General features: G+C 38.6%; 59 protein-coding genes. 45 read left to right on the top strand and 14 right to left on the bottom strand.

Annotated elements, in window-relative coordinates:
* Nucleotides 1–84: 84 nt before the first annotated feature.
* Both CEF22_RS10605 and CEF22_RS10600 read left to right on the top strand, forming a co-directional pair.
* Nucleotides 85–1746 carry a PAS domain-containing sensor histidine kinase gene (locus tag CEF22_RS10605; protein ID WP_198508058.1) on the top strand — a complete coding sequence of 554 codons (1662 nt, stop codon included), beginning with the start codon at nt 85–87 and terminating at the stop codon, nt 1744–1746.
* Between the two features lie 326 nt (nt 1747–2072).
* Nucleotides 2073–3164: a branched-chain amino acid aminotransferase gene (locus CEF22_RS10600; protein WP_100402846.1), complete on the top strand. Its 1092-nt coding sequence runs from the start codon at nt 2073–2075 to the stop codon at nt 3162–3164.
* A 46-nt stretch (nt 3165–3210) separates the two neighbouring features.
* Here CEF22_RS10600 and CEF22_RS10595 read toward each other — a convergent pair whose 3' ends face one another.
* On the bottom strand, nt 3211–3741 hold the full coding sequence (locus tag CEF22_RS10595; protein ID WP_442857365.1) for a L,D-transpeptidase family protein: 531 nt from the start codon (nt 3739–3741) through the stop codon (nt 3211–3213).
* Between the two features lie 61 nt (nt 3742–3802).
* On the opposite strand from CEF22_RS10595, the gene CEF22_RS10590 reads away from it, so the two are divergent.
* Nucleotides 3803–5044 carry an MFS transporter gene (locus CEF22_RS10590; protein WP_100402845.1) on the top strand — a complete coding sequence of 414 codons (1242 nt, stop codon included), beginning with the start codon at nt 3803–3805 and terminating at the stop codon, nt 5042–5044.
* Between the two features lie 39 nt (nt 5045–5083).
* On the opposite strand, the gene CEF22_RS10585 is transcribed toward CEF22_RS10590, so the two are convergent.
* A complete protein-coding gene (locus tag CEF22_RS10585) occupies nt 5084–6007 on the bottom strand; it encodes a LysR family transcriptional regulator (RefSeq protein ID WP_100402844.1) in 924 nt (307 codons plus the stop codon).
* A gap of 133 nt (nt 6008–6140) precedes the next feature.
* Between CEF22_RS10585 and gltS the strand changes: the two genes are divergently transcribed.
* From gltS to CEF22_RS10540, 9 genes are all read left to right on the top strand, one after another.
* Nucleotides 6141–7331, top strand: coding sequence for a sodium/glutamate symporter (gltS, locus tag CEF22_RS10580; RefSeq protein WP_095479028.1), 1191 nt, complete (start codon nt 6141–6143; stop codon nt 7329–7331).
* 213 nt (nt 7332–7544) lie between these two features.
* On the top strand, nt 7545–8648 hold the full coding sequence (locus CEF22_RS10575; protein ID WP_100402843.1) for an ABC transporter substrate-binding protein: 1104 nt from the start codon (nt 7545–7547) through the stop codon (nt 8646–8648).
* Complete coding sequence (locus CEF22_RS10570; protein ID WP_100402842.1) at nt 8638–9468, top strand: alkaline phosphatase family protein; 831 nt, start codon at nt 8638–8640, stop codon at nt 9466–9468. Before CEF22_RS10575 ends, CEF22_RS10570 begins: the two co-directional genes overlap by 11 nt.
* Before the next feature lie 32 nt (nt 9469–9500).
* Complete coding sequence (locus tag CEF22_RS10565) at nt 9501–10346, top strand: ABC transporter permease (RefSeq protein WP_442857364.1); 846 nt, start codon at nt 9501–9503, stop codon at nt 10344–10346.
* Nucleotides 10343–11122 carry an ABC transporter permease gene (locus CEF22_RS10560; protein ID WP_442857363.1) on the top strand — a complete coding sequence of 260 codons (780 nt, stop codon included), beginning with the start codon at nt 10343–10345 and terminating at the stop codon, nt 11120–11122. Before CEF22_RS10565 ends, CEF22_RS10560 begins: the two co-directional genes overlap by 4 nt.
* A 3-nt stretch (nt 11123–11125) precedes the next feature.
* Nucleotides 11126–12130: an ABC transporter ATP-binding protein gene (locus tag CEF22_RS10555; RefSeq protein ID WP_100402841.1), complete on the top strand. Its 1005-nt coding sequence runs from the start codon at nt 11126–11128 to the stop codon at nt 12128–12130.
* Complete coding sequence (locus tag CEF22_RS10550) at nt 12127–12924, top strand: DeoR/GlpR family DNA-binding transcription regulator (protein ID WP_100402840.1); 798 nt, start codon at nt 12127–12129, stop codon at nt 12922–12924. The genes CEF22_RS10555 and CEF22_RS10550 overlap by 4 nt, the downstream gene beginning before the upstream one ends.
* Nucleotides 12921–13922 carry a histidinol phosphate phosphatase domain-containing protein gene (locus CEF22_RS10545; RefSeq protein ID WP_100402839.1) on the top strand — a complete coding sequence of 334 codons (1002 nt, stop codon included), beginning with the start codon at nt 12921–12923 and terminating at the stop codon, nt 13920–13922. The genes CEF22_RS10550 and CEF22_RS10545 overlap by 4 nt, the downstream gene beginning before the upstream one ends.
* A gap of 103 nt (nt 13923–14025) precedes the next feature.
* The gene (locus CEF22_RS10540; protein WP_100403979.1) at nt 14026–14778 is read left to right on the top strand and encodes an exodeoxyribonuclease III; all 753 of its coding nucleotides are present in this window, start codon (nt 14026–14028) and stop codon (nt 14776–14778) included.
* A gap of 31 nt (nt 14779–14809) precedes the next feature.
* Here CEF22_RS10540 and CEF22_RS10535 read toward each other — a convergent pair whose 3' ends face one another.
* Entirely contained in the window at nt 14810–15751 is a 942-nt protein-coding gene (locus CEF22_RS10535; protein WP_100402838.1) for an endonuclease I family protein, read from the bottom strand.
* 271 nt (nt 15752–16022) lie between these two features.
* On the opposite strand from CEF22_RS10535, the gene CEF22_RS10530 reads away from it, so the two are divergent.
* From CEF22_RS10530 to CEF22_RS10480, 11 genes are all read left to right on the top strand, one after another.
* Nucleotides 16023–16223, top strand: a complete 201-nt coding sequence (locus tag CEF22_RS10530) for a hypothetical protein (RefSeq protein ID WP_232726102.1) — start codon at nt 16023–16025, stop codon at nt 16221–16223.
* Between the two features lie 413 nt (nt 16224–16636).
* On the top strand, nt 16637–17737 hold the full coding sequence (tnpB, locus tag CEF22_RS10525) for an IS200/IS605 family element RNA-guided endonuclease TnpB (protein WP_100402836.1): 1101 nt from the start codon (nt 16637–16639) through the stop codon (nt 17735–17737).
* Between the two features lie 140 nt (nt 17738–17877).
* Nucleotides 17878–18207, top strand: coding sequence for a PAS domain-containing protein (locus CEF22_RS18965; RefSeq protein ID WP_100402835.1), 330 nt, complete (start codon nt 17878–17880; stop codon nt 18205–18207).
* A gap of 340 nt (nt 18208–18547) precedes the next feature.
* The gene (locus CEF22_RS10515; protein WP_100402834.1) at nt 18548–19627 is read left to right on the top strand and encodes a putative 2-aminoethylphosphonate ABC transporter substrate-binding protein; all 1080 of its coding nucleotides are present in this window, start codon (nt 18548–18550) and stop codon (nt 19625–19627) included.
* 21 nt (nt 19628–19648) lie between these two features.
* Nucleotides 19649–20665 (top strand): ATP-binding cassette domain-containing protein, encoded by a 1017-nt coding sequence (locus CEF22_RS10510; protein WP_100402833.1) that lies wholly within the window; start codon nt 19649–19651, stop codon nt 20663–20665.
* Nucleotides 20666–22423: a putative 2-aminoethylphosphonate ABC transporter permease subunit gene (locus tag CEF22_RS10505; RefSeq protein ID WP_100402832.1), complete on the top strand. Its 1758-nt coding sequence runs from the start codon at nt 20666–20668 to the stop codon at nt 22421–22423. It begins immediately after the preceding gene.
* A 12-nt stretch (nt 22424–22435) separates the two neighbouring features.
* Complete coding sequence (gene phnX / locus CEF22_RS10500) at nt 22436–23251, top strand: phosphonoacetaldehyde hydrolase (RefSeq protein ID WP_100402831.1); 816 nt, start codon at nt 22436–22438, stop codon at nt 23249–23251.
* The gene (gene phnW / locus CEF22_RS10495) at nt 23244–24341 is read left to right on the top strand and encodes a 2-aminoethylphosphonate--pyruvate transaminase (protein ID WP_100402830.1); all 1098 of its coding nucleotides are present in this window, start codon (nt 23244–23246) and stop codon (nt 24339–24341) included. Before phnX ends, phnW begins: the two co-directional genes overlap by 8 nt.
* The gene (locus CEF22_RS10490; protein WP_100402829.1) at nt 24338–25513 is read left to right on the top strand and encodes a saccharopine dehydrogenase family protein; all 1176 of its coding nucleotides are present in this window, start codon (nt 24338–24340) and stop codon (nt 25511–25513) included. The genes phnW and CEF22_RS10490 overlap by 4 nt, the downstream gene beginning before the upstream one ends.
* Before the next feature lie 43 nt (nt 25514–25556).
* The gene (locus CEF22_RS10485) at nt 25557–26342 is read left to right on the top strand and encodes a DeoR/GlpR family DNA-binding transcription regulator (RefSeq protein WP_100402828.1); all 786 of its coding nucleotides are present in this window, start codon (nt 25557–25559) and stop codon (nt 26340–26342) included.
* A gap of 185 nt (nt 26343–26527) precedes the next feature.
* Nucleotides 26528–26812 carry a hypothetical protein gene (locus CEF22_RS10480; RefSeq protein ID WP_100402827.1) on the top strand — a complete coding sequence of 95 codons (285 nt, stop codon included), beginning with the start codon at nt 26528–26530 and terminating at the stop codon, nt 26810–26812.
* A gap of 51 nt (nt 26813–26863) precedes the next feature.
* Here CEF22_RS10480 and CEF22_RS10475 read toward each other — a convergent pair whose 3' ends face one another.
* Genes CEF22_RS10475 through fdhF form a run of 3 tightly spaced genes read right to left on the bottom strand, consistent with a single transcriptional unit; the run spans nt 26864 to nt 31347 of the window.
* Nucleotides 26864–27910: a P-loop NTPase gene (locus CEF22_RS10475; RefSeq protein WP_100402826.1), complete on the bottom strand. Its 1047-nt coding sequence runs from the start codon at nt 27908–27910 to the stop codon at nt 26864–26866.
* A gap of 15 nt (nt 27911–27925) precedes the next feature.
* On the bottom strand, nt 27926–28402 hold the full coding sequence (locus tag CEF22_RS10470; protein WP_100402825.1) for a helical membrane plugin domain-containing protein: 477 nt from the start codon (nt 28400–28402) through the stop codon (nt 27926–27928).
* Between the two features lie 17 nt (nt 28403–28419).
* Nucleotides 28420–31347, bottom strand: a complete 2928-nt coding sequence (gene fdhF / locus CEF22_RS10465) for a formate dehydrogenase subunit alpha (protein ID WP_100402824.1) — start codon at nt 31345–31347, stop codon at nt 28420–28422.
* Between the two features lie 371 nt (nt 31348–31718).
* Here fdhF and CEF22_RS10460 point away from each other — a divergent pair, with 371 nt between their 5' ends.
* From CEF22_RS10460 to CEF22_RS10445, 4 genes are read left to right on the top strand one after another with little or no spacing between them, the layout of a single operon-like run.
* Nucleotides 31719–32063: a Na-translocating system protein MpsC family protein gene (locus CEF22_RS10460; RefSeq protein ID WP_100402823.1), complete on the top strand. Its 345-nt coding sequence runs from the start codon at nt 31719–31721 to the stop codon at nt 32061–32063.
* Between the two features lie 10 nt (nt 32064–32073).
* The gene (gene fdhD / locus CEF22_RS10455) at nt 32074–32871 is read left to right on the top strand and encodes a formate dehydrogenase accessory sulfurtransferase FdhD (protein ID WP_100402822.1); all 798 of its coding nucleotides are present in this window, start codon (nt 32074–32076) and stop codon (nt 32869–32871) included.
* A gap of 54 nt (nt 32872–32925) precedes the next feature.
* A complete protein-coding gene (moaA, locus tag CEF22_RS10450) occupies nt 32926–33942 on the top strand; it encodes a GTP 3',8-cyclase MoaA (protein ID WP_232726101.1) in 1017 nt (338 codons plus the stop codon).
* 46 nt (nt 33943–33988) lie between these two features.
* On the top strand, nt 33989–34789 hold the full coding sequence (locus tag CEF22_RS10445; RefSeq protein WP_100402820.1) for a formate/nitrite transporter family protein: 801 nt from the start codon (nt 33989–33991) through the stop codon (nt 34787–34789).
* Between the two features lie 123 nt (nt 34790–34912).
* Here the strand turns inward: CEF22_RS10445 and moaC are convergent, their stop codons facing one another.
* From moaC to CEF22_RS10430, 3 genes are read right to left on the bottom strand one after another with little or no spacing between them, the layout of a single operon-like run.
* Complete coding sequence (gene moaC, locus CEF22_RS10440) at nt 34913–35401, bottom strand: cyclic pyranopterin monophosphate synthase MoaC (RefSeq protein WP_100402819.1); 489 nt, start codon at nt 35399–35401, stop codon at nt 34913–34915.
* A gap of 21 nt (nt 35402–35422) precedes the next feature.
* Complete coding sequence (gene mobA / locus CEF22_RS10435) at nt 35423–35998, bottom strand: molybdenum cofactor guanylyltransferase (RefSeq protein WP_100402818.1); 576 nt, start codon at nt 35996–35998, stop codon at nt 35423–35425.
* On the bottom strand, nt 35995–36489 hold the full coding sequence (locus CEF22_RS10430) for a MogA/MoaB family molybdenum cofactor biosynthesis protein (protein WP_100402817.1): 495 nt from the start codon (nt 36487–36489) through the stop codon (nt 35995–35997). Before CEF22_RS10430 ends, mobA begins: the two co-directional genes overlap by 4 nt.
* Nucleotides 36490–36591: 102 nt before the next feature.
* On the opposite strand from CEF22_RS10430, the gene CEF22_RS10425 reads away from it, so the two are divergent.
* Genes CEF22_RS10425 through moaD form a run of 5 tightly spaced genes read left to right on the top strand, consistent with a single transcriptional unit; the run spans nt 36592 to nt 40103 of the window.
* Complete coding sequence (locus CEF22_RS10425; RefSeq protein ID WP_100402816.1) at nt 36592–37608, top strand: thiazole biosynthesis adenylyltransferase ThiF; 1017 nt, start codon at nt 36592–36594, stop codon at nt 37606–37608.
* A 15-nt stretch (nt 37609–37623) separates the two neighbouring features.
* A complete protein-coding gene (locus tag CEF22_RS10420) occupies nt 37624–38913 on the top strand; it encodes a molybdopterin molybdotransferase MoeA (protein ID WP_100402815.1) in 1290 nt (429 codons plus the stop codon).
* Entirely contained in the window at nt 38877–39419 is a 543-nt protein-coding gene (gene mobB, locus CEF22_RS10415) for a molybdopterin-guanine dinucleotide biosynthesis protein B (protein WP_100402814.1), read from the top strand. The genes CEF22_RS10420 and mobB overlap by 37 nt, the downstream gene beginning before the upstream one ends.
* Nucleotides 39400–39873, top strand: a complete 474-nt coding sequence (locus CEF22_RS10410) for a molybdenum cofactor biosynthesis protein MoaE (protein WP_100402813.1) — start codon at nt 39400–39402, stop codon at nt 39871–39873. Before mobB ends, CEF22_RS10410 begins: the two co-directional genes overlap by 20 nt.
* Complete coding sequence (gene moaD, locus CEF22_RS10405; RefSeq protein ID WP_100402812.1) at nt 39870–40103, top strand: molybdopterin converting factor subunit 1; 234 nt, start codon at nt 39870–39872, stop codon at nt 40101–40103. The genes CEF22_RS10410 and moaD overlap by 4 nt, the downstream gene beginning before the upstream one ends.
* A 371-nt stretch (nt 40104–40474) precedes the next feature.
* Here the strand turns inward: moaD and CEF22_RS18700 are convergent, their stop codons facing one another.
* Nucleotides 40475–40630 carry a hypothetical protein gene (locus CEF22_RS18700; RefSeq protein ID WP_198508056.1) on the bottom strand — a complete coding sequence of 52 codons (156 nt, stop codon included), beginning with the start codon at nt 40628–40630 and terminating at the stop codon, nt 40475–40477.
* 85 nt (nt 40631–40715) lie between these two features.
* Here CEF22_RS18700 and tnpB (CEF22_RS10400) point away from each other — a divergent pair, with 85 nt between their 5' ends.
* From tnpB (CEF22_RS10400) to CEF22_RS10375, 6 genes are all read left to right on the top strand, one after another.
* On the top strand, nt 40716–41816 hold the full coding sequence (tnpB, locus tag CEF22_RS10400) for an IS200/IS605 family element RNA-guided endonuclease TnpB (protein WP_100402811.1): 1101 nt from the start codon (nt 40716–40718) through the stop codon (nt 41814–41816).
* A 140-nt stretch (nt 41817–41956) separates the two neighbouring features.
* Nucleotides 41957–42466, top strand: coding sequence for a hypothetical protein (locus CEF22_RS10395; RefSeq protein ID WP_100402810.1), 510 nt, complete (start codon nt 41957–41959; stop codon nt 42464–42466).
* A gap of 28 nt (nt 42467–42494) precedes the next feature.
* Nucleotides 42495–42857 (top strand): DUF3221 domain-containing protein, encoded by a 363-nt coding sequence (locus tag CEF22_RS10390; protein ID WP_100402809.1) that lies wholly within the window; start codon nt 42495–42497, stop codon nt 42855–42857.
* Between the two features lie 729 nt (nt 42858–43586).
* Nucleotides 43587–44672 carry an SDR family NAD(P)-dependent oxidoreductase gene (locus CEF22_RS10385; RefSeq protein ID WP_100402808.1) on the top strand — a complete coding sequence of 362 codons (1086 nt, stop codon included), beginning with the start codon at nt 43587–43589 and terminating at the stop codon, nt 44670–44672.
* 314 nt (nt 44673–44986) lie between these two features.
* Nucleotides 44987–45694: a DNA alkylation repair protein gene (locus CEF22_RS10380; protein ID WP_100402807.1), complete on the top strand. Its 708-nt coding sequence runs from the start codon at nt 44987–44989 to the stop codon at nt 45692–45694.
* A 94-nt stretch (nt 45695–45788) separates the two neighbouring features.
* On the top strand, nt 45789–48353 hold the full coding sequence (locus CEF22_RS10375; protein ID WP_100402806.1) for a DEAD/DEAH box helicase: 2565 nt from the start codon (nt 45789–45791) through the stop codon (nt 48351–48353).
* A gap of 59 nt (nt 48354–48412) precedes the next feature.
* Here CEF22_RS10375 and CEF22_RS10370 read toward each other — a convergent pair whose 3' ends face one another.
* Nucleotides 48413–48721 carry a hypothetical protein gene (locus CEF22_RS10370; RefSeq protein ID WP_100402805.1) on the bottom strand — a complete coding sequence of 103 codons (309 nt, stop codon included), beginning with the start codon at nt 48719–48721 and terminating at the stop codon, nt 48413–48415.
* A gap of 124 nt (nt 48722–48845) precedes the next feature.
* Between CEF22_RS10370 and CEF22_RS10365 the strand changes: the two genes are divergently transcribed.
* Complete coding sequence (locus CEF22_RS10365; protein WP_100402804.1) at nt 48846–49328, top strand: DUF456 domain-containing protein; 483 nt, start codon at nt 48846–48848, stop codon at nt 49326–49328.
* A 46-nt stretch (nt 49329–49374) separates the two neighbouring features.
* On the opposite strand, the gene CEF22_RS10360 is transcribed toward CEF22_RS10365, so the two are convergent.
* Entirely contained in the window at nt 49375–50301 is a 927-nt protein-coding gene (locus CEF22_RS10360) for a substrate-binding domain-containing protein (protein WP_100402803.1), read from the bottom strand.
* Between the two features lie 140 nt (nt 50302–50441).
* Between CEF22_RS10360 and modA the strand changes: the two genes are divergently transcribed.
* Nucleotides 50442–51239, top strand: coding sequence for a molybdate ABC transporter substrate-binding protein (modA, locus tag CEF22_RS10355; RefSeq protein ID WP_100402802.1), 798 nt, complete (start codon nt 50442–50444; stop codon nt 51237–51239).
* 4 nt (nt 51240–51243) lie between these two features.
* Complete coding sequence (modB, locus tag CEF22_RS10350) at nt 51244–51900, top strand: molybdate ABC transporter permease subunit (RefSeq protein ID WP_100402801.1); 657 nt, start codon at nt 51244–51246, stop codon at nt 51898–51900.
* Nucleotides 51901–51964: 64 nt separating this feature from the next.
* On the opposite strand, the gene CEF22_RS10345 is transcribed toward modB, so the two are convergent.
* Nucleotides 51965–52957: a sporulation protein gene (locus CEF22_RS10345; protein WP_100402800.1), complete on the bottom strand. Its 993-nt coding sequence runs from the start codon at nt 52955–52957 to the stop codon at nt 51965–51967.
* 213 nt (nt 52958–53170) lie between these two features.
* Here CEF22_RS10345 and CEF22_RS10340 point away from each other — a divergent pair, with 213 nt between their 5' ends.
* The 4 genes from CEF22_RS10340 to CEF22_RS10325 all read left to right on the top strand — a co-directional run bounded on the left by CEF22_RS10340 (nt 53171) and on the right by CEF22_RS10325 (nt 57138).
* Nucleotides 53171–53908, top strand: coding sequence for a MerR family transcriptional regulator (locus tag CEF22_RS10340; RefSeq protein ID WP_100402799.1), 738 nt, complete (start codon nt 53171–53173; stop codon nt 53906–53908).
* A 311-nt stretch (nt 53909–54219) separates the two neighbouring features.
* Nucleotides 54220–55260: a Delta(5) desaturase DesA gene (locus tag CEF22_RS10335; protein ID WP_100402798.1), complete on the top strand. Its 1041-nt coding sequence runs from the start codon at nt 54220–54222 to the stop codon at nt 55258–55260.
* 145 nt (nt 55261–55405) lie between these two features.
* A complete protein-coding gene (locus tag CEF22_RS10330; RefSeq protein WP_157843219.1) occupies nt 55406–56542 on the top strand; it encodes a sensor histidine kinase in 1137 nt (378 codons plus the stop codon).
* The gene (locus CEF22_RS10325) at nt 56539–57138 is read left to right on the top strand and encodes a response regulator transcription factor (protein WP_095479078.1); all 600 of its coding nucleotides are present in this window, start codon (nt 56539–56541) and stop codon (nt 57136–57138) included. Before CEF22_RS10330 ends, CEF22_RS10325 begins: the two co-directional genes overlap by 4 nt.
* A 39-nt stretch (nt 57139–57177) precedes the next feature.
* On the opposite strand, the gene CEF22_RS10320 is transcribed toward CEF22_RS10325, so the two are convergent.
* A partial coding sequence (locus tag CEF22_RS10320) for a CZB domain-containing protein (RefSeq protein ID WP_198508055.1) occupies nt 57178–57495 on the bottom strand: 318 nt, incomplete at its 5' end.

The raw sequence follows: 57495 nt of genomic DNA, 5'->3' as shown, positions 1-57495 counted from the left end.
TGGTTTTGGGAAAATAGCTCGGATCTAGTTTGTTCAATGAATTTAAAGGGTGTTATTTTAATGGGGAATCCTGTATTTATTAATGTGACAGGAGTAGATCCGAAAGATGAAACTATTTCAATATTTGATTTTTGGAGCAGCAAACCATATAAAAAAATAATTGCACTTATAAAACAAGCAATAGAGAGTTCGAACTCTATTGTGACTACCGAAAAAATTAGGCATCAAAACGGTACTTTATTCATCTATAAATGGAGTGTTATGTACGATCCGCATCATATGTTGTTTTATTTAATAGGGAAAAAGGAAACTACCAGTTGTTTAGGATGGTGTGAGGCATTTTTGACCACTACTAATGATCCTGTCTACATTTTAAATCATGAAGGAAAAATTATAAATGTAAATGAGGCATTTGCAAAGGTTTACGGCTGGAGTTTAGATGAATTGATGGGGGAAGAACTGCCAATTATTCCTTATCATTTGAGGGGAGAACGCAAAATATTCTCAGAAATTCTTCAATTAGGTAACATGGTCCGCAATCATAAGACAATTCGCCAAAAAAAAGATGGCTCGCTCATACATGCGATCATATCAGTTACACCAGTTAAGGATAGCCACGGCAAGATTGTTGCCATTGTAGGAGTTACTAGAAACATTACGGATAAAGTCGAAGCGGCCTTATTATTAGACCGAAAAGTAAAAGAATTAAAAGAGCACGAACTAAAATTTTTAGAAATATCAGAAAATATAAACGAGATATTTTGTGTGTTTGATTTTTCAACGAATGAAGTCGTGTATGTTAGCCCATCTTATGAGAGAATCCTTGGTCATTCTAAAGAGAACTTTTATAAAAACTTTCACATTATTTATCAACTGGTTCATGAAGAGGATCAAGAAGCATTTAAACAATTTTTAAAATCGAATGATACAGATTCAGAAGTAGAATATCGGATTTTTCATAAAAATGGCAGCATTAAGTGGTTAAGGTCGCGAAAAACACCGATAAAGGATAAAAAATATCTTCATCGTGTAGCGACAGTGACACAGGACATTTCTAGCTTAAAGGAAAAAGAGCTGTTACTAAATAAACAAGATAAGCTAGGAGCGATTGGTCAATTAGCCGCAGGAATCGCCCATGAAGTGAGAAATCCTTTAACCGCAATTAAAGGATTTACACAATTGTGGGGGCAAGAAACCCACAATAAATACAGCGAGATCATCTTATCTGAGCTTGAGCGAATTGAATCGATTATGCAGGAATTTTTAATGTTAGCTAAACCTAATCAAGAAACAAAGTTCGAGGTGCATGATATCAATCAATTAGTAAACGAAACAATTGATTTTATGCATCCAGAAGCCTTACTTCATAAAGTTGAACTGATGACAGATATCACTCAAGAGCTATCGCTTGTAAAGTTAGAGAAAAAGCAAATAAAACAAGTGATGCTTAATTTGATTAAGAATGCGATCGATTCCATGCCCGATGGAGGGAACTTATTAGTTAAAACAAAACAATTAGGTAAGGAACATATATGTGTTGAAGTAATTGATGAGGGGGTAGGGATAGCTCCAGATCGCATCCCGCGACTAGGTGAACCTTTTTACTCTAATAAAGAAAAAGGGACTGGTTTAGGCCTTATGGTCAGCTTTAAAATCATTGAGCACCATAAAGGAAAAATCATATTTGAGAGTGAAGAGTCCAAAGGGACGAAAGTGCAAGTTCGTTTACCTATTAATGTAAATTAAACAGAGTGGTATAAAGGGATATTGCTGGATTTATTAGCAGTCCCTTTTTTATTTTCTCACACTCTCAGTTTATTTTATAAAAATACATTATGTGCAAAATTCAAATTTAAAGATTTAAATCAAATAGCCTTTAAAGTAAACAAGTTCTTATCGGTAAGTCGACATACTATTTTCCAGCTTTTAAAATAATGTCTTTGTAAAATTTTATTTTTTTTGCAATTAACTATTGTGTAAAGATTCTAAAAAATTGTAATATAATAAGTATACATTTATTCATTGGTGAAATTTTCTAAACCAAATATCTATTCAGCAAGGAGTTATGCAAAATGTCAGAAAAAACAATTCAAGTAAACTTAAGTCCTGAAAGAAAGCCAAAACCAGAATCTAATCAATTAGGATTTGGGAAAATATTTACTGATCATATGTTTGTGATGGATTATACAGAAGGGAAGGGGTGGCATGATCCTCGCGTTGTTCCATATCAGCCACTTACGTTAGACCCTGCTTCAATGATTTTTCACTATGGACAAACAGTGTTTGAAGGAATGAAAGCTTATTTAACAAAAGATCAACGAATTTTATTATTCCGTCCGGAAAGAAATTTGCAAAGATTAAATCATTCGAATGATCGATTATGCATTCCAAATATTGATGAAGAATTAGCCTTAGAAGCATTGAAAAAATTGATTTTAGTCGATAAAGAGTGGATTCCTACAGCAGAAGGAACATCACTATATATTCGTCCATTCATTATTGCAACAGAGCCTTTCCTTGGAGTCCATGCGTCAAGCAACTATAAATTTATTATTATTCTTTCTCCGGTAGGTTTGTATTATAAAGAAGGCATTCAGCCAGTAAAAATTCTTGTCGAGAGCGACTATGTTCGTGCGGTAGCGGGTGGAACAGGTGAAGCAAAGACAGCAGGAAACTATGCTTCTAGTTTGAAAGCACAAGAAGTGGCTAGTCAAAAAGAGTACTCTCAAGTTTTATGGTTAGACGGAGTAGAGAAGAAATATATCGAAGAAGTCGGTAGCATGAATGTTTTCTTTAAAATTGATGGAGAAGTTGTTACACCAGCATTGAACGGTAGCATCCTTGAAGGGGTGACGCGCAATTCCGTTATTCAATTATTGAAGCATTGGGGAGTACCAGTTTCAGAACGAAAAATTTCCATGCAAGAAGTATATGACGCGTATCAAGCTGGAAAATTAGAAGAAGCGTTCGGTACCGGAACAGCAGCTGTCATTTCACCGATTGGCGAATTTTCCTGGAAAGATGAAAAACTTGTTATTAATGAAGGAGAAACAGGAGAAATTTCTAAACAACTATATCAAACGATTACAGGTATTCAAAATGGAACAGAACCAGATCCATTTGATTGGCTAGTGGAGATCAATCAAGAACCTGTAGCAAAATAAATAAAAGACGTCTGCCGATTGAGGCAGACGTCTTGACAGTAAAAAATTAATAATGAATGTTTACCCCAGTACCAATTGGAACCGTTTTGGCTAACTGTTCAACGTCATGGTTGTACATTCGAATACAGCCTTTTGATACATATTTTCCAATCGAGGAAGGGTTATTTGTTCCATGGATGCCATATGATTTTTTCGATAAACTCATCCACATCGTACCATACGGACCGCCGGGATTCGGCGCTTTATTAATAATCACAAAAGTGCCAACCGGTGTTTGAGTGAGCATTTTACCGACACCTACTGGATAAACATGTATGATTCTTCCTTGATATGTTAATGACAACGTTCGAGCAGACAGAGAAACAGAAATTTTGTAAGGAATTGTTTCGGGAGAAGGTAGTCCTGGAATGACAATCTTTTGACCAATATAAAGGAAATTTGGTTGAATTCCAGGGTTAGCTTCGATCAGCTTGGATAAGGAGATCCGATAATCTTCAGAGATAGACTTTAGCGTCTCACCTGACTTTACCGTATGGGTAATGGTGATCACCACCTTTGCATAGAAGGCAAGTTTCATTAATAAATTGTATGCCCACCTGTAATGAATATGTTAGTTAGCAATAGAAAAGGAGACCCGTATGTCAGCTGATCAGTCATCTTTATTAAAAAATCCCTTTGTTCGTGCGATTCTTGCTTCAGCTCTATTTCTTCAAGTTGGCATTTGGATTCGAAATTTTGCGGTGTTGCTTTTTATCATGGAACAAACAAAGGGAGATCCTTTTGCTGTATCGATGATCTCAGTCGCAGAATTTGCTCCGATTTTTCTCTTTTCTTTTATTGGGGGGACGTTCGCGGATCGTTGGCGTCCGAAAAGAACGATGATTTGGTGTGATATTTTAAGTGCCTTGTCCGTGTTCGCCGTCTTATTAGCGTTAATGGTCAGCACATGGAAACTGGTCTTTTTAGCGATGCTTATTTCATCTATTCTCTCACAATTTTCTCAGCCTTCTGGTATGAAGCTGTTTAAATTGCATTTAACGGAGTCACTCGTGCAAGCGGCGATGTCTATTTATCAAACGATTTTTGCTGTATTTATGATTTTAGGTCCAGCACTCGGAACGGTGATTTATCAAAATTTTGGGATCTATACTTCGATTGGCTTTACAGGAGTAGCCTTTTTGCTCTCCGCTCTCATGTTAACTTTTATTCCTAAAGACCAAACAGTTGATAAAGAAAAAGTGAACACGACCTTACTACAAGAAATGAAAAGTGGATTTCAGTATGTATGGGAGAGGAAAGTACTGAAGTTATTAGGGACTTGTTTTATAGCAGCTGGTCTTGGTATTGGATTAATTCAACCGTTAAATATTTTCCTTGTGACTGAACAATTAGGGTTGGAGAAAGAAAATCTACAATGGTTATTGATGGTCAATGGAAGTGGGATGATTGCTGGGGGAGCTTTAGCGATGATGTTTTCTCAAAAAATTCTTCCCCAACGAATGCTAATATTAGGCATGTTTATGAATGCGATCGGCATCAGTGTGATCGGGTTATCCACTAACTTATGGCTGACGTTAGTAGCTGAATTTATTAGCGGGTTGTTTATGCCTTGTATTCAGATTGGTATCAATACGATGATATTAAAAAATACAGAAGGTAGCTTTATTGGTCGAGTGAATGGGATTTTAATGCCGCTTTTTACCGGGTCTATGGTCGTGACGATGAGTATAGCGGGGAAATTATTAACAATGTTTACGATCGTTTCTTTATATCAAGCAGCTGCTCTTCTATTTATGATCGGGTTATTGTTTATTCTACCTTTGTATTACATGAAAACTGAAATGAGTACTCAGCCTGTTCAACCGAAGTCGATGAATTAATCAAAAAAGGGGGAAACCCCTTTTTGATTTGAAAAATAATTAAACGTATGAATCAATCATCCAGTTATGTTCAACTAAGCTGTCATTTTCTTTTGTTAACAAGAGCTGAATGAATTCCTCCACAACAGGAGGGAGGTAGCGATTTTTAATCGTCAGTAAATAAATGGTTCGGAAAATAGACTCGTCTTCAATCGATTTGTAAATAATGTCATCACTTCGATAGCTTTTAATTGAATTGACGGGAAGCAAGGCAATTCCAACGTTATGTTCAATTAAGCGACAAGCCATTTCAAACCGTTCGATTTCAAATTGGATTTTGAGGGATAAATTGTGACGTTGAAACATTTGAAGTAAATTCTGTCTTGTTTGTAATCCATGTGTACTGACAATGAAGGATTCTGTGGCAAGATCCTCTAAATAAAGTCGTTGGTAATTAGCTAATGGATGATCTATATTCATCGCCACAACAAGAGGCTCCGAGTACAATTCTTGCACATGAATTAAATCTGATTTGATTTTATGGTTTGAAATGACAAAATGTACATCCAAACGATTTAATGCTTGAACAATTCCCTCTGGTGCTAACATCTCTTTTAATTCCACTTTTAATTTTGGATGTTGCTTCGTATAGTCAGCGACCATTTTAGGGAGCCAATTTCGAACGGACTCGATTAAGCCGATCGATAATTTCCCCTCTCCCATTTGTTGAATTTCTTCAATTTCCATTTCTACATTGTGTACATGCTGTAATATTTCTAGCGCTCGATTATAAAAACGTTTGCCTGGTTCGGTTAACTCTATTCCTTTGGCTGTTCTTTCAAACAACAAAAACTTTAATTCTTCCTCTAGTTTTTTGATCGAATGGCTCAGGGAAGGCTGTGAAATATGGAGAAGAACAGCTGCTTTTGAAATACTCTGTTCTTGTGCAGTTACGACAAAATATTGCAATTTACGAAAGTCCATAAGGTGCTCCTTTTAGTTAGATATAGAAAAAAGCTATATCAGTATCGAAATGTAGTATTAGTATATATATATTATATTTTGTATACTATACTATGGCAAACGCTTACAGCAAGAATAACTAAGGGGTGTTTATATGGAGTTTAATCAAGTAACAAGTTTGTTTTTGGCCGTATTCGTATTTATGATCGGTTCTTTTTTAATTAAAAAAATCTCATTTTTCGATAGATTTTGCATACCAGCTCCGGTTGTTGGTGGGTTGCTTTTTGCTATTATCGTGACTGTTTTAAATAAATTTAACATCGTTGAGATTACAATTGATACGTCACTGCAAAGTTTGTTTATGTTAGCATTCTTCACGACGGTTGGTTTAGGAGCGAGCACAACTTTAATTAAAATCGGTGGAAAATTATTACTCATTTATTGGGGAATGTGTACGGTATTAGCATTTATGCAGAATGCTATTGGGATTTCTTTAGCTAAAATAATGAATATCGACCCATTAATCGGTATTTTAACGGGAGCAGTTTCCATGTCAGGGGGACACGGTGGAGCGGCTGCTTACGGTGGAACGATTGAGCAACTTGGACTATCAACAGCAACTACGATCGGGTTAGCTGCGGCTACATTAGGTTTGGTTTGTGGTGGATTAGTTGGTGGACCAACAGCAGGCTACTTAATGAAAAAGTATAATTTGAAATCAGATGATAGCAAAATGAACAAATTAGAAGAACCGAAAAAAGAACATTTTGTTCGATTAAGTGATGAGAAGACTTGGATGCGTCAAATGTTTTTAGTCACATTCTGTATGGCGCTTGGATCATACTTCGGTGAATGGTTTGCAAGTGCAACAGGTTTAACATTACCTGGCTACGTTGGAGGCATGATTGTAGCTGTAATCGTTCGCTTTATTATTGATAAAGTAAATGAAGATTTCATTAACATGCCAACAGTTCAAATCATCGGTGATATCTCTTTAAATATCTTCTTAGCTATGGCGTTAATGAGCATTAAGCTTTGGGAAATTGCAGACCTTGCGTTACCAATGTTACTTATTATTGCTGTACAAGTTGTATTTATCATGATTTTTAGTATATTTATCGTTTTCCGAGTACTTGGAAAGAATTACGATGCGGCAGTGATGATCAGTGGAATGTTAGGACATGGTCTTGGAGCAACTCCAAATGCGATGGCGAATATGTCCGCTGTGACAGCGAAATATGGTCCGTCTAGAAATGCCTTTTTAATCGTACCGATCGCTGGTTCATTTTTAATTGACATCGTAGCCATGCCAATTATTTTAACAAGTATTGAATTATTTAAGTAATAAGTAAAAGGTCTAGATCACACAAAATGGTCTAGACCTTTTTGTGTTGTAAAAAAACATCGCGGGTTTTGTTTGCTAAAAATCCTCTTGATTTGTTTACAATTAATTAAAAATACAGAAAGTAGATTTTACATTTGATTAATATTGGCTTTATTTTTGAATTCTATAATTCTATTTGTAAAACAAAACAAAACAAAAATCAGGAGGATCAACATGCGTGTAAATTTGTCGGTTTTTAAATTATCTTGTGTTGGGCTATTGTCTATTCCTTTAATGTTTGGATGCTCAGGCGATTCAGAGGAAGCTGCTAAATCAGAAACGAATTACAATGAACTATCTGTAGAAGAAGTGGAACAAAAGGCAAAAGAAGAAGGTGAAGTAAATTCAGTTGGAATGCCAGATACATGGGCGAACTGGGTGGGAACCTGGGAAGATTTAAACACAAAATATGGTTTAAAACATACGGATACAGATATGTCGAGTGCCGAGGAATTAGCAAAATTTGAATCAGAAAAGGAAAATGCCACAGCTGATATTGGGGACGTTGGTGTAGCATTTGGCCCAATCGCAGAAGAGAAAGAACTGACACTTCCGTATAAAACTTCTTATTGGGATGAGATTCCTGAATGGGCGAAAGATGATAATGGAGATTGGATCGTTGGATATACAGGAACGATTGCCTTCATTAGTGATAAAACAAAGGTGAAGGAAATTCCTAAATCATGGAAAGAGCTAAAAGAAAGCGAGTATTCAGTAACAATCAGTGACGTACCAACAGCGAATCAAGGACAATTTTCTGTATTGGCTGCCGCTTATGCGAATGGTGGAGATGAAAAAAACATTGAGCCTGGCTTAAATTATTTTGCTGATTTAGCGAAGGAAGGAAGAATCGGCGGTGGTGATGTGAGTGTAGCTTCTTTAGAAAAAGGTGAAGTAGAAGTCGCTATCGTATGGGATTTTAATGCATTAAACTATCGTGATCAAATCGATCCAGAACGTTTTGAGGTTATTATTCCAGAAGAAACGTCTGTCATGTCAGGGTATGCAACTGTTATTAACAAATATGCGAAACATCCTCATGCCGCGATGTTAGCACGCGAATACATTTTATCCGATGAAGGTCAAATGAACTTAGCAGAAGGGTATGCTCGTCCAATTCGTGAGAAAGCCGAACTTCCAGAAGAAGTAGAAGCAAAATTATTACCTGATGAGATGTACAAAAATGTTCGTCCAGTCGAAGATGACAAAGCTTGGGAGGAAACAACGAAACAATTACCTCAATTATGGGAAGAAAAGGTGTTAGTGCATGCAAAATAAACTGATTTTTATTACGATCGACGGCCTAAGATTTGATACGGCCGTCTCGCAAATGGGTTATATTAATCATCTTGTTGAAAAAGGGAAGGCAGCACGATATAAAGTACAATCAGAGCTTCCAAGCATGTCTCGTCCACTGTATGAAGTGTTGTTAACAGGAACACCTGCTTATCAAAATGGGATTACACACAATGGCGTCGTTCGATTATCTCATGAAAAAAGCCTATTCCATTTAACGAAGGAACAAGGTAAAACCAACGCGACTGCTTCGTATTATTGGGTTAGTGAGTTATATAGTCGCGCACCATTTCTTCCAGAACGAGATCGTTTTCAGTTCGAAGGTACACATGCGATTGAAAGAGGAATTTTCTATTGGGAAGATCATTATCCTGATAGCCATTTATTTGCTGATGCGAATTATTTATTACATACGTACAAACCAGATTTTCTTTATATCCATTCGATGAATGTCGATGACGATGGCCATAAATTTACGTCTGATTCCAAACAGTATCGAGGCAGAGATATTGGTGCGGATATCATTTTAGCGCATGCGTTACCACAATGGCTAAAAGAAGGTTATCAAGTGATCGTCACCGCTGATCACGGGATGAATACAGATGGACTGCATGGAGGAACAACGTTTGAGGAACGTTCTGTGCCGTTGTATATCATCAGTGAAAAAGTGAAGCCGCAAATTGTAGAAGAAGAAATCCCACAACTTCAATTGGCTCCTTTAGCTTGTCATTTATTAAATATTCAACCTTCATCGGCGATGCAGCCGTTAACAATTCCAGGGGTAGTCGGGGCGTCTGAATAAGACGCCTTTTTGTAAGAAAGGAGCTGGTTAGTTTGAAGCGTCTAAATGGAATGGTCATTGCTAGTCTTGTTCCATTTTTTTTATTGATTGTATGTTTTTTATTTATTCCCTTTGTTTCTATGATCATGGCGAGCTTTCAAAGTGGTACAGGGGGTGGGTTTACTCTCGAGCAATATAAAGAAGTGTTCGCTAGTGTGTATTACCACAAAGCCTTTAAAAATAGTATATTGATTTCGTTTGTCTCTAGCTTGGTTGCGATTGTTGTTGGTGTGTTTGCTTCGTATGCTATCACGCTATTTTCTTCCAAAATACAGGAAAGAATTTTAGTCATTACGAACCTTACCTCTAACTTTGCAGGCGTTCCGTTAGCCTTTGCATTTATCGTTCTGATCGGAAATAGCGGAGTGTTCACTTTGCTCTTACATAAATATGGAATTAACTTGTTAGAAACATTTCATCTCTATTCATGGTCTGGGCTCGTTTTAATCTATATTTATTTTCAGTTGCCGCTTTGTGTGATGTTTTTATATCCGGTGTTTTCAGGTATTCAAGTGCAGTGGAAAGAGGCAGCTTCTTTGCTTGGGGCGTCAACGGCTCAATTTTGGTGGAAGGTAGGCTTGCCTTTTATGCTACCAAGTTTAGCAGGAACCTTTAGCATTTTATTTGCGAATGCGATGGGTGCCTATGCTTCTGTTTTTGCTTTAACAGGTAGTTCATATAATTTAGTGACGATTCGAATTGGTGCTCTTGTTTCAGGTGATATTTTTGCGCGTCCAGAGCTTGGAAGTGCCTTAGCCGTCATCTTAGGCTTGATTCTTGTCGTTGCGATGTTGATCAATGAGTGGTTAACTCGAAAAGTTCGGAGGGATTTATCGTGAGAAAGCCGCTTCTTCCTATGGTTATGGCCGGCATTGCGGCAATTTATTTAGCACTACCATTGTTAGCTACTTTGCTGTATTCTTTCGCTACCGATTGGAACGCAACGGTGTTACCAGAGGGGTATACGTTAGAATGGTACAAGACGTTGTTTCAAGATTCGCGATTTTTTGAAGCTTTAGGCCGTTCCTTATCGTTATCACTTGTTTCTACACTTCTCGGCCTAGTCATTATTGTTCCAACGGTATTTAGTATCGTCGTCTATGCACCGAAGTTAGAGAAGTTTATTCAAGTATTAGTCGTTATGACGTATGCGATGCCAGGTGTCATTCTTGCTGTTGGATTAATTAGAGCGTATGCAGATACGAATCTATCTATGACTTTAGTGGTGATCGGTGCCTATTTTGTTGGGATTCTACCTTTTATGTACCAAGGAACACGAAATAGCTTGCGAACGATTCATGCGGTTTCATTAATGGAAGCGGCTGAGTTATTAGGGGCCAGTCGGTGGACCGCTTTTCGATCGGTCATTATACCTAATATATTATCAGGGTTATTAGTTTCTTCCTTATTATCATTTTCGATTTTGTTTGGAGAGTTTGTTCTCATTAATTTAGTTCTTGGTGGCCGATTTGAGACCGTTCAAATCTTTTTATATCAACAGTTAAGTAAGAGTGGTCATATAGCGAGTGCGATTGTCGTTTGTTATTTCTTGTTAATGTGCATCGTCTCGTTCATCATTATCCAACTCACCAAAGTTAAAAAGGAGCAGGTATAATACATGAGTTATATTACCATTCAAAATATAAATAAGTCATTTCATGATAAAGCAGTTCTGCAATCACTCAATCTTTCTTTAGAAGAAGGAGAATTTGTGACCTTACTGGGACCAAGCGGATGTGGGAAAAGTACATTACTACGCATACTCGCTGGATTAACTGCTCCAGATGCAGGGCGCATTATGATGGACGGGAAAGAGATCACAAATGTAAAAGCGAAAGAAAGAAATGTCGGAATGGTCTTTCAATCTTACGCGCTATTTCCTAATATGACTGTCGAGGAAAATATCTCGTTCGGTTTAAAAATGAAAAAGGTCAACAAAGACACCATAAAGCAAAAAGTTCGGCAACTCATTGAAATGGTTGGTCTTGAAGGAAAGGAAGCATCATATCCGAGAGAATTATCGGGAGGTCAGCAGCAAAGGGTCGCGTTGGCTCGTGCCTTAATTGTAGAACCGAAAGTGCTTTTATTAGATGAACCTTTAAGTGCCTTAGATGCTCAAATACGAAAAAGTTTGCAAAAGCTGCTTCGACGCATTCAACAAGAATTGAACATGACGACGATTCTTGTGACACATGACCAAGAAGAAGCGATGGCTATGAGTGATCGAATCTTTTTATTAAATAATGGGCAAATCGTGCAAAGTGGGACTCCTCATTCGATTTATACGAAGCCGAAAAATGAATTCGCCGCTCGATTTATCGGTAATTATAATATTTTAACCGGGCAACAGTTAAATACATTGATGAAAGAGGAGCACTTTTCTTCAAGTAAAAAATATGCGATTCGACCTGAAGCGTTTTCTTCGATTCCGATAGAGGGTGGGTTCGTTATTATTGGAAAAGTGAAGGACGTTCAGTTGCTTGGAAATATTGCTCGTTACGAGCTAGAGAATCATCAAATGACTTATTTTTCCGATTTTCTGCATCAATCGAATGAACTTGAGCGCCTAAATGAAGTTGTCACTTTATATGTACAGAAAGAGGATGTCATTGAGCTATCATGAGTACATTACAGAAAGAACGATACGTCTATATTTTGAAAGAAATTGAAAGTGTCGGGAAGATCATGGTCGCGGAGATGGCTCATCAATTACAAGTGACGCCAGAGACGATTAGGAAAGACTTAGATATATTAGAGAAAGAGAAAAAGTTAAAAAGAGTCCATGGTGGAGCTGTGAAATATGGACAAACACAGAAAGAAGCTCATTTTAATAAAAAAATGAATGATCAATATTACCAAAAAAGAGAAATCGGCAAAAAAGCAGCGGAAATCATCGAAGACAATGACACCATCATGATTGACGTCGGCACAACGACCGTTCATATTCCTGAACATATCGTCGGAGTGCAACGATTGACAGTTGTGACCAATTCTTTAGCCGCTGCGGATCTATTGAATAAACAAATTGAGAATCGTTTTTTTGACGGCAAAGTGATTGTGCTTGGTGGCGTGGCTAACCCTGAACAAAAATCGGTTGCGGGCACATTAACATGCCATATGTTAGAACATTTTCAATTTGATAAAGCGTTTATTTCTTGTGGAGGCATTACACCTCAAGATATTAGTGATTTTGATCTAGAAGAATCGATCGTTTCTGCTCAAATGATCAAGCAAACGAATGAAGTTGTTTTGTTAGCCGATTGTTCCAAGTTAGGAAATAAATCGTTTTATAAGATTTGTCCCACGAAAGAGGTTCATTCTATTATTTGTGATCAAGCGATGCCAGCGGAGTGGAAACAGCATAAAAATTTACAACATATAAAATGGATTGAAGCTAAAGGTAGGGGAGTAATATGAAAATAGATTATCATGTTCACTTAGAAGAAGGACCATATTCATTGCGATGGTTAGATCGAACGAATCAAGCCATCTCACATTTTAAAAAAGAGGCACCTAAGAAACATACAAAAGCCTGGCTTGCTCATAGTATGGATCAGTTAAATTTGAGGTTATCAGCTGGCGCTTATTCAAAGGAATGGCTCCGCTTTTACTTAAAAAAAGCAAAAGAACTAGGGATTCAAGAAGTAGGGATTGTTGATCACCTGTATCGATTTACAGATACACGTCCTTACTTTGAAACCTATATGACAATGGATGAAACGGAATTAGGAAAGAAGCAACGGCTTTGGCTAGATCAAGTCATGACGGAAAATATTGAAGAGTTTGTCCATACGATTGAAGAAGCGAAAGTAGAGTGGGAACAAGAAGGTATCGCTTTAAGATTAGGGATTGAAGCGGATTATTTTCCAGGGGGAGAAAAGTGGTTAAAGCCTTATTTGGATCGTTATCCATGGGATTATATTATCGGCTCCACTCATTTTGTGGAAGGATGGGGATTTGATAATCCAGAGGCAAAAGAAAAATTTAATGAGTACCATTTACTAGAGTTGTATGAACGATTTTTTGGAGCTGTGGAGCAATCAATTCGTTCTCGTCTATTTGATTTTGTGGCTCATTTAGATAATTTAAAAGTGTTTAATCATCGTCCACATGAAAGCGAATTGCTTTCATTTTATGAACGAATCGCTCAAGCATTAGTAGAGACCGATACAGCGACAGAGATCAATTCCGGCTTATATTATCGCTACCCCGTAAAGGAAATGTGTCCAAGTCCGACCTTTTTATCTATTTTGATTCAGCATGGAGTGAAATTTACCACCTCATCGGATTCTCACTTTCCAGATGATGTAGGCTCTTATACTGACCAAGGGAAGAAGATGCTTGCCCAATATGGGGTGAAGGAACTGTGTACGTTTAAGCAACGTCAAAGAATCATGAAACCAATTATTGAATAAAAGTAAGCCTCTGGATGCACATTGTGTCTAGAGGTTTTTTGCTTTTCTGAAAAATGATATAATGAAAGACTATTTAACAGGGTAAGGAGACGAATAAGATTTGATGAAACTAGTTTCTTGGAATGTCAATGGCTTGCGAGCCTGTGTGAAAAAAGGGTTTTTAGATTACTTTCATGAAGTAGATGCGGATATTTTCTGCCTACAGGAAACGAAATTGCAGGCGGGACAAATTGATTTAGAGCTTGAAGGATATGAGCAATATTGGAATTATGCAGAGAAGAAAGGGTATTCTGGAACGGCAGTATTTACGAAACAACGTCCTTTGTCTGTTTCGTATGGTGTAGGGAGTAATGAAGATGAAGTGGAAGGTAGAATTATTACGTTAGAATTTGAAGAGTTTTATCTCGTGAATGTCTATACACCTAATGCGAAGCGTGATCTTTCACGTTTAGCTGAAAGATTAGAGTGGGAAGAGGAGATACGAGCGTATTTAAAACAATTAGATGAAGCTAAGCCGGTCATCTTATGTGGAGACTTAAACGTTGCTCATCAAGAGATCGATTTAAAAAATGACAAAACAAACCGAGGGAATTCTGGATTTACAGATGAAGAACGAGGGAAGATGACTAGACTACTTGAAGCGGGCTTTGTTGATAGTTTTCGTTATTTTTATCCGGATACGACAGATGCCTATAGTTGGTGGTCGTATATGAATAAAGTAAGAGAACGAAATATTGGCTGGCGGATTGATTATTTTATCGTGTCAGAACGATTGACTTCTAAGTTGCAGGAGGCTTCGATTCACACTCATGTACTCGGAAGTGATCACTGTCCGGTAGTTTTGGAGCTTCAGTGAGATCACCCCCTTTGGATTAAGGGGGATGAACTTATTTCAGCGGAAATACTAATTTAGCCGCAAGCTCCGGCTGATCGATAAAAGGGTTGCGATTGCCTTGAATGCGATAGATCGCTCGGTTTCGATGTTTTTCGTAAATAGTGACAGGAAATTGTTCATGCCAATTAATTAGTAGGGATAGATTGATTTGTTTTAAAAATGATTTTCTAATTGTGTTAGGATAACGCAACAAAAAGTAAAGCATCGCTCGAGCAGCGGTGCCTTTTCCATTCTCTGGTTCAAACCCACCATTTGCGGCTACCCCACAGCGATTTTGAATTTTTTCTTTCGGTGACTCCGGCTCATAAAAGGAAAAATCAATATAAGGAAAGTTAGATCGAGCTGTATTACACTCTGGCTGGCAAACAAATAAATGGTGAAGGTCTCCTTTCATCGGTTCCTGACCCCCGAACCAAGATTGAGGAACAATATGTTCGGTATTAAATTTCAATTCGGTATCAATGCTGTTTATTTTTTTGTCGAGGCAAAGTCCGAACTGTTTGGAACAGTTTAGTAGAATTTGAAACTCAATATATCTTTTTTTGATTGTTTGATAGTCTTCCTCTAGCATCGTTTGCGGATCTTTATGCTCGCCTGAGTAAATACTTTTCACCGATCCATCCGGCTGCAGGTCAACCCAAGTGTACAAGTAATGATCTTTGCTCAAAAAATATGGGACTTGTGATGTGTGCGTGCGTGTTACTAATTCATGGTATTGATAAAAGAGGGAGTGGCCATCACCCGAGTAGTTGTTCACGAATCGATAGTAATTGGCGATATCTTGTTCGTCTATTGTTTGACGATAATACAGGTATTCATTCTGTTTTATTTTTCCTTTATTTTCTCTTAAGGCCGTGAGCGGTACCTCTACATCCTTTTGATACCATTCTTGCAACTCTGTAAAGCTCTCCCATAAAGTTAGATGATTTTTCATATGCTCGCCTCAATTGTATATATTCCTTTTTAGTTTATCATAACGTATACTTTTCATCATTCTGTCAACCTTGTAGGTGAGTAACTAAAAAACAAGATGATACCCATCGATTAGAAGACAGTTAATGTTGAGGTGAAGTAAAAAGAAAATTAAAAATTATAAGATAATGTAAATCATTTGTTAAAAAAAGGAATGGTTACTTCTATTTTTCTCTAAATCTAGTATGATTAGTTATGTAATATTGATTGCTACTTTAAAGGAGGAAAAGAGAATGAAAAGTTTAAAACAATGGTTTATGTTATTATTAGCTTCTCTAATGATCCTAGGTGTTGCTACAGGTTGTAGCAATGACGACGCAACCAATGAAGACGATACGAACACAGAGGAAACGGAAACGGATACTGAACAAACAGAAGATACAAATACTGAAGATGCTGAACAAACAGAAGATACTGAAGAAGAAGGTCAATAATAATTGTGAAAAGCCTAGGTCCATTTGGATTTAGGTTTTTTAGTTTCTGAATTCATAATGTATTTTTGTTTTATCTTTTTAGGCGAGAAGACTCCCACCTCAAGGAATGTGTAGGGCGATAGCCCAATGAGTAGGTAGGGGATGAATCGCCTTCGGACAAGGGATGGCTATTTACCCTCTCGATGGTCCGACTGTTCGAGAGTTATTTGTAGCAAATGGAAAATAGGTTGGATGCGAGTCCCAAACCATTTTTGCTCTTTGTATGCATCCATCCTCTCTAAAAGGACTTTAGGAAATCGTAATACAACTAATTGTTTTTCCATGTCTTCACTCCTAAACGATATACAAAGAATATTTTGTTTGGTATAATATGTATATAAAGACATAACGTAACGTGTGAGGAGATGAAACTCATGATCGTTCACAAAGCCTATAAGTTTCGTATTTACCCCACAGAAGAACAAGCTGTTTTGATTAACAAAACCATTGGCTCCAGTCGATTTGTTTTTAACCATTTCCTGTCGCTTTGGAATGATACTTACAAACAAACAGGAAAAGGTCTATCTTTCAACAAATGTTCGAAACAACTCACACAACTGAAGAAAGAAATTGTGTGGCTGAAAGAACCTGATAGTATTGCTTTACAGTCTTCTCTAGAAAACCTCTCAGATGCGTTTGACCGCTTTTTCAAAAAACAAAATGACGCTCCTCGTTTTAAGTCCAAAAAGAACAAAGTTCAATCCTACAAAACGAAACATACAAACGGGAACATCGCCATCGTCGAACATACCATTAAATTACCTAAACTCGGATTTGTCAAATTTGCCAAAAGCAGAGAAGTGGAAGGCAGGATTTTAAGTGCGACGATCAGACGGAATCCAAGTGGAAAGTATTGTGTATCCATTCTTACAGAAACAGAAGTGAAAGAATTACCTAAGACTAATTCCTCTGTCGGGGTGGATGTTGGAATTAAAGATTTCGCTATTCTAAGTACGGGAGAAGTATTCAAGAATCCTAAGTTCTTCCGCACATTAGAGCAAAAACTAGCTAAAGCCCAACAAGTGATGAGTAGACGAACAAAAGGAGGTTCTAATTGGAACAAGGCCAGAATCAAAGTAGCCCGTATTCATGAAAAAATCACGAACGCAAGAAAAGACTATCTAGACAAAATCTCTACCTATCTTGTCAAAAGCCACGACATTGTAGGCATAGAAGATTTGCAAGTGTCGAATATGCTGAAAAACGAAAAACTTTCGAAAGCCATTAGCGAAGCAGCGTGGTCGCAATTTCGAGAAATGCTTGAATATAAGGCGAAATGGTATGGAAAACAAGTCGTTGTCGTGTCTAAGACGTTTGCACGTTCTCAACTATGTTCTTCTTGTGGTCATCAGCATAAAGAAGTAAAACGTCTCGCCTTACGCCAATGGGCTTGTCCTTCTTGCGGCACAGAGCACGATCGAGATATCAACGCAGCTACAAATCTTAAAAAAGAAGCATTAAGACTAATAAGCTGAGATAGACTGTCGGAGGTGTAAACCACTTGTACGACCTAACCGCAGGAACTGCGGGGGAAAGCCTGCTCAATAACTGGTGGATACACTGGTGTTCGCAGGAAACAGAATCCCCCACTTCAAACGACTCGTAAGAGCGTTAAGTGGGGGAGGGTTCAACTGCGTTAGAGTCAAATCTAGCAATGATAGAATTCAATCTAGATAGAAAAGTTATTTGGGCAAATGAAAACTTTGCAAAAACTTTGGGCTATACAGTGAATGAACTGAAAAATATGCGCCACGAACAGTTCTGTACGATGGAATTTAGAAACAGTAAAAAATATACAGAGTTAAGGAGTGATCTTATTAAAGGTCATAAGTTTCAACAAGAAATTCAAGTAATTGGTAAATTACAAGAAACAATCATAGACACTCAACATCAATTCAATAAAAATATTGAAAAATTTGAGCATGCTACTAATGTTTTAAAGTGAAGAAAATTATTAGATCGTCATTTAAAGCAGTAATTCCTGTGAAAAGGAATTACTGCTTTTTCGTATTATGGGGAATATCGGCCCTCGAATTTTAACATCCCACATGAATTTCGGATTAATGGTGGATTTGTGTGGGATTCTTCTCTGAATGTAAAGGAAATGTAAATGATCAGGAGGATTGAGTGTGGTTTTTCTTTGGATTATACATGAAAACGCACAATTCCAAGCACTCGCATACTAAACAAAGTTTTAACAAACGACCAAATGAGTATTAACATTCATTTCTTATAGTGAAGTTGTAAGAAAAAACAACGAAACCAACATGAAGGAGAGAAAAGGAATGAAACCAACGAAACAAAAGTTAATTGGTCTTACGGCGATTCTAGGATTATCTGTACTTGCTGGCTGTTCAGGTGGGAAAGAAAAAGCTACTGAAAAGGGCAATGGTGACAACCTTGAAGGAGAGTTGACGGTTTATACAGCAATCGAAGAAGAGTTGATCCCAGTCTATCTTGAATCATTCGAGAAGAAGTATCCTGATGTTGATTTAAATATTGTTCGAGATTCAACGGGAGTAATCACAGCTAAGCTTCTAGCTGAAGGCAAAAACACAGAAGCGGATGTTATATGGGGAACAGCGGCCTCTAGTTTGTTAGCTCTTGATGAGAAAGACATGTTAGAAGGCTACACACCTGAAGGGATTGATCGTGTACAACCGCAATTTAAAGATAATAATCAACCAGAAAAATGGGTAGGAAATACAGCGTTTATGACTGGTATTGCCGTCAATACAGCTGAGTTGGAAAAGAAAAAGTTACCGATGCCAACATCTTATGAAGACTTAGTAAAGCCAGAATATAAAGGAACGCTTGTGATGCCTCATCCAGCTTCATCCGGTACAGGATTCTTAACAGTATCTGCTTGGTTACAAATGATGGGTGAAGAAAAAGGCTGGGAGTACATGAAAAAGCTGCATGAAAATATTGCGACTTATACTCACTCAGGATCGAAACCGGCCAAGCTTGCTTCCGCTGGTGAATATCCAATTGGTGTATCGATGGTGTACAGTGCCGTAAAAGAAAAACAAAAAGGAGCACCCGTCGAAGTTGTGCTTCCAAAAGAAGGATTAGGTTGGGAAGTAGAGGCGAACGCACTCATCAAAAAAGAGGAGAACAAAGAGGAGGAGCTAGCGAAAGCATTTTTAGACTGGGCGATTTCTGATGATGTGATGCAAGAATATTTTAATGCCAATGGATTTGCGACGATCAAGAATGATTTCCCAGCACCAGAAGGTTTCCCAACTGATGTAGTTAGTCAATTATTTGAGAAAAATGACTTGAAATGGGCCGCTGAAAACCGAGAAGCGATCTTAAGTAAATGGGAGAAGGAATTTGGTCAAAAAGCCGAGCCGAAAGAATAATAGGCGAAAGGAAGAAAAAATATGCAAGATTACTTGAAAATTGACCATATTAGAAAAGTTTTTGGGAATGTGACCACATTAAATGACTTGTCTTTTCATGTGGCCAAAGGAGAATTTGTTTGTTTATTAGGTCCAAGTGGTTGCGGGAAAACAACCTTGCTTCGAACGATTGCCGGTTTAGAGGAACCGACTGCGGGACGGATCTTTATTGATAGCAAAGATGTGACAGCCGTGCCTCCAGCTAAGAGAAACTTCGGGATTGTCTTTCAATCTTATGCCCTTTTCCCAAACTTAACGGCTTTAAGCAATATTGAGTTTGGACTAAAGGCAAAGAAAATGCCAAAGAAAGAAGTGAAAGAGAAAGCATTAGCTGCGTTAGAGATGGTCGGATTAGTCGATTTGAAAGATCGTTATCCTGCTCAGCTATCAGGTGGTCAGCAACAAAGAATCGCTCTTGCACGTGCTCTTGCTTTATCGCCTAGTTTTCTCTTATTAGATGAACCATTATCTGCATTAGATGCGAAAGTCCGAGAAAAACTTAGATTTGAAATTCGCGATCTTCAAGAAAAGCTAGGAATTACAACGATTATGGTGACACATGATCAAGAAGAAGCTTTAACGATGGCGGATAAGATTATCGTCATGAATCGTGGGGAAATTATGCAGATCGGTACGCCTCAGGAAATTTATCAGTTACCAGCTAATCCATTTGTTGCTGATTTCATCGGCGCGATGAATTTTATCAATTTACAGCCGAGCCATCCTGAAGGCCGTATTTTGGCGATACGTCCAGAGCATATTACTTTAACTCAAGGAGAAGGGATTTCCGCGATTGTTGAAAAACTCGAATTTAGAGGTCCAGTGTATAGAGGAATGGTCAAGCTTGAGCAAAATGGCTCTCCGCTACACGATAAGCTTGTATTAATTGACTTGCCAGCTACGATTGTCCACCAGCAGAAAATCCAACAAGGCAGTACATTGACACTTTCCATCGGTGAAAAGCAAATGCTGTCCTATAGTGAAAGGATGGGCAGTTAAATGGAATGGCTCGAAAAGAACGAGAAAGCGATGGTCAGAAGTCGTATAAAGCAGAAGGCCGGAAAAAATGAATGGTTGCAACGTTTACTTCTTCTCGGCATGATCGGCACGTTTCTATTATTGCTCGTTTTTCCGCTCTATCAATTATTTGTACAAGCTTTTTATGATAAAGAGGGCGTATTTGTTGGGCTAGATAACTTCGCCCACTATTTTTCATCACCAACGTTAGTACAATCATTGAAAAATACAATATTTATCTCTAGCATGACTACACTGATTTCTGTGACATTAGCTTTCGTTTATGCTTTCGCGCTGATTCGAGCAGCCATTCCAGGAAAAATGTTCTTTAAATCAGTAGCGATGCTTCCGTTGTTTGCACCAACGATGATGCATGGGATTGCCTTAATGTATTTGTTTGGAAATCAAGGGTTAATCACGAATGGCTTTTTCGGATTATTACCGAGTATGTCGCTCGAATTATATGGCCCAATTGGGATCATTATGGCTGAAGTCATCTATACGTTCCCACAAGCAGTATTAATTTTATTAATCGCCTTTCAAGGGGCGGATTATCAAATGTATGAAGCGGCAGATACGCTTGGGGCAAGCAAGTTTAAGAAATTTATGGCGATCACGATGCCTAGTGTAAAGTATGGGTTGATCAGCGCTGCTTTCGTTGTGTTTACATTGAGCTTTACCGACTTCGGTGCACCGAAAATTGTGGGTGGACAATACAATGTACTGGCCACTGATGTCTATAAACAAGTCATCGGGCAACAAAACATGGCCATGGGTGCGACGGTAGGACTCATCTTAATGCTACCAGCAATTTTCGCTTTCACCGTTGATCGGTTGACGATGCAAAAAAATTCAGCGGCGATTTCTGCTAAATCTAAGCCGTTTGTAATTAAAAACAATCGAATGAGGGATGCTCTTTTATTCCTATTTTGTTCGGTGATCTCAGGTGCGATTTTACTTATGGTATTTGCGGTATTGGTCGCAGCTTTCACGAAAGTTTGGCCATATGATCTGAGCGTTACTCTCGATCATTTAAATTTCTCTAGCTATACAGGTGACGGAATGGAAGCATTTAAAAATAGTACCATTGTCGCTTTCATTACAGCCATTTTAGGTACAATACTGACCTTTGTATTTGCTTACGGAATAGAAAAAATACGTCGGATGGCTGGGTTAAGAAAAATAAGTTATTTCTTATCCATCATTCCATTAGCCGTACCTGGTCTTGTCATTGGATTAGGATATATCTTTTTCTTTAGCCAGCCTGAAGTTCAATTTTTCTCATGGACCGTGTCGAACCCATTCCATTTCTTGTATGGCACGGTCGCGATTATTGTGATGGCAAATATTATTCATTTTTATTCTGTGTCGTTTGTTACAGCGACTACGGCGTTAAAAAAGCTAGATAAAGAATATGAACTCGTTTCTGAATCAATGGGCGTCCCATTTTACAAAACATTTTTTAAAGTAACGGTGCCGATGTGCTTACCGGCCATTTTAGAAATGTCGATGTATTTCTTCGTCAACTCGATGGTGACCGTATCAGCCGTCATGTTTTTATATTCACCAGATTTCAAGTTAGCCGCGATTTCGATTGTGAATATGGATGACGCTGGGAATTTAGCTGCAGCAGCGGCAATGAGCTCACTCATATTGTTAACGAACATTATTGTCAGAGCCTTATATGAACTATTAACGAAGTATTTAAATAAACGTGCGTTGCATTGGCAAAAAAGATAGGAGAGAGAAGAAATGGAAACAAACATTAAAGCAGTTATTTTTGATTGGGCAGGAACAACAGTGGACTACGGATGTTTTGCTCCTGTTCAAGTATTTATGCAAATTTTTAAAGAGAAGGGCATTGAAATCACTGTTGAAGAGGCTCGCAAACCGATGGGGTTATTAAAAATTGACCATATACGCGCCATCACTGACATGCCGCGTATTAAAGAGTTATGGGAAGCTACATACGATCGTCAGCCACAGGAAAGCGATATTGAAGAGATGTACGGCAGATTTGAAGAAGAATTGTTTGCTATTTTACCAGATTATACAACGCCAGTACCTGGATGTTTAGAACTGATGAAAAAACTACGTCAGCGAGGGATCAAACTTGGATCAACGACTGGTTATACGTCCGAAATGATGAAAATTGTCGCACCAGGTGCTGAAAGACAAGGCTATAAACCAGATTATTACATCACTTCTGATGATGTGCCAGCGGGTCGTCCATATCCGTGGATGTGCTACATGAATGCGATCGAATTGGGAGTATACCCGATGAGTAGCATGATTAAAGTTGGCGATACCGTCTCGGATATGAAAGAGGGTAGAAATGCTGGTATGTGGACAGTTGGCGTCATTTTAGGCAGCAGTGAACTTGGGTTAACGGAAAACGAAGTAAAAGGAATGGAAGCGGATAAGTTAGAAGCAAAAATTCAAGAAGTAAAAGAGCGTTTGCTAGCGGCAGGAGCTCACTTCACAATTTTACAACTGGCTGATCTTGAAAGTGTCATCGATCAAATTGAGCAACAACAAGTGGCAGGAGGCGCAAAGCAACATGGATAATCAACATTATTTATTATTGACACCTGGGCCACTGACAACGACGAAAACAGTAAAAGAAGTAATGTTAAGAGATTGGTGTACATGGGACGATGACTATAATGGACTTGTTCAACAGGTTCGCAGCAAGCTCGTTCATCTAGCTACGAAAAACAGTGAAGACTATACCTCTGTGTTAATGCAAGGAAGTGGTACTTTCACGGTAGAAGCAACAATTGGGTCTGTTATCAGATCTGACGGAAAATTACTCGTTTGTGTGAACGGTGCTTATGGGAATCGAATCGCACAAATAGCTAATATTCTTGGCATTGACACGGTCATTTGTCAGACCGAAGAACACGAGCCCATTTCTGCACAAAAAGTAGAAGAACTTCTGAAATCTCATTCAGACATTACACATATTGCCGCTGTCCATTGCGAGACGACGACCGGGGTGTTAAATCCTATTCAAGAGATCACAAAAGTAGCTAAAACATACGGCAAAATTACGATCATTGATGCGATGAGTAGCTTCGGTGGAATTGACATCGATATGGAAGATTGGCAAATTGATTTTTTAATTAGCAGTGCAAATAAATGTATTCAAGGCGTACCAGGTTTCGGATTCGTAATAGCGAAGCGAGCAGAGCTAGAAAAGTGTAAAGGCATTGCTCGTTCCCTTTCACTTGATTTATATGGTCAATGGGAGACGATGGAACGATTCAATGGAAAATGGCGCTTCACTTCTCCAACTCATATCGTTCGAGCTTTTTATCAAGCTTTAGTAGAGCTTGAAGAAGAAGGTGGCGTGTTAGCGAGACAACAACGTTATACAAACAATCAACAGTTACTAGTAGCAGGGATGAAAGAAGCTGGGTTTGTTCCTTTCATCGAGGAAAAGTATCACTCACCAATTATTACGTCTTTCTGCTTTCCTAATGCAGATTTTCATTTCCCTTCGTTTTATGAACGTTTGAAAAAACAGGGGTTTGTTATTTACCCAGGGAAGGTGTCACAAACAGATACGTTTAGAATTGGGAATATTGGTGATGTTCACGCTGAAGACATCAAAAAATTAACCGCTATTATTTTGGAAGGAGCTGTCTATCAATGAAAATCTTTTGTTTAGGTGGAGCAGGTAAAATTTGTAGAGAAGCAATTCTTGATTTAGTTCAATATTCTAATTTCGAAACGATCACTGTCGCAGATTATAATGAGGAAGAAGGCAGAAAAGTCGTTGAGTGGTTAAATGATCCACGAGTAGATTTTGTTCAAGTTGATGTAACGGATATTGATTCAACCGTTGCGAAGATGAAGGGCTACGATATCGTCTTAGACGGAACGACGATTAAGCTAAACGGACTGTCTTCCGAATGCATCGCTAAAGCAGGCTGTCATGGCATTAACTTAAATGGCTTTGGTGAAGAAAACCAATGGAGTGATGTATTTGTTGAAAACGGAAAAACATTGCTTCCAGGGTTCGGAATGACGCCAGGATTAACCCAAATGATGGCGATGCATGCAGCGAATCAATTAGATACAGTAGAAAATGTTCGAGTTAGTCACGGATCATTTCGTCCGATTGCCTTTTCTGCATCGATTACGGAAACAACCACGTATGAATATGATCCAGAGCTGCCGACAAGGGTTGTTTTTGAAAATGGTGAGATGAAGCAAGTGCCACCATTTGCGCGTCCAAGAACGATTCAGTTGCCTGAGCCATATGGGGAAACTGTTCAATATATTATTCCACATGCAGAGACGGTGACGTTATCAAAAGCGTTGAAAGACAAAGGAGTTCAATTAATTGAAACTCGTGGAACGTGGCCTCAAAAAAATATGCGATTGGTGAAAGCCTTATATGAATATGGCATTTTACAAAATACACCGATTCATGTGAATGGAAAAGAAGTGGGGATTATGGATTGTATCTCTCAATACTTAATCCAATCGGAAGAAGGGCAAACAACAGAGTTATATGGGTATTCTCTTCATGTAGAAGTGGAAGGAGAGAAAGACGGGAAGAAAGTCAACCATACTCTTTACCATACTCATCCTGCTTCAGATGGCTCCGTACCTGGATGGGAAAAACTCCGCGCCTACACGCGAAATGTGGCTACTCCTTTTGCGATCGCCGCTCAATTAATCGCTAGTGGTCATGTAGAGAAAAAGGGTGTGATTACGCCTGAAGAGGCTTTTACAAATCCGGCTATGATCTTTGAGGAGCTAGAAAAGAGAGGGATTTTTGTCCATGAGGAAGTGAAAGAAGTAACTCCTACTATTTAGTCCTTAATATGTTGAACTAAATAACCGTGATGGAGGACCGGCAATGTCTGTAATAAGTGAAGAAAGAAAGCGAATGATTCTAGAAAAATTAGAAGTGAAGGGCAAGGTCAAAGTAGCTGACCTTGCCGATGAATTTGCGGTTTCTACTGAAACGATTCGTCGATACTTAGAAGACTTAGACAAAAGTCAAAAATTAAAAAAAGTATACGGAGGAGCGGTCAAGGCTACTAATTCTCCGTTAATTGAGCCTTCGATGTTTGAAAGAAAGATTTTAAATATTGATGAAAAGAAAAGGATCGCTTATAAAGCAGCGACCTTCATTAATAATGGAGATGTCATCTTAATCGATGAAGGAAGCACGACTTTGCAATTAGTTCCTTATCTTCTTCATATAAAAGATTTGACCATTATTACAAATTCTTTTGAGTTTGCTAATCAGTTAATCGCCGCAACAAACAAGAAGCTATTCGATGGAGAGATTATATTTATTGGTGGAATGATTAGTTCCAAGCATTTTCGAACGGCTGGCCCGATGTCACAGGAAATCTTGAACCATTTATCTTTTGAAAAAGCGTTTATTTCAGTCGATGCGGTTCTTCCGAGCTTCGGAATTTCTTCCTACGATTTAGAGAAAGCAAGACTATCGGAAATGATGATGAAGCAGGCTAAACAAACCTTTGTACTAGCCGATCATTCAAAAATCGGAGAAAAAGGCACGTATAAGATCACCGGATTGAACAAAATTGACTACATTCTTTCTAACCAACATTCCCCCGAAGATTGGAAGGAATATTTGATCAATCATCATGTAAAGTGGATTAAGTGCTGATATGTCAATGTTTAATATGAAGAAGGTATACTAAAAACATAAAATAAAGAAGGAAGCAAGGTTCCCCTAACCTGCTTCCTTCTTTATTTTAAATTGAGACATTTCATAAAAGATTCCCATTCAAAAGAGTTTCTATATATAATAGAAGAAACTGATCATTTTTCATAGATTGGAGTCATTATATAATGGAAGAAAACATTAAGTGGTGGATTGAACGTTATCAGCAAGAAGGTGATGAGGAAGCGTTGGAGCAGTTGAAGGTTACTTGCTGGCCGATGATCGAGCCGCTCATTGAGGAGTTAACGAAAAAGCATGGAGCGGAAGTGGGGGAGCTTCTTCGTGAAAAGGGGCTAGAGCGTTTTGCGTTTATTTTTAGCAAATATCAGTTAAATGTGCAACTACCGCTAGAGACGTTTGTTGCGAATACATATCGGTTTTATTTTATGCAAGTATTGAAAGAACAGGCATAAGAAAAAGGTATCCGAACAAGTTTTGTACTTGTTCAGGATACCTTTTTATAATTAATGATAATGAATAATATCTTCTGCTAAGCTAGTAAAGGCTTCGCCGACGATGGATTCTTCATCATATACAGAAGTGCCGGTGTTTTCTTCTGGTTGAGCGAATGGTACTTGGGCAATGACGGCTGTTTGTAGCTGTTCAGCTAGTCTATCACCGCCACCTTGTCCAAATAAATATTTTCTTTCGCCGTTTTCTTCGTAGTACGCCATGTTTTCGACGACACCCATAATGTGATGTTTCGTATGTTTAGCCATCACTCCTGCTCTCGATGCTACATGAGAAGCAGCATTGTGAGGAGTAGTGACGATAATTTCTTTAGCATGAGGGATCATTGCCGCTACATCAATCGCCACATCACCTGTCCCTGGAGGAAGGTCTAAGAGAAGGTAATCCAACTCTCCCCAATGCGTATTGACTAAGAAATTGCGAATCCATTTGTTTAACATCGGCCCACGCCACATGACTGGTTGGTTATCCTTAGAGTAAAAGCCCATCGACATTACTTTTACGCCGTGGCTAGTAGAAGGAATCGCCGTTTGGTCAATCATCGTTGGCTGTTGTTTAATTTGCATCATCGCTGGAATGCTAAATCCATAAATATCTGCATCTAAAATGCCTACGCGTTTTCCTAAGCGAGCAAGGGCAGCCGCTAAGTTGATTGTTACTGTTGATTTACCAACGCCGCCTTTACCGCTCGTTACCGCAATAAATTTGACTCCGGAATCTGGACGTAACATTTTGGGCATGCCTGTTTCCGTTACCGCTTCTGCTTTGAGTGATTTCGTTAACGCTTGACGTTCTTCATCGGTCATCGCACCAAAAGTTAAAGAGACACTTACAGCACCGGTATGTCTAAGAGCATCTTCAATATCTTGTTGGATTTTCGCTTTGAGCGGACAGCCTTGAATCGTTAATACAACTTCTAGTTGCACGTGACCATCTTGAATTTGGATGTTTCTTACCATGTTTAATTCAACAATACTTTTATGAAGCTCTGGATCATTAACTTTCTCCAGAGCTTGTAATACTTGTTCGTTTGTTAGCATCGTGTTTATCCCTGCCTATTCTTTCAATCCTTTGCCTAGACCTTTCAAGAAGTGAACACCGAAGTTCACTGCACGGTTCACGTCTGGGTCTTTCAATACTTTCATCAAGTCGAACACGCCGACTTTTTCATCGTTCTTGATCTGTTTTGCTTCATCGATTCCAGAGTTTAAACTGCTCACGAGTTTTTTCGTCATTTCAGGGTCCATAGCAGTCATTACACCTGCGACACCCATAAAATGATTGATTAAATTCGTTACTGGTTCACGAGAGACTTGATGTAGAACAATGCCTGCTACTTCTTCTTTCGCTTGAAGCAGCTTAGTCGCTGCTTCAAGTGCTCCTACTTTATTTAGTTCTCCTACAATCGAGAAGATTTGATTCAACGCTTCTTCATTTTCTGAAAGGAGCGCTTTTAAATCTTCTAGTTTTTGTTCTTTGATTTGTTCTTCTGTTAGTTGTTGTTTTTGAATCGTTGTAATAGGTGCTGCCATCGATTACACTCCTTCCATTATTTCGTTGTTAAGTGAACGTAGCCTGGACGCTTCCATTTACGTTCTGCTTCGACACCGTTTTGCGGGTGACGTTTTTTGTAACGTGGATTTGTTTTTGGTAATGGTGCTTTTCCACCATCGGCTTTTAACACTTCTACACGCACTTTCGTTTGCTTGTAAGCAGGTGTGAACGTACAACGGTCAACAGCTGGACCTGTTAAGAAGTTAATCGCCGAGTCTTTGCTTACAGAGTTCATCGGTAAGAATAGCTCATTCTTTTGGACGCGATCGGTTACTAGTGCATTTAATTTCAACGCGCCGTATGGAGAGACTAAGCGTACGAGAGAACCATCTTTGATTCCGCGTTCTTTCGCTAACTCTGGTGATACTTCCACGTAAATTTCTGGTACTTTTGCTTGAATACCTTCTGATTTATTCGTCATGTTTCCTTCATGGAAGTGTTCAAGTACACGACCGTTGTTAATATGACAATCGTATTCTTCAGGGAATTCCACTGGCTCTACCCAATCATATAACGCGAAACGAGCTTTTTTATCTGGGAAGTTAAAGCCATCTACATATAGAAGTGGCGTGCTCTTACCATCAAGGCTACCCCAGAAGAAGCTATTCCAGCCTTCAAGAACTTCATAGTTTGCTTCTCCAAAAATAGGGGAGAGGCTAGCCATTTCATCGTAAATTTCACTTGGATGACTGTAATTCCAATTCGCACCAAAACGGTTCGCAACATCTTGAAGGATTCTCCAGTCTGGTCTTGCATCTTCAAGTGGTGGTAATACTTCATATAGTCTTTGAACACGACGTTCTGTATTTGTAAATGTTCCATCTTTTTCAAGAGAAGGAGCACCAGGTAACACAACATCGGCATATTGAGCGGTTCTAGAAAGGAAAATATCTTGAACGACTAAGAAGTCAAGTTGAGATAAAACATCATGTACATGGTTGGCGTTACAGTCAACTAAAGCCATATCTTCTCCGACAACGTACATCGCTTTCATTTTTCCTTCTTCAACGGCTTGAAGCATTTGAATATTATTTAAACCTGGTTCTGGTTTGATTTTTACACCGTAAGCTTTTTCAAACTTGGCGCGTGCTTCATCATTGGTCACACTTTGGTAACCAGGAAGTAGGTTTGGTAAAGTACCCATGTCACAAGCACCTTGTACGTTATTATGACCACGAAGCGGGTAAGCACCAGCGCCCGGACGACGGTAGTTTCCTGTTGCTAACAATAAGTTAGAAATCGCAGCGGATGTATCAGAACCACCAGTGTTTTGAGTGACACCCATTCCCCAAAGGACACAAGTGCCGTCTGCATCACGAATCATTTTCGCTACTTCAATTAACGTTTCTTTAGAAATACCTGTTTGTTCTTCAGCATACTCTAATGTGTATTTTTGAAGTACATCTTTGAAATCTTCATAGAAGTTGACGTTTTCTAAAATGAATTTCTCATCATGCCAACCTTGGTCGATCATGTATTTCGTTACAGCCATTAACCAAACTTGGTCTGTTCCTTGCTTCGGTCGCATAAAGATATCAGATCTCTCAGCCATTTCATGCTTACGAATATCTGCCACAATTAGTTTTTGACCATGTAATTTATGCGCACGTTTAACGCGAGTAGCTAATACAGGGTGTCCTTCCGCTGGGTTAGCTCCGACAATAATAACAAGACCTGATTTAGCGATGTCTTTGATCGTTCCAGCATCTCCACCCATACCAACTGTACGGAATAGACCGTCCGTTGCTGGAGATTGACAATAACGTGAACAGTTATCAACGTCATTCGTTTCAAAAATTTGTCTCGCCATTTTTTGAATTAAGTAGTTTTCTTCATTTGTGATTTTAGAAGAAGAAATGAAACCTGTTGATCCTGAACCGAATTCTTTTTGAATCGCACCTAATTTAGAAGCGATTAAGTCAAGTGCTTCATCCCAAGAAGATTCAACGAATGCACCATCTTTACGAATTAACGGTTTCGTTAAGCGCTCTTTTGAATTGACGAAGTCCCAACCGAATTTTCCTTTTACGCAAGTAGAGATCGCGTTCACTGGCCCTTTAGATGGTTGAACTTTCAAGATTTTACGATCTTTCGTCCATACTTCAAATGAACATCCGACACCACAGAACGTACAAACAGTTTTCGTTTTCTTCGTACGCTTGTCACGCATGGCTGCTTCTACTTCTGATACAGCCATAATCCCGCTGTAGCCTGGTTCTACGTCTTTAATTAGGTCGATCATTGGGTCAAGCATATCCTGCTTTAGGCCTGTCATAAATCCAGCTTCGCCTAACATGGATTTTTCCATTAAGGCATTACATGGACAAACAGTGACACATTGGCCACAGCCAACACAAGAAGAATCATTGATGGCAACGCCTTCGTCCCAAACAACACGTGGGCGTTCAGCTTCCCAATCAAGTGATAATGTTTCGTTGACTTGCAAGTTTTGACATACCTCTACACATTGACCACAAGCGATACATTGGTTTGGATCGTAACGGTAGAATGGGTGAGACATATCTACTTCTGTTGGATCCACTTTTGGTTCATATGGATACTTTTGATGCTCAATGCCCATCATTTCTACGGTGTTATGCAACGTACAGTTCCCGTTATTGTTGTCGCACACTGTACAGTAAAGTAAATGATTTTCTAATAAACGATCCATCGCTTCCGTTTGCGCTTCTTTCGCTTTAGGAGAAGCTAGTTGAATGTTCATGCCACTTTCTGCTTTTGTTGAACAAGAACGAACTAACTTTCCGTCGATTTCGACAATACAAGTGTCACATGTTTGAAGTGGGTCTACTTCTGGAACGTAACAAACTTGTGGATGGGCGATTTCATTTTGGTTAATTACTTCTAGAATCGTTTGCCCTTGTTTCGCTGAGTACTCTTTTCCATTGATTTTAATTTCAGTCATCTTTGTGTACCTCCCTTTTAAACACACAAAAAAATCCACCACGAATTGACATGTCTACTAAACATGCAAAAAATTCATGGTGGATAAGCTTCTTAGCAGATCTTACTAAAAGACCAATCCAGTTTTTATTTAATAAACCGATAGACCTAAAACATTGGAAAATATTCCGGATCCATCTGCACCATCGCTTATTATAGCTCTTTCCCAGAAAATAAACAATATAAACTATAAAACATCTTTTGTGAGAATAATTATCACAAACTTCTCCTTTAAATTTTAGCAAAGTTGATTTATCATTAACAAATTGTAAGGGTGAAATCGCTTTATCAAAAATATTAATAAGTATTTTTTATGATGGGAGAATGCCTATTATGTCTAAAAAAGTTCATGAATTCAATGATATCATTCGTAAACTTCGTAAAGATCTGTTTGGGAAAGGGCCGGAACGGATTCACACTATATTCGTTGAAAAGATGGCAATATCCACGCTTTATGGAAACTTGACACCGACAGAAAAATTTATTGCGAGTACGCCAGATGGGGTTGCGATGGTTCATGCAGCAAGAACGAGAATGATTCAAGAAGTGTACTCGAAAGCAACTCCTGAGGGAATGGAAGAATTAATGGGGGCAAAATTAGTCCATTTATTTTCCGATATCAAGATCGAAGAAGATATGGCAGTTTCCGTGTTTATTTTTGATAAAGATATAGATTAGGAGGTCAAAGATGAGGGAAGCGGAAGTAAAGAGAGAAATTATTCGTGTAGACAATGGTCAAGTAGAAAAGGTAGAAGATGTGATTGTGACAGAGTACCCGGTTACGGTGAAAATTAACCAAGAGGAGTTTGTCACAATGGTTTGTACCCCCGAGCATATTGAAGATATGGTGATTGGCTATCTTGCTTCAGAAAATATTATTCGCAAATTTGAAGACATTGAAGATATATCGATTCAAGAAAAAGACGGCTTTGTTCACGTAAAAACAAAGAAAGTAAACCCTTACTATCACAAGTTTCAAAATAAGCGATATATCACTTCATGCTGTGGGATGAGTAGACAAGGTTTTGTATTTGTTAACGACGCCTTAACGGCAAAAAAGATGGATCAAGTCCGCGTACAAATTACGCCAGAAGATTGTTTTCGCTTAATGAATGACATGCAAAACTCGGCCGTCACGTTTCAACAAACGGGCGGGGTTCACAATGCTTCTCTATGTGATATAAATGGGACAATCTTGAGCAGAATGGATATTGGGAGGCATAATGCGCTTGATAAAATATACGGATACTGCTTAAGAAATGATATCTCTATAGGGGATAAAGTATTAGTTTTTAGTGGGAGAATTTCATCAGAAATTTTGCTGAAAGTAGCAAAAATAGGATGTGAAATCGTACTTTCGAAGTCCGCTCCGACAGAATTAGCTTTACAATTAGCTGAACAATTAGGTATAACAACTGTTGGGTTCATTCGTCAGCAATCACTAAATATTTACACTTGTCCTGAAAGAATTAAGCTGAACTCATAATTTGAAAGATAGCTAACGATGAAAACCACTAATTTAAGAAAAGAGGTGAAGAAGATGAATACAGAAGTACAGGACAAGCTGCGTCGCCCTTTAAGAGATTTACGTCTATCAGTGACCGATCGTTGCAATTTCCGCTGTCGATACTGTATGCCTGAAGAGATTTTTGGAAGTGATTATTCTTTTTTACCTTCTGATAAAATTTTATCATTTGATGAAATGGAACGATTAGTCAAAATTTTTGTTTCTTTTGGTGTGAAAAAGATACGAATCACCGGTGGAGAGCCGCTGTTAAGAAGGAATCTGCCAGAACTAATTGAACGGATCGATCAAATCGACGGAGTAGAGGACATCGCTTTAACAACGAATGGAGCACTGTTGAAAAAGCATGCGGAAACCTTAGCGAAAGCGGGTTTATCACGTGTGTCTGTTAGTTTGGATTCATTAAACGAAGAACGTTTTTTAGCGATGAATGGTAACAGAGGAAAAGTAAAGACCGTGTTAGAAGGCATTGAAAAAGCAGCAGAAGTAGGTATGAAAGTTAAAGTAAATATGGTCGTACAAAAAGGGAAAAACGACCAAGATATTATTCCAATGGCTCGCTTTTTTAAAGAGAAAAAGCACAACCTTCGCTTTATTGAGTACATGGATGTAGGTAATTCGAACGGATGGCGTTTAGATGATGTGACGTCTAAGCAAGAAATATTGAATCAAGTGAATCAATTTTCTCCCATCGAACCGATGGCACCGAATTACAGTGGAGAAGTAGCAACTCGTTATCGCTACATCGATAGCGACCAAGAAATTGGGATCATCTCATCGGTGACCGATTCATTTTGTTCCACTTGTACAAGAGCGCGGATTTCTGCTGAGGGAAAACTGTATACTTGTTTATTTGCTACAGCTGGAACCGACCTTCGAGAACTGCTCCGTTCGGGACAAAGTGATGACGCTATTGCTGGAATTATCGAAAGCGTTTGGAGTCATCGAAGCGACCGCTATTCTGATGAGCGGACCAATCAGACCCGCCCGCGGACAAATACGAAAGTAGAAATGTCTCATATTGGTGGATAGAAAGAAGAAAATTTGATAACAAGAGGTAAATTGGAGGAATGTAGGCATGGCTTTTAATAAACCAGATAAAATTACAGAAATAGCCATTGAAGCGGGTGTTGGAAAGGCAAAATTACCGATAACAACAATGCTTATACTTGGGTTTTTAGGAGGAGCTTTCATTGCGTTAGGATTTTTACTTGATATTCGAGTGATAGGAAGTATGCCACCAGAGTGGGGAAGCTTTGCTGGATTTTTAGGAGCAGCTGTTTTCCCATTGGGGCTCATTTTAGTCATTCTTGCTGGTGCAGAATTAATTACTGGAAACATGATGTCTGTACCTATGGCACTTTATGCTCGAAGAATTACAGTAGCAGACTTAGCTCGTAACTGGTTTTGGGTTACGTTAGCGAACCTAATTGGTGCTTTATTTGTCGCTTACTTTTTTGGTCATGTTGTCGGTTTAACAGAAACAGGACCATTTTTAGATAAAACGGTAGCAATTGCTGAGGCAAAAGTTGCTGATTCCTTTATGCAAACGTTTATTTCTGCAATTGGTTGTAACTGGCTTGTCTGTCTAGCTGTTTGGCTAGCTTACGGAGCGAATGATTTTGCTGGGAAAATCTTTGGTATTTGGTTCCCAGTCATGGCGTTTGTTGCGATTGGATTCCAGCACGTTGTTGCCAATATGTTTGTTATTCCAGCTGCCATCTTTTCTGGACATGTAACATGGATCGAGTTTTTAGGAAATGTTGTTCCCGCATTTTTAGGAAATGTTGTTGGAGGAGCTGTATTTGTCGGAATGGCTTACTTCATGTCTTACCCAAAACAACAAGTACAACAAACTAAGTTACAAAAAATTTCTTAATACGAAAGTAGAGCCGACTGTTTCGAAGCTAGACGATCCGAAAGCTCGAAAGCGGAAGGTGTTCGTTCAACCGTTTCATTCATAATTGACAAATCATAAAAAACCCAGCAAATGCCGGGTTTTTTATGTACGTTCATGGAAAAAGTCACCGTTTTTGCCGCCGGTTTTTTGGACTAAATGAGTCTCTTTAATGACCATCGATTTATCAACCGCTTTGCACATGTCGTAGAAAGTTAAGGCAGCGACAGATACAGCTGTTAAAGCCTCCATTTCAACGCCGGTGTTTCCTTGACATTTAACGGTGACTTGCATATGCAAGTCATATCCTTCGTTCGTTTGCTCGTAGTCAAAGGTAAAATCGGTTCCTTGGAGCATGATCGGGTGACACATCGGAATGAGGTCAGACGTTTTTTTCGCGGCCATAATTCCTGCGATTTGAGCGACTTGTGTTGGATCACCTTTTTTAATCAGACCCTGTTGAATGGCTTCGTATAATTCATTAGACATAGCAATCGTGCTTTTAGCGATGGCTGTCCGTTTTGTGACGTCCTTTTGTGAAATATCGACCATTTTCGGTCGACCGTCTTGATTCCAATGGGTAAAGTTACTCATAATATCCTCCTGAAGTATGTATTATTTGATTTCTTTAGGCCAATCTTCTTTCGAGTTGATGTTAATAAACTCTTGTTGATCGTTGGCGAAAGGTACGTAACGTACAGTTAATTGGTCTAATAATGCTCGCATGCTTTTTTTATTGTTTTGCAGAAGCAGTTGTGCTTTGTCTAGGCTTCTTCGGTGATACAGTGCCGTAAGCGGTTGAATTCGATTCGACTGCGTGGGCACGATCGCATCATATTGATCTTCTGTGAGTGAAATCATCGTTTCGACGAAAGCAGAAGTCATAAAAGGTAGGTCACTAGCCAGGACAAAAAACCATTCGCTATCTGGCACCGAAGACATGATATGATGTAAGGCGAATAATGGTCCTTGATAGTTTTGTTCTTCTTCAATGACAAAACGGACGTCTACTTGCTTAAATTTTGGCAACAAGTCTGGATTCGTAGAAATAATCAATGGATGAAGAGAGTGCTCTCTTAACGCATCTAAGCTATATTCATATAAGCATTTTCCTTCGTACAGTTCAAACATTTTTGGTTTGCCATAACGAGAGGATTTGCCACCTGCTAATACGACGCCGGCCATCGTCATTGTCTGTTTAACTCCCCAATAAAATGTTGGACAGTTGGGATAATGAGTTGATTCATACCTAATTTGACGGCATTGGTGGACCCTGGCAAAGCATAAATAGCGGTTTGGTTTTTACAGCCAGCAACAGCACGACTGAACATCGCTCGTGGGCCAATTTCCGTATAACTCAAGGAGCGGAATAATTCTCCGAAGCCTGTCATTTCTTTTTCAAATAGGGATGTGAGAGCCTCATAGGTGACATCCCTTGGAGTAAACCCGGTTCCTCCGGTGACGATAATCGCATGAATGTTTGGATCTTCACACCAGGCTTGAACCTTATCTATAATGGCTAGTTGTTCATCTTTCACAATCTGATGTTGAACAACCTGGAATGTAGCGGATTCGAGCAAGGCTTTAATCTGTTGACCACTTTGATCATTTTCTACGGTTCTCGTGTCGCTAACGGTTAAAATCGCCGCGGAGACCGATGTACTTGAATGAGTTGGATGCATCCATATTCCTCCTTTTCATAGTCATAAAATCAATGACTCCATTATAATAGCAAAAATAAAAACGTCAAATGAAAATTTACATAGAGAAAGGAAGGTCATTCCGTGAGCGAAAGATATTCAAGACAGCAGTTATTTCAACCAATCGGAAACTCAGGACAAGAAAATATCCAAAAGAAGCACGTGTTAATTGTAGGAGCAGGGGCTTTAGGAAGTGCCAGTGCAGAAGCGATCGTCCGGGCTGGCGTTGGCAAGTTGACGATTATTGATCGAGATTACGTGGAATGGAGTAATTTGCAGCGCCAGCAGCTCTATAGCGAGCAGGACGCGAAAGAACAATTACCAAAAGCAGTCGCAGCGAAAAATCGGTTAGAGAATATTAACTCTGATGTTGACATCCAAGGACTAGTTATGGATGCGCGAGCTGATACGCTAGAGCCATTGCTGACAGACGTCGATGTGATGATAGACGGGACGGATAACTTTGATATTCGTTTCATAATCAATGACTTGTCGCAAAAGCATGATATTCCATGGGTATATGGATCTTGTGTAGGGAGTTATGGAGCGACCTATACGATCATTCCGGGACAAACGCCTTGTCTTCACTGTCTCCTTCAAAAGGTACCAAACACGGGAGCTACTTGTGATACAGTCGGTATTATTAGTCCAGCTGTTCAAATGGTTGCCGCGTATCAAGTGGCAGAAGCTTTAAAAATTTTAGTTGGAGATATCCAAGCTGTTAGAAATACGTATTTAACGTTTGATTTATGGAAAAATCAGCACTATGCCGTAAAATTAGATACAGTAAAAGATCAACATTGCCCATCTTGCGGAGAAGCTCGAATTTATCCGTATTTAGCTTATGAAAATCAAACGAAAACGGATGTTTTATGTGGGCGTAATACGGTGCAAATTCGGCCGGCTAACGAAATGAATTATGACTTCGATCGTTTAGAAAGACAGTTAGGCCATCAAGGAGCTATTCACCGAAATCCGTATTTGCTTTCTTGTCAATTAGACGATTATCGCCTCGTCATTTTTCAAGGTGGCCGCGTATTGATTCATGGAACAAATGATATTCAGCAAGCTAGAAGTCTTTATTATCGTTTATTAGGATAAAAGGAGTGGTGAAACATGTTACAAAAAAGAACCCCGATCGCCGTAGAAGAAGCGGTACGAAGAGTGATGGAATTTGCTCAGCAAGGAAAAAAAGAATTCGTGTCTTTGCCCTCGGCATACGGTCGTTTTTTAGCAGAAGATTTGATCGCTGATCATGATGTACCTTCCTTTGATCGCTCACCTTATGATGGATTTGCGATTCGAGCGGAAGATAGCATTTCAGCGAGTGCAGAACAACCGATTTCGTTTGAAGTAGTTGGAGAAATTGGCGCTGGATTTGTTTTTAGTGAGCAGGTGAAAGAGAGACAAGCGGTACGTATCATGACAGGTGCTCAAATTCCGCAAGGCTGTAATGCTGTCGTTATGCTTGAGTTGGCTCGGGCATATGAAGAGAATGATAAAAGCTATATGGAGATTAAACGTCCTTATCAAAGCGGCGACAATATTTCTTTTCAAGGGGAAGATATGAAAAAAGGAGCCGTCTTAGTCAAGAAGGGAACATACATCAATCCAGGTGTTTCGGCATTGCTTGCGACATTTGGCTATCACGAAGTACCAGTTGTGAAAAAAACCGTCATCGGTGTGTTAGCTACAGGTAGTGAGCTATTAGATGCCAATGAACCGCTACAACCAGGGAAGATCCGTAATAGCAATGCTTATATGATTCTTTCACAAATTGAAAGAGCAGGTGGAGAAGCGCGTTACTTCGGTAAATTCAGCGATGAGTTGGATACTTGTGTGGCCGCTGTCAAAGAAGCGATCGAAGAAGTCGATTTTCTGATTACGACTGGTGGCGTATCGGTTGGAGACTATGATTATTTGCCGGAAATCTACGAGCAATTAGGGGCAAAAGTGTTATTTAATAAAATTGCGATGCGACCAGGCAGTGTCACGACGGTTGCTCAGTTAAATAACCAATTGTTATTCGGGCTTTCTGGTAATCCATCTGCTTGTTATGTCGGATTTGAATTATTTGTGCGCCCAATCATTCGTACGTTCTCATGGAATTCCTCGCCTCATTTACGAAGAGAGCAAGCTATTCTAGGAGGAGACTTCAAAAAGCCCAATCCTTTTACAAGATTTGTACGTGCGAATCTTTCCTTCAATGATGGTCAACTAGTCGCGTCGCCATCTGGCTTTAATAAATCCAGTGCGGTTTCTTCACTGGCAGAGGCCAATGCCTTCATCGTGCTTCCAGGGGGAACGAGAGGGTATGAAAAAGGAATGGTCGTTGATGTGCTGTTATTAGAAGATCTTCAAGGAAGTGAGTGGCCTTGGCACGACATTGTTCCATCCTACAGGTAGTCGGCTTTCAAAATAGCGGAAAAACGACGTTAATGGAGAAACTGATTCATCGTGCAACTAGTGAAGGGCTTCTCTCTGCCTCCATTAAGCATCACGGTCACGGCGGAGTTCCTGTGAATGAATCAGCATCGAAGGATAGTGTGCGGCATTATCAAGCTGGGGCAGTCGTTTCGGGCGTAGAAGGAGCCGGTGTATTATCCTTAACGGTTAAACGCGAAGCATGGAGCCTTCAACAATTACTGACGTTGTATCAAACCTTTGACATCAATGTGATTTTTGTGGAAGGTTATAAACAAGAAAGTTATCCAAAAGTTGTCTTATTACGTAGTGCGGAAGATATTCCATTGCTTCATTCGTTATCTAACATTCAATGTGTAATATATTGGGAGGCATGTCATTTATCCAATGACCTACCCTATCCGGCTTTTCCGATAGTAGATGACAAGCAATATATCGATTTTTTAATAAGAATAGTGAGGGAACAAGATGGAACAAACGTTATTTGAAATTACCGATCAACCGATTGTGACAGAGGAAGTGACGAAGAAAGTCGCTAGCAGAAATGCGGGAGCGACTACGGTTTTTATCGGCACTGTTCGTGAGTTAACAAAAGGGAAGAAAACGCTCCAGTTAGAATATCAAGCTTATCCTTCAATGGCCGTGAAAATGCTTGCCCAAATTGCTGAAGAAATAAAGGGGAAATGGCCAGATGCAAAAGTTGCGATTACTCATCGTACAGGACGATTGGACATTTCTGATATTGCTGTTGTGATCGCTGTCTCTTCGCCTCATCGCAAAACGGCTTACGAAGCGAATGAATATGCGATTGAAAGAATTAAACAAATTGTCCCAATCTGGAAAAAAGAGTTTTGGGAAGATGGAACAGAATGGGTTGGCGATCAGCTTGAAAACGTCCCTTATCCAGATGGCAAACCAGAAAAAGAAGGAGGATTCCAATGATTACTGTTTTATTATTTGCTCATTTACAAGAAGAAATCGGAGAGAGCCAATTAACGATTGAAGCACTAGAAATGACCGTTTCGCAAGTGAAGAAGTGGATAGAAGAGCGTTATCAAGTTTCTTCTTTACATCAAGTCATGGCCGCTGTTAATGAAAACTTTGCAATGGATGAAACGATTGTCAAAGAAGGAGATACGATCGCTTTTATTCCGCCGGTGAGTGGTGGGTGAATCATCAACCAGAATAAAACTCCCGTCGCCTCACTGATAAAAACACAGGAAGGACGACGAGAGTTTTTATTCTCTTTAAAGAAGAACTTGACTAATTAAAGCTTCCTCGCTAAATAGTATTTGTTTAAAGTTTAATAGAACTGTCCATACTGGGGCTGTCCAAAAAGTGATTTTTCAGCCAGGAAATTAAAAATAGCAAAAGCCAAGAATGTCGTAAAATCAACATTCTTGGCTTTTTATTTTCGGTGCTTTTTACTCGAAAATTGACTAAACTTTATCTTTTTAGGCGAGAAGACTCCCACCTCAAGGAATGTGTAGGGCGATAGCCCAATGAGTAGGTGGGGGATGAATCACCTTCGGACAAGGGATGGCTATTTGCCCTCTCGATTGTCCGACTGTTCGAGAGCTACTTGTAGCAAATGGAAAATAGTTTGGGTGCGAGTCCCAAACCCTTTTTGCTCTTTGTAGGCATCCACCCTCTCTAAAAGAACTTTAGGAAATCGTAATACAACTGATTGTTTTTCCATGTTTTCACCCCTAAATGATATACAAATAACATCTTAATTGGTATAATATGTATATCATAACATAATGGATGAGGAGGTGAAACTCATGATCGTTCATAAAGCCTATAAGTTTCGTATCTATCCGACAGAAAAACAAGCGATTCTGATCAACAAAACCATTGGCTCCAGTCGATTTGTCTTTAATCATTTCCTATCTCTTTGGAATGATACTTATAAACAGACAGGAAAAGGTCTGTCTTTCAACAAATGTTCGAAACAACTCACACAACTGAAGAAAGAAATTGTGTGGCTGAAAGAGCCAGACAGTATTGCTTTGCAGTCTTCTCTGGAAAACCTCTCAGATGTGTTTGACCGCTTTTTCAACCAACAAAATGACGCTCCTCGTTTTAAGTCCAAAAAGAACAAAGTTCAATCCTACAAAACGAAACACACAAACGGGAACATCGCTATCGTCGAACATACGATCAAATTGCCTAAACTCGGATTTGTTAAATTTGCCAAAAGCAGAGAAATAGAAGGTAGGATTTTAAATGTAACAATCAGACGGAATCCAAGCCGAAAGTACTTTGTATCCATTCTTACAGAAACAAAAGTGAAAGAATTACCTAAGACTAATTCTTCTGTTGGAGTGGATGTAGGGTTAAGTGATTTTGCAATATTAAGTAATGGGCAAAAGTTTCATAATCCAAAATTCTTCCGCGCATTGGAGCAAAAACTAGCTAAAGCCCAACAAGTGATGAGTAGACGAACAAAAGGCGGTTCTAATTGGAACAAAGCAAGAATCAAAGTAGCTCGTATTCATGAAAAAATCACCAACGCAAGAAAAGACTATTTAGACAAAATCTCTACCTATATTGTCAAAAATCACGACATTGTAGGCATAGAAGATTTGCAAGTGTCAAATATGCTAAAAAACGAAAAGCTATCGAAAGCCATTAGCGAAGCATCGTGGTCGCAATTTCGAGAAATGCTTGAATATAAGGCGAAATGGTATGGAAAGCAAATCGTTGTCGTATCCAAGACGTTTGCGAGTTCTCAACTATGTTCTTCTTGTGGTCATCAGCATAAAGAAGTGAAACGTCTCGCCTTACGTCAATGGACTTGTCCTTCTTGCGGCACAGACCATGACCGGGATATCAATGCAGCTACAAATCTTAAAAAGGAAGCATTAAGGCTAATAAATTGAAATAGACTGTCGGAGGCGTAAGCCGCTTGGACGACCTAACCGCAGGAACTGCGGAGGAAAGCCTGCTCAATAACTGGTGGATACACTGGTGTTCGCAGGAAACAGAATCCCCCACTTCAAACGACTCGTAAGAGCGTTAAGTGGGGGAGGGTTCAATTGATTTTCAAGTCGCAAATGCTGAAAGTTTTTCAGAATTAGATAGCCAAAACCAAAAGATTATTGACGACGGAATACACCAACAAGAAATATTAAAAGAATTAGAGGAAGAATTAAAGAGCTTTAATAAAACTATGAAAAACATTGAGGAAGAAGGTGACTATTATTTTACTGGAAATAGAATGGTGATTCAGTACAAAGAACACTCTCAATCTGTAAATACTTTGAGTAATGAAAGGTCATTAAAAGAAGTTGCTATGAAGTTAAAGAAAAAAGATCCTGATGACATTTTAATTAAGCCTGTAAAATATTCAAATAAAGAACTAGTTAAAATGCAGAATGACTTTAAAAAATATGCCAATCAACTTGATATAAATGAAAAATATAGACTAGAATTAAATGAAGAAACCAATCAACTTGACTTAAAAATAATCTCTGAAAATTTACTTTTATGGTTATTCAATAACTTTTTAACATTTAAGTCTAAGATATAATACAGATTAAAAAGGAAGGAACATTAAATTGAACACAGTCAAAAAACGAATATCTATTTTTATTTTAGGACTCTTCTCTATTTTACTATTTTTGGGGGGTGCTTTCTTTTATTTCACACCTACCGAGTTTGGCTATATTGCTAATATTTCTACTGAAGCTGAGGGCAAAGGGACACAAATACTAGTTGTTGAAGATATTTCTAAATATAAAAAACTAAAGAATAATGTATTTGCTACTTACGAAAACGAGGGAACGATTTTCCAATTACCTTGGTATGTTCCAGCCAATAAGTTAAAACCTGAGCAAAAGGTGAAAATTTATTTTGATGGAAAAGTTCAACTTACTTCTCCAGGGCGTGCGAATGCTTATTGGATTAAGGTCATCAAATAAACGTGGAATTGTATAGCTTGAAATCTTTATAATGTCTCCCGTCAAAGAGTTCAAACATTACACGAGACATCACTTGTCTACCTGAAAGTGCTGTGTATTTGCTACATTAATTGTCTATGATCCCCTTCTATGGCTATAAAATAAAGTTACGAAGTTTATAAAAATGACGCGATTTTTTGAATAAAGTCACGATGTTTGTAAAACAGTTGCGATACTTTGCCTCTTTAAATTAAAGAACTCTAAGTGAGTTTTGATCAAACCATTTTATAAACGGAGAAGTTCATTCAAAAAGAAAAGAATCCATTTTGATCAATCTTTTTTCAAAATGCTTGGGTTTCTTCCATTATAAAATCAACATTTGTAGCTTTATTCTAAACCAACAATAATAAGCCTTCATCAAAACAGGCAGCAAAAGTAGGATGCTTTCTAGCAATTGATGATACATCGTTTGTGTCTAGAATACTACACAGCGGTGTAATAGATTTTTTCAAGAAGGTGATGTAAAGTACGACCATTTGCTTCACCTTCTATTTTTGTGTGTCAAGAATTTTTCATTACTAATTGAAGTTTCACTTTATCGAAACATATCCTATCATTCATGTTAAACTATGCTATACTGAGAAATGGTGAATTATAAGCATTCCCATGATAGAAACAACGTACAGAATGAGATGAATGTTTCACTCATTCTCTTTATAGAAGTTTGAATTAGTGAAAGGAAGAGGACGTTTGAATATTTTTATTACAGGTGGAACGGGTTTTCTCGGTTCTAATTTAATTAAAAGATTAGTAGAACAGGGGCATCACATTTATGCTTTAGTACGAAATGTAAAGAAGTTTGATGCGCTCGTGCAAACATTAAAGGTCGAGCATCGAGCAAATGTGCATCCAGTAGAAGGGGAATTAACGAAAGCGCTTTTAGGGATCGAATCATCTAAGCTACAATCATTGAACGGACAAATCGATGCCGTATATCACACGGCTGCTCTTCTTTCTTTTGATGAAAATGATCGCGAGGCATCTTTTGAGATGAACGTAGAAGGAACGAAGCGGGTGCTGGATTTTGCTGAACTCGTTCAGGCGAAAACATTCTTTCATGTTAGCACAGCCTACACATTAGGGAAGCGGACAGAAGGAATCGAATCTCTTTATCCTCTTCAATCGACGTTTATTAATTCTTATGAAGAAAGCAAGTGCCATGCCGAGCATTTAGTTATGTCGGCTAGTGATCGTTTCGATGTGATGATTATGCGTCCGGCGATCATTATTGGTGATTCACAGACAGGGGAAGCGGATACTACCTTTGGCCTTTATGGCATCTTACGTACGATTGAATTATTAAAGAAAAAAGCGAAAAGAAAGCCAAATCACGAACAAGAAATCTTCCATTTGTTAATGGAAAAGGACGCTGTTTCAAACATTGTGCCTGTTGATTATGTCACGAAAGTATTGGCATTAGGTTTAGTATATGGAAAAAGCAATACGATCTATAATATTACGAACCCTGCACCGCCGACCAATAAGGAAGTGTTAGAAACGGTTAAAGAAGCCTTTGACTTTTATTCGGTTGAGATCACACCGTACGAGCAAAAGGACAGCCTGTCGAGCCGGGAGCAAAAAATGAATGAACCGTTAGAAGTGTTTAAAGACTATTTAAATCGTTCGATTGTTTTCCATGATGGCCATACGAAAGAGTTGCTACAACAAGGCAAAGAAGAGCATCTTCGCATGGACAAAGACATGCTTTTACGAATCGTTCATGGTTTTCAAAAGCGGAATGGCAAGAAAACAGATCAAGTGTTAGTGAACCAGTAACTATAAGAAGCGAGACGCCTCTGCAAGTGAAAGGGGCGTTTTTGTATTTCTTATAAGAAGGGTGTAAAGTAACCATCAAGTCGTTTCTGTAGTTTTTAACATAATCCGAGAGAATTCTCCTTCCCCATCCTTGTCGAAAGAAAAAAGGATAGAGTTTTCTATTTGATCTTGATAGGATCATACGTTCGTTTTATAATGATGACAAGAGAGGGGATTTCATGTATCGTACGTTGAAAACAAGTTTTACGGCTTCTCAGCTAACTAAAGAATATAAATAAATTGGTTGATATAATAAGGAAGGGAGTTAACGCCCAATGGATGCCGAAACAGTTATGCAGAATCTTGAAGCCCTCGGTAAAGAACGATCTAAAAAAATGTATATATCCAACGGTGCGCACGAGCCGATTTTTGGTGTGGCTACAGGCGCTATGAAACCAATTGCAAAAAAAATCAAAAGAAATCAATGTTTAGCAGAAGAACTGTATGCCACAGGTAATTATGATGCCATGTACTTTGCAGGCATTATTGCAGATCCAAAAGCTATGACTGAATCGGATTTTGATCGTTGGATGGATGGAGCGTATTTTTATATGCTGTCTGATTACGTGGTGGCAGTCACTTTATCCGAGTCAGATATTGCACAAGATGTTGCTGATAAATGGATCGCAAGCGGTGAAGAACTGAGAATGTCAGCAGGCTGGAGTTGCTACTGCTGGCTGTTAGGGAATCGCAAAGATACTGAATTCTCCGAAAGTAAAATTTCTGCTATGCTTGATATGGTAAAAAATACGATTCATGATTCACCAGAACGAGCAAAATCCGCTATGAATAATTTTCTATATACCGTGGGGATTTCCTATCTACCGCTACATGAAAAGGCAGTTGAGACCGCCAAGGCAGTAGGTACAGTAGAAGTCAAACGGGACAAGAAAAAAAGCAGTTTCCTCAATGCTTACGAAAGTATTCAAAAAGAAATAGATAGAGGGAGGCTCGGTTTCAAACGAAAATATGTAAGATGTTAGCTGCGTGTCGGGGTGTTGATCTGAGAAGGATTGACACTCTTCTTATTGAAGTTACTTCAATAAGAAATTTGATAAGATAAAAAAGGAGATACAAATGACTAAATGGGTCGAAACATATGAAAAAGCGGTAAAATTAACGAAAAAAAAAGTTCGTCAAGATATTAGTCGCTACCTCGGTAGACAAGAGACAATGCCAACCTTTGAACAATATTTGTTAGAAAGAGGAGAGTTCGCTGAGCAAATTTGGTTAAATGTCTGGGTCAATAAAGCATCAAACGAGCTTTCGAGGAAAGAGAAAAGAAAATATTTAAATGAAAAAGGAATCAATATCGAGGAAGGGAATCGAAAATTAGTTAATCAACTATTTCGTACGGAAATTAGAAGCTATCAACCTTTTGATGTCATCAACTGGTTACAACATAAATTTCAAAATGAACTTACATGGTCTACTACATATGAACAAGCGAGAATAAATTATTTAAAATACGAGCAAGAGCTGCGTCAACAAAGAAAACAACAAGAACTACTTCAACAACTGGAACCCATCGTCGAACGTATTTTAGACGAGCAGGATACTTACTTATATTTAAGCTTTCGACATCTATTTGCTAAACAATTAGCTGAGAATTTGCAAGAAACAAAATACAACCTTGTGGAAATCTATCCTTTTGAGCATGAATTAGTGGAGGATGGTCATTTTGATTCAGAGAAGTATTCAAGCTTAGAAGAGTTTTCGTATGAATGTACGGGGGAATTTCAACGAACATTCGATTGGGGAAGAGAGGAAGTTGAATACGAAACGTATAATGACCGTTATATTGAGTTTTTTGAACAAGAGTGGATTGAGCGCACATTAGAGGTGCTGATGGAGCATATCCCGGCTTCTGTAAAAGCAGAATATGAAGAGGTATTTCAACAGCCACTAACAGAAGAAGCGTTACTAGAGTATTATGACCATCCGTTAGTCGATAGTGGGACGCTCGTATTTGACCAACTATTAGAAGAGTATGTGGTGGATTTGTTAAGTATCGCTGAGCTACCATTTGATGAGCGCATTCATCAAGAAATATATGAACGACATGTACAAGAAAGAGAAGAGCGAGAGGCATTTGAACGGGCAGAGCTTGAGCGAAAAAAAGCAGAAGAAGAACGGTTGCTGTCAGAGCTTTTTGGCCAAGAGTATCAGCCTTCTGTCGAGAGAAATGTTCGATATGTGCTACATATTGGTGAGACCAATACAGGAAAAACACACCAGGCATTACAAAGGATGAAACAAGCGAGTAGCGGTCTTTATTTGGCTCCGCTTCGTCTACTAGCTCTAGAAGTGTACGATAAATTAAATAAGGATGGAATTCCTTGTTCTTTGAAAACAGGTGAAGAGGAAAAAACTCAACCTGCTGCCCGCCATGCTGCTTGCACAGTCGAGATGTTCCATGAAAAAGATGTTTATGAGTTAATCGTCATCGATGAAGCGCAAATGCTTGCAGATAAAGATCGCGGGTTTTCTTGGTATAAAGCGATTACGAAAGCGAACGCGAAAGAAGTACATATTATTGGTAGTAAAAATATTAAAGAGATGCTTATTCAGCTTTTAGGAGAGAGTGAGTATGAACTGATTGAATACGAGCGCGAGCTTCCCCTTCAAGTGGAATCCAAGCCATTTAAGCTTTCTAAGGTGGAACCTGGTGATGCTCTCGTTTGTTTTTCACGAAGAGAAGTACTGGAAACAGCGGCGAGTTTGAAAAGAAATAAGCATGCGGTTAGTATGATTTATGGAAGTATGCCGCCGGAAACGAGAAAGAAGCAAATGCAGCAGTTTATCGATGGAAAAACGAATGTGATTGTGTCTACGGATGCGATTGGAATGGGCGTTAATTTACCGATTCGCCGTATCGTCTTTTTAAAAAATGAAAAATTTGATGGGACGAGAAGAAGGAGATTAACGTCACAAGAAGTAAAACAAATTGCTGGCCGAGCGGGTCGTAAAGGAATGTATCCCGTCGGAAAAGTCGCCTTTACTTCGGATATTAAAAAAATGATGAGCCTTTTAGAAAAACAAGATACCCCTGTTAGCTCGTTTGCGATTGCCCCGACACCGAGCGTGTTTGATCGATTTCAAACGTATGACCGCAATTTAGGAACTTTTTTTGAACTATGGGAAAAATTCAAAAGCCCAAAAGGAACGAAAAAGTCGGCGCTTACACAGGAAAAAGAACTATATTCATTAGTGGCTGGTAGTGACATTGAAGCGAGGCTTTCCATGTCGGATTTATATAGCTTTTTACATTTGCCGTTTTCAACGAAGGACTCTGGTTTAACGAAGCAATGGCTAATGACGATGAAGGCGATTGTGGAAGGGGCGGAACTTCCTGAACCGAAATGGAAAACGAACAGCTTAGAAGAGTTGGAGCTTGCTTATAAAGCGCTCGGTCTGCACTTGCTGTTTTTATACAAGTTAAATAAGTCAACAGAAGCGATTTATTGGGAACGGATGCGAGAAGAGATTAGTGAGCGGGTGCATGAGCAGTTACAAACAGAAGTGAAACATATTCATAAAACATGTCGGAAGTGTCAAAGAAGGTTGCCAGCTGATTTCAGATTTCCAATATGCGATTCATGTCATCAAAGAAGGCAAGAACAATACTGGAATAGGTGGTAATTAAAAGGATAAGGCTGTCTCAAAAATAAATCATCTTTTTATGAGACAGCCGCTGTATTTTAGAGCTTGTGTTTGTGTTGAGCAGCGATTTCCTCAGTGACAATAAACGCGAGCTCTTCGTTGCCGAATAGTGAAAGAACATTTAATAAAGTGTCATCGTGAATGTCGCCCGCTTCTTCTTTCGGTACGGTTAAATCGATGGCTTGTTGTAAGGCTGGATTGGCCATCTGTTGTGGATAAGCACGCCCATATAACTCTTCAGGGTTAAGGTCATGGTTTACACACCATTGAGCAAATACTAAGATCATCATCTGCTCATCTCGTTGATAATTTTCTATCATTTGTTTTTCTAATTCTTTTTGATTCATTATTAAATCTCCTTAATACTTTATTTTTTAATTTTAAAGGGAACCATTATGCATGTCCATCCGTATATAAGGATAGAACTAGTCATCAAATGTGTTTTATGATGAAGTAGAAAGGAGCAACTTTATGTCTATCGCTATTTGGATCGGCATTGTCGTATTATTTATTGCAAGCTTTGTTGGGTTGATTTTCCCGATTATTCCATCCGTTTTAGTCATATGGGGAGGATTCCTTCTCTATCATTTCGGGATCAATAATGATGAGCTGTCCATCTTGTTTTGGATTGCGATGGCGGTATTTACAGCGCTAATATTCGTGGCGGATATGCTGGCCAACAGTTATTTTGTCAAAAAATATGGGGGATCCAAATGGGGCGAAGGAGTCGCAGCCGTCGCCGTTATTGTTGGATCATTTGTTATACCACCTTTTGGCATTCTAATCGTTCCGTTTGTAGCTGTACTTGTGACGGAACTCATCATTTTAAAGGATGTTAAACAAGCATTCTTTGTAGGGTATGCGACATTTGTCGGCTTTTTAAGCGGCACCCTCGCAAAAGCATTAATTCAAGGAATCATGATTACTTGGTTTGTCATTGAAGTGATCATTTAATTATAATAAAAACGTCCTCCATAAGAAGGGCGTTTTTATTATGGTTCTAGAAAGTTTCATAAATGATCGAGCCTGTTTGTGAAAGATCATAATCTCCAAGTGATTGGATTTCTGCATGAAAAGATGTAGAAGTAAGTATATCCTTCACTTGATCAATAAGCAGTTTATTTTCTGGTGTTTTTAAGATGACGATATCATACCGTTCAGTAATCAATGGTACAAAATCGACCCCGACGATTTTAGCCGCTTTTTCAATACCTACTCCAACGTCAGCCGCGCCTGTTGCCACGGCAGAAGCAATACCGAGATGATTCGTTTCCTCTTTATTATATCCTCTAATTTCTGACGGAGAGATTTGATGGATGCGAAGCTGTTCATCAAGCAGAATTCTTGCGCCTGATCCTTTTTCTCTATTGATGATTGTCACATGTTCTTGATTCAAATCGGCCCAAGTCTTGATGTTTAAGGGATTTCCTTTTTGAACGTAAAGACCGGCTTTTCGCGAAACTAAATTCAATAAAATATAAGGATGGCTGACTAATATCTTTTTCACATAAGGTAGGTTGTATTCACTAGAATCCCCATCAAACATATGTAAACTAACGATATCGCATTCTCCGTTGTACATCGAGATCAAACTGTTGAAGCTTCCAGTATTCGAACGCAGCGTTTTATAATGCGAGTTTTTTTCAATGTATTTTCCTAATAAATCAAGAACAAGGTCTTGTCCACTAATGACAATTGCCGTGGTTTCTTTCGTTGGCGGTTTAGGCAGCGTCATTGCAGGGCTAGGAGATGACCCTGTTTTCTGTTTCTTGATGTACATCTCCAAGTCGTTCGCATCCATCCGCATTTGTCTACCTACACGGAATACAGGTAATTCTCCTTTTTTAACAAGATCATATATTGTCAATTTTGATACCTTTAATAATTGTGCAACTTCCTCAATCGTATAGGAAAGCTCTTTTGGCATGTCTATCCCTCCATCCTTCTATCATATCTCATTCGTCCGTGCTTTGTCACAAATCCTTTTTATTAAGTCTTTCCTTTTTCGTTATAACTAATTATAATTAGTTATGGTTTGTTATGATTAGTTTAGGAAGGAAGAAAAAAATGAAAAAGTTTTATGGTGTAATCATTTTAATGATGCTCATGTTTAGCATCGTATCCGGATGTTCTTCTTCGGAAGAAAGCAAAACGGAAGAAAAAGCGAAGCAAGAATCAGTCGAATTAACGATTTCTGCTGCTGCTAGTTTACAAAATGCATTAAATGATATTAAAGCTGCTTACGAAAAGGAACATCCAAACGTGAAGATTGTTTACAACTTTGGTGGTTCAGGTGCCTTGCAACAACAAATTTCTCAAGGAGCACCGGTCGATCTCTTTTTCTCAGCGGCAGAGGATAAATTCGATCAATTAGTAGAAGAAGGAATGATTGAGAAGGAAAAAGGAACAGACCTTCTTGCGAATGAATTAGTATTGATCGTTCCAAAAGAGACAGGTAAAAACATTCAAACATTTGAAGACTTGAAAAAAGTAGAGAAACTGTCAATCGGTACACCGGAATCCGTACCTGCAGGAAAGTATGCAAAGGAATCGTTAGAAAACTTACAGGTGTGGAAAGACGTTGAACAGAAGATCGTTTACGCCAAAGATGTGCGCCAAGTACTTACATATGTAGAAACGGGCAATGTAGAAGCTGGGATTGTTTATAAAACAGATGCGATGGTTTCAACGAAAGTGGATCTCGCAGCTACGGCTAAAGAAGAAACACATACACCGATTATTTATCCGGTAGGAGTGATTAAAGATAGTGCTCATCAAAAAGAAGCACAAACCTTTTATGAATATCTACAAAGCTCAACCTCCATGGAAACATTTGAAAAGTATGGTTTTAAAGGGGTAAATTAATTCAATGGCCACCGATTTTTGGTCACCAGTCAAGCTTTCCGTTGAAATTGCCGTTGTCTCAGGGTTCATTGTATTAGTGACCGGCATTTTATTGGGGAAGATCATGGCGAATCGCTCATTTAAAGGTAAGGTGATCTTGGAAACAATTTTACTGTTGCCTTTAGTGTTACCACCTACTGTCGTCGGTTTTTTATTAATTATTGTATTCGGAAAAAATAGCGTCATCGGACAAGTGATCGAGTGGTTATTTCACCAGCCTGTCATGTTTACTTGGTGGGCAGCTGTCATTGCTTCGACTGTCGTTGCGTTTCCGCTCATGTACCAATCAGCTAAAACTGGATTTGAAGCAGTTGATCATGACATAGAAGATGCTGCCCGTGTAGATGGAGCAAGTGAGTGGAAAATTCTATTTTTCATTTCGATTCCACTCGCTTTAAAAGCGATTATTTCAGGTGGAATCTTAAGTTTTACTAGAGCGCTAGGAGAGTTTGGTGCGACGTTAATGTTTGCCGGAAATCTCCCAGGAAAAACGCAGACCACGCCGTTAGCCATCTACATTGCGATTGATTCTGGCAATATGGAGATGGCTTGGATGTGGGTGATTTGTATGGTTAGTCTTTCGTTTTTACTGTTGCTTTTTGTGCACTTAATGAAAGATTAATCATTTTGATTATATGAAGCTAGTAAACAAAAAATAGGCAGAGAATCCTCTCTGCCTATTCATCTTAATCATCCCCACCATCAAAACCGCCATCATCACCGAAATCAAAGAATCCACCGTCGTCGCCATCATCTTCAAAGTCATTTTCTTCAAAATCATCTTCTTCAAACCCGAAACCTTCTGCTGCATTTTCAGCCATTTCACCTAGACTATCCATTATTTCACTCAGCAACATACTACCTAGTATCCCTATCGCTAAACCACCAACCATTCCATTTAATGAACTACCGTGGGTACCATGATAAGCAGAGTTAGATTTATAAGAGAATGGTTGTTCATACATATAAGGGTTTTCTACCGCTTCTGTTATATATTGTTGTAACAGCTTTACTAACTGCGTTTCATATTGCAGTACTAAATTTTCTAAGAAAAACTCTCTTTTTGCTTCAATTTCTTGATAGCCTTGTCGACAGTCTACTTCCATCCACACATATACACCTGTGTCTTCATATGCAAAACGAAGTTCTACCTCGTTCACTTGTCCAGAAAACATTCCTGTTGGTGAAAAGGCAAATTCTTGACCGTATTTATCTAATTTTCCAGAGTTTGCTTTTTCACGAAATCCTAGATGTTCTAATGCTTGAAAAATAGCTCGCACTGGTTTTTGCACATCTACCATTAAGTGATCTACATCTGTACGATCAAAGCCACCGTCAATATCCAGCTGTGTATCAAAATAATAAGATACTTTATGTCTTGAAACTGGTAAATTTAATGGAATTGTATATGTGAAAGGGATTACTCTTAGCTCTTTAGCCGAAATGACACCTGCTCCTGCAAGTGGAATGGATGTAACCTCTCGAGTTACCTTTCCTTCCTTTGTTGTGACATTCATCATAAGGCGGACAGACAAACTGTTTATTTTTTGTTCTACTTCTCCGCCTTGTATATGTACTTCTCCAGTTACTATGTCACCAGTAACATACGGACGATTTTCAAAACGCAAATCAACTTTAGCGGCACCCTTTCCAAAGCGGGCCAAAAAATTTTTTAACATCTTTTTTCTCTCCTCTATGTCATTATAAATTAGCTAAAATTTAGCATATAGAAAACCATACAGTCAAACGTTATAGTTTTATTTTCTGAAAAATATAATTTTTTGCAAAAACGACACATCCTCTCGTTTAACTTATAAAAGGAAGTTATTTAGCGCTTGACTCTAACGTTACGTCATACTTTATTGTTAGTGGTGAAGGGAGGCCAATAAGGAATGAGAGTGAAAGAAGTATCTGATTTAGTTGGGATTAGTGTACGTACTCTGCATCATTATGATGAAATCGGATTATTGGTTCCTGATGAGGTAACAGAAGCGGGATATCGCCTATACTCTAACGACAACCTTGAGACGTTGCAACAGATTTTATTTTTCAGAGAGCTAGACTTTCCTTTGAAAAAGATTAAAGAAGTGATTAACAGTCCTTCATTTGACCGGGAAGAGGCTCTTCAACTCCATCGAAAAATGTTGCTGGAGAAGCGCCAGAGAATTGATCGAATGCTTGGGACGATTGATCAAACGATTCAACATATGAAAGGGGAAATTAACATGTCCAACAAAGAGAAATTTGCAGGGTTTGATTTTAGTCATAATCCATACGAACAAGAAGCAAGGGAGCGCTGGGGCGATCAGGCGGTGGATGAGTCTAACAAGAAAATAGGAAATATAACAAAAGATGAGCAAAAAGAAATGTCTAAGGAATGGGATGTCATCTATAAAAAATTGGCCGCTCTTCGTCATCATTCTCCAGCCTCTCAGGAAGCACAAGAAGTGATTAAAGAATGGTATAACTTTTTGAATAAAATGGGGAATTACTCGCTTGAAGCTTTTAAAGGGCTAGGGCAAATGTATGTGGATGATGAGCGCTTTACGAAGAACATTGATCAATACGGAGAAGGATTAGCTCGATTTATGCGAGATGCGATGGCTGTGTATGCTGATAATAACAAGTGAATCATAATTATATTATGTAAACTTATTTAAAAAGGGATATTCCAAAAGTCTATGAAAAAAAGGACTTTTGGGATATTCTCTTTGTTCTAGAGATCTTTTAAATGGTTATTTCACCAATTGACAAAGCGAACGCTCGTATAAAAAATGAATTTTTTGAAAAATAACACCTAAATTATTCGTTTAAACCCGCATCTACTCTAGCTTTTTCAGTGGGACATGACATTTATCATACTCCCTATATGACGGGTGCTACTTCAAAGAGTCATTTTCCTTCTTTACAATGATGATATCAAGGAAAGAAGGGGAAAGACATGACGATTCAACAACAAAAGCAATTAAGAAAACAAATGGCTCCGTTTGAGAAATCGAGTACAAAAGATAGTGTCCGACAGTTATTTAACACGATCGTTCCTTTTATTCTCATGTGGATTTTGGCTTACCAAAGTCTCGAGATTTCATATTTACTCACTTTAGTTTTTGCTACAGTTGGTGCTTTTTTGATGACACGGGTTTTTATAATCTTTCATGATTGCACCCACAATTCATTCTTTAAAAATCGCAAAGCGAATCAAATTGTTGGTACAATTACTGGTATCTTGACGTTCTTCCCGTTTTATCAATGGCAGCATAGTCATTCAGTCCATCACGCAACGAGCGGTAATTTAGATAAGCGCGGAACGGGAGATATTTGGATGTTAACGGTGGATGAGTATTTAGAAGCTCCACTATGGCGCCGGATCGCGTATCGTTTGTATCGTAACCCAATTGTGATGTTTGGAATTGGACCGACATATGTATTCTTGATTACGAATCGTTTTAACCGAAAAGGGGCAAGAAAGAAAGAGAGATTAAATGTGTACTTCACAAATGTAGCAATCGTTTCCATCATCGCTCTTCTTTGCTGGACGATAGGTTGGAAAGCCTTCCTTTTAGTTGAAGCGCCGATCTTTTTAATTGCAGGCGCTGTCGGTGTATGGTTGTTTTATGTACAACATACATTTGAAGATTCTTACTTTGAAGAAAATGAACATTGGGATTATGTGAAAGCAGCGGTAGAGGGAAGTTCTTTCTACAAGCTTCCTAAGCCATTGCAATGGTTGACAGGGAATATCGGTTTCCATCATGTTCATCATTTAAGTCCAAGAGTTCCGAATTATAAGCTTGAAGAGGCTCATAATGAGACGAAACCTTTACAAAATGTCCCAACAGTTACATTAGCGACGAGCTTAACCTCGTTGAAATTCCGTTTATGGGATGATAAAAACGATCAATTTATTGGGTTTAAAGAACTAAAACAATATGCTAACAATCGAAATAAGAAACAGGCGTATGTTCCTGTAAAACAAAAATAAACACTTCATTCATAAAAACCATGTGTCTTTCCTCTTTTACAACATTTCGTTATAGTGAGGATACATGGTTTTTCTGCTATTAGCTAGGAAGATATGGTAAAATAATAGATGAAATGATGTGAAATGATTGAATGAGGGTTTAAATATGTTGAAACGATTGAAGATTTTTCAAAAAGGTACTGGAACAGCCCCTTATATATGGAGTATTTTGAGCTTTCTTCCTTTTTATTTTATTTTTCAATCTTCTTCGACGGTTGAAATTATTGTTGGGATTATTTTAACGGTTTTGTTTTTTGTTTCTTTACGGTTTGCGTTTATTTCAAATAATTGGCCTGTTTATTTGTGGTCCTGTATTCTGATCACGATATCGATCACGATGACGATTCTGTTTCAATTTGTCTATTTTGCGTTTTATATTGCCTATTATAATGGACATATCAAAAAACGTGGTGCTTTTATTACGCTATATGTGATTCACCTTGTCGCTACGACAATCTCGATTAATTATAATATCGTTCTGCAAGATGAATTATTTTTATCACAGCTGCCGTTTATTATCATTATTTGGATTAGTGTTATTCTCCTTCCATTTAATATTTATAATAAGAAAAAGCAGGAAGAGCTTGAAGTGAAATTAAAGGATGCCAATGATCGAATTTCAGAGTTGGTTAAACAGGAAGAGCGTCAACGAATTGCCCGAGATTTGCATGATACATTGGGACAAAAGCTTTCACTAATTGGCCTGAAAAGCGATTTAGCTCAAAAGTTAGTGTTTAAAAATCCGGAGCAAGCTCGCAATGAAATGACAGACGTTCAACAAACGGCTCGAACCGCGTTAAAAGAAGTGAGAAAAATGGTCTCCTCGATGCGTGGAGCTCGCTTATCAGAAGAAATGGTTCTTGTGAGACAAATTTTAAAGGCGGCTCAAATTGAATTAATTAGTGAACCAGAATTGAAATTAACGAATGTATCTTTGTTCTTAGAAAATATATTAAGTATGTGTATGAAAGAAGCGGTGACGAATATTGTGAAGCATAGCCATGCCTCTACTTGTCACATCCGTGTGGAACAAACAGCCGATCATGTTCGACTGTTTGTTCAAGATGATGGTGTTGGTCTTGTGGAAGAAAATAATGTCGGTAAAGGTAGCGGGTTGTTAGGGATGCGAGAGCGTCTAGAGTTTGTGAACGGGACATTAGAAGTCGTAAACAATCATGGAACGACCTTGATTATGAAAATTCCTAATCACATTCGTCAGAGAGAAAAGGAGAGTCTTAAATGATTCGAATAGTGATTGCTGAAGATCAGCGGATGCTGTTAGGAGCCTTAGGTTCCTTGCTCAATTTAGAAGATGATATGGAAGTGGTCGGACAAGCGGCGAATGGGGAAGAGGCGATTGCTCTTGTGCAGCAATTAGAGCCGGATGTCTGTATTATGGATATTGAAATGCCAGGAAAAAGTGGGCTAGAGGCAGCAGAAGAACTAAAAGGGCTTGACTGTAAAGTAATTATTTTAACGACATTTGCTCGTACAGGCTATTTTCAACGAGCATTAAAAGCGAAGGTAAGTGGCTATTTATTAAAGGATAGCCCAAGCGAAGAGTTGGCTAGCTCGATTCGAAGCATTATGTCGGGCAGTCGAATCTATGCTCCGGAGTTAATGGATGACTTTTATAGTGAAGAAAATCCTTTAACAGAGAGAGAAAAAGATGTATTAGCTCTTGTGGCTGACGGGAAAAGCACAAAAGAAATTGCCACAGAGCTTCATATTACGACAGGGACGGTTCGGAATTATATTTCAACTATTTTTGATAAGCTAGAAGTGAAAAATCGAATTGAAGCGATCTCCCAATCAAAGGAGAAGGGCTGGTTTAAATAAGCAGAGGGCTACATGAAGAAGTAGCCCTTTTATTAATGGTTAGATTTCTTTTTCTAACTGAGATAATAAATCCATTACGTGCTCTGATGCCTTTTGCAGCTCTTCAAAAGCAGATTGAGCTTCATCATTATTGCCTTGTTCATAATGTTCCACGGCTAATTTTGCATAATGATGAACTGCTTGATGAGGCTCTTCTAGTTGTTGAAAAGCTGGTTTCTTTTTGATCGATGGATGTAAGTCACTATAGTACCATGCCCCAAGTCGACATGATTTATAGGAAGTGACTTGTTTAGAATCAATCTCTTCTAAATTGAGAAGCATATTATATATTTTCCATTTCCAAAGAAGATGATCGGT

This window comes from Bacillus sp. FJAT-42315 (assembly GCF_002797375.1).
GTDB lineage: Bacteria > Bacillota > Bacilli > Bacillales > Domibacillaceae > Bacillus_CE.
This window is presented reverse-complemented; position numbering and strand designations above follow the sequence as displayed.

Bases quoted from the DNA above. Each gene is read 5' to 3' on its own strand.
- CEF22_RS10600 (WP_100402846.1), top strand. From the start codon at position 2,073: ATGTCAGAAAAAACAATTCAAGTAAACTTAAGTCCTGAAAGAAAGCCA.
- CEF22_RS10595 (WP_442857365.1), bottom strand. From the start codon at position 3,741: ATGAAACTTGCCTTCTATGCAAAGGTGGTGATCACCATTACCCATACG.
- CEF22_RS10590 (WP_100402845.1), top strand. From the start codon at position 3,803: ATGTCAGCTGATCAGTCATCTTTATTAAAAAATCCCTTTGTTCGTGCG.
- CEF22_RS10585 (WP_100402844.1), bottom strand. From the start codon at position 6,007: ATGGACTTTCGTAAATTGCAATATTTTGTCGTAACTGCACAAGAACAG.
- gltS (WP_095479028.1), top strand. From the start codon at position 6,141: ATGGAGTTTAATCAAGTAACAAGTTTGTTTTTGGCCGTATTCGTATTT.
- CEF22_RS10575 (WP_100402843.1), top strand. From the start codon at position 7,545: ATGCGTGTAAATTTGTCGGTTTTTAAATTATCTTGTGTTGGGCTATTG.
- CEF22_RS10570 (WP_100402842.1), top strand. From the start codon at position 8,638: ATGCAAAATAAACTGATTTTTATTACGATCGACGGCCTAAGATTTGAT.
- CEF22_RS10555 (WP_100402841.1), top strand. From the start codon at position 11,126: ATGAGTTATATTACCATTCAAAATATAAATAAGTCATTTCATGATAAA.
- CEF22_RS10550 (WP_100402840.1), top strand. From the start codon at position 12,127: ATGAGTACATTACAGAAAGAACGATACGTCTATATTTTGAAAGAAATT.
- CEF22_RS10545 (WP_100402839.1), top strand. From the start codon at position 12,921: ATGAAAATAGATTATCATGTTCACTTAGAAGAAGGACCATATTCATTG.
- CEF22_RS10540 (WP_100403979.1), top strand. From the start codon at position 14,026: ATGAAACTAGTTTCTTGGAATGTCAATGGCTTGCGAGCCTGTGTGAAA.
- CEF22_RS10535 (WP_100402838.1), bottom strand. From the start codon at position 15,751: ATGAAAAATCATCTAACTTTATGGGAGAGCTTTACAGAGTTGCAAGAA.
- CEF22_RS10530 (WP_232726102.1), top strand. From the start codon at position 16,023: ATGAAAAGTTTAAAACAATGGTTTATGTTATTATTAGCTTCTCTAATG.
- tnpB (WP_100402836.1), top strand. From the start codon at position 16,637: ATGATCGTTCACAAAGCCTATAAGTTTCGTATTTACCCCACAGAAGAA.
- CEF22_RS10515 (WP_100402834.1), top strand. From the start codon at position 18,548: ATGAAACCAACGAAACAAAAGTTAATTGGTCTTACGGCGATTCTAGGA.
- CEF22_RS10510 (WP_100402833.1), top strand. From the start codon at position 19,649: ATGCAAGATTACTTGAAAATTGACCATATTAGAAAAGTTTTTGGGAAT.
- CEF22_RS10505 (WP_100402832.1), top strand. From the start codon at position 20,666: ATGGAATGGCTCGAAAAGAACGAGAAAGCGATGGTCAGAAGTCGTATA.
- phnX (WP_100402831.1), top strand. From the start codon at position 22,436: ATGGAAACAAACATTAAAGCAGTTATTTTTGATTGGGCAGGAACAACA.
- phnW (WP_100402830.1), top strand. From the start codon at position 23,244: ATGGATAATCAACATTATTTATTATTGACACCTGGGCCACTGACAACG.
- CEF22_RS10490 (WP_100402829.1), top strand. From the start codon at position 24,338: ATGAAAATCTTTTGTTTAGGTGGAGCAGGTAAAATTTGTAGAGAAGCA.
- CEF22_RS10485 (WP_100402828.1), top strand. From the start codon at position 25,557: ATGTCTGTAATAAGTGAAGAAAGAAAGCGAATGATTCTAGAAAAATTA.
- CEF22_RS10480 (WP_100402827.1), top strand. From the start codon at position 26,528: ATGGAAGAAAACATTAAGTGGTGGATTGAACGTTATCAGCAAGAAGGT.
- CEF22_RS10475 (WP_100402826.1), bottom strand. From the start codon at position 27,910: ATGCTAACAAACGAACAAGTATTACAAGCTCTGGAGAAAGTTAATGAT.
- CEF22_RS10470 (WP_100402825.1), bottom strand. From the start codon at position 28,402: ATGGCAGCACCTATTACAACGATTCAAAAACAACAACTAACAGAAGAA.
- fdhF (WP_100402824.1), bottom strand. From the start codon at position 31,347: ATGACTGAAATTAAAATCAATGGAAAAGAGTACTCAGCGAAACAAGGG.
- CEF22_RS10460 (WP_100402823.1), top strand. From the start codon at position 31,719: ATGTCTAAAAAAGTTCATGAATTCAATGATATCATTCGTAAACTTCGT.
- fdhD (WP_100402822.1), top strand. From the start codon at position 32,074: ATGAGGGAAGCGGAAGTAAAGAGAGAAATTATTCGTGTAGACAATGGT.
- moaA (WP_232726101.1), top strand. From the start codon at position 32,926: ATGAATACAGAAGTACAGGACAAGCTGCGTCGCCCTTTAAGAGATTTA.
- CEF22_RS10445 (WP_100402820.1), top strand. From the start codon at position 33,989: ATGGCTTTTAATAAACCAGATAAAATTACAGAAATAGCCATTGAAGCG.
- moaC (WP_100402819.1), bottom strand. From the start codon at position 35,401: ATGAGTAACTTTACCCATTGGAATCAAGACGGTCGACCGAAAATGGTC.
- mobA (WP_100402818.1), bottom strand. From the start codon at position 35,998: ATGACGATGGCCGGCGTCGTATTAGCAGGTGGCAAATCCTCTCGTTAT.
- CEF22_RS10430 (WP_100402817.1), bottom strand. From the start codon at position 36,489: ATGCATCCAACTCATTCAAGTACATCGGTCTCCGCGGCGATTTTAACC.
- CEF22_RS10420 (WP_100402815.1), top strand. From the start codon at position 37,624: ATGTTACAAAAAAGAACCCCGATCGCCGTAGAAGAAGCGGTACGAAGA.
- CEF22_RS10410 (WP_100402813.1), top strand. From the start codon at position 39,400: ATGGAACAAACGTTATTTGAAATTACCGATCAACCGATTGTGACAGAG.
- moaD (WP_100402812.1), top strand. From the start codon at position 39,870: ATGATTACTGTTTTATTATTTGCTCATTTACAAGAAGAAATCGGAGAG.
- CEF22_RS18700 (WP_198508056.1), bottom strand. From the start codon at position 40,630: ATGGAAAAACAATCAGTTGTATTACGATTTCCTAAAGTTCTTTTAGAG.
- tnpB (WP_100402811.1), top strand. From the start codon at position 40,716: ATGATCGTTCATAAAGCCTATAAGTTTCGTATCTATCCGACAGAAAAA.
- CEF22_RS10380 (WP_100402807.1), top strand. From the start codon at position 44,987: ATGGATGCCGAAACAGTTATGCAGAATCTTGAAGCCCTCGGTAAAGAA.
- CEF22_RS10375 (WP_100402806.1), top strand. From the start codon at position 45,789: ATGACTAAATGGGTCGAAACATATGAAAAAGCGGTAAAATTAACGAAA.
- CEF22_RS10370 (WP_100402805.1), bottom strand. From the start codon at position 48,721: ATGAATCAAAAAGAATTAGAAAAACAAATGATAGAAAATTATCAACGA.
- CEF22_RS10365 (WP_100402804.1), top strand. From the start codon at position 48,846: ATGTCTATCGCTATTTGGATCGGCATTGTCGTATTATTTATTGCAAGC.
- CEF22_RS10360 (WP_100402803.1), bottom strand. From the start codon at position 50,301: ATGCCAAAAGAGCTTTCCTATACGATTGAGGAAGTTGCACAATTATTA.
- modA (WP_100402802.1), top strand. From the start codon at position 50,442: ATGAAAAAGTTTTATGGTGTAATCATTTTAATGATGCTCATGTTTAGC.
- modB (WP_100402801.1), top strand. From the start codon at position 51,244: ATGGCCACCGATTTTTGGTCACCAGTCAAGCTTTCCGTTGAAATTGCC.
- CEF22_RS10345 (WP_100402800.1), bottom strand. From the start codon at position 52,957: ATGTTAAAAAATTTTTTGGCCCGCTTTGGAAAGGGTGCCGCTAAAGTT.
- CEF22_RS10340 (WP_100402799.1), top strand. From the start codon at position 53,171: ATGAGAGTGAAAGAAGTATCTGATTTAGTTGGGATTAGTGTACGTACT.
- CEF22_RS10335 (WP_100402798.1), top strand. From the start codon at position 54,220: ATGACGATTCAACAACAAAAGCAATTAAGAAAACAAATGGCTCCGTTT.
- CEF22_RS10330 (WP_157843219.1), top strand. From the start codon at position 55,406: ATGTTGAAACGATTGAAGATTTTTCAAAAAGGTACTGGAACAGCCCCT.
- CEF22_RS10325 (WP_095479078.1), top strand. From the start codon at position 56,539: ATGATTCGAATAGTGATTGCTGAAGATCAGCGGATGCTGTTAGGAGCC.